General features: G+C 60.3%; 46 protein-coding genes and 2 pseudogenes (2 of these 48 cut by a window edge). 14 read left to right on the top strand and 34 right to left on the bottom strand.

What is annotated here, in order from left to right:
* On the top strand, positions 1 to 1,909 hold the 3' portion of the coding sequence (glgB, locus tag AC0Z5Z_RS05650; RefSeq protein WP_056785807.1) for a 1,4-alpha-glucan branching protein GlgB. It extends 323 nt beyond the left edge of the window; only the last 1,909 of its 2,232 coding nucleotides appear in the window; its start codon lies off the left edge, out of view; it ends in the stop codon at positions 1,907 to 1,909.
* 116 nt (positions 1,910 to 2,025) lie between these two features.
* Here the strand turns inward: glgB and AC0Z5Z_RS05645 are convergent, their stop codons facing one another.
* The 19 genes and pseudogenes from AC0Z5Z_RS05645 to AC0Z5Z_RS05555 form a co-directional block, all read right to left on the bottom strand.
* Positions 2,026 to 3,078, bottom strand: coding sequence for an autotransporter domain-containing protein (locus AC0Z5Z_RS05645; protein ID WP_406229066.1), 1,053 nt, complete (start codon positions 3,076 to 3,078; stop codon positions 2,026 to 2,028).
* A gap of 379 nt (positions 3,079 to 3,457) precedes the next feature.
* Positions 3,458 to 4,240: an endonuclease/exonuclease/phosphatase family protein gene (locus AC0Z5Z_RS05640; RefSeq protein ID WP_056786852.1), complete on the bottom strand. Its 783-nt coding sequence runs from the start codon at positions 4,238 to 4,240 to the stop codon at positions 3,458 to 3,460.
* Positions 4,241 to 4,438: 198 nt separating this feature from the next.
* Positions 4,439 to 5,197: a PIG-L deacetylase family protein gene (locus tag AC0Z5Z_RS05635; RefSeq protein WP_095179945.1), complete on the bottom strand. Its 759-nt coding sequence runs from the start codon at positions 5,195 to 5,197 to the stop codon at positions 4,439 to 4,441.
* A gap of 178 nt (positions 5,198 to 5,375) precedes the next feature.
* Positions 5,376 to 6,035: a glycosyltransferase family 2 protein gene (locus AC0Z5Z_RS05630; RefSeq protein WP_095179947.1), complete on the bottom strand. Its 660-nt coding sequence runs from the start codon at positions 6,033 to 6,035 to the stop codon at positions 5,376 to 5,378.
* Entirely contained in the window at positions 6,032 to 6,631 is a 600-nt protein-coding gene (locus tag AC0Z5Z_RS05625) for a class I SAM-dependent DNA methyltransferase (protein WP_353187720.1), read from the bottom strand. Before AC0Z5Z_RS05625 ends, AC0Z5Z_RS05630 begins: the two co-directional genes overlap by 4 nt.
* Complete coding sequence (locus AC0Z5Z_RS05620) at positions 6,628 to 7,386, bottom strand: PIG-L deacetylase family protein (RefSeq protein ID WP_076563072.1); 759 nt, start codon at positions 7,384 to 7,386, stop codon at positions 6,628 to 6,630. The genes AC0Z5Z_RS05625 and AC0Z5Z_RS05620 overlap by 4 nt, the downstream gene beginning before the upstream one ends.
* Positions 7,383 to 8,381, bottom strand: coding sequence for an acyl-CoA dehydrogenase family protein (locus tag AC0Z5Z_RS05615; RefSeq protein WP_485610835.1), 999 nt, complete (start codon positions 8,379 to 8,381; stop codon positions 7,383 to 7,385). Before AC0Z5Z_RS05615 ends, AC0Z5Z_RS05620 begins: the two co-directional genes overlap by 4 nt.
* Position 8,382: 1 nt before the next feature.
* Positions 8,383 to 10,542 carry a glycogen debranching protein GlgX gene (gene glgX, locus AC0Z5Z_RS05610; RefSeq protein ID WP_041480983.1) on the bottom strand — a complete coding sequence of 720 codons (2,160 nt, stop codon included), beginning with the start codon at positions 10,540 to 10,542 and terminating at the stop codon, positions 8,383 to 8,385.
* Positions 10,543 to 10,781: 239 nt separating this feature from the next.
* The gene (locus tag AC0Z5Z_RS05605) at positions 10,782 to 11,120 is read right to left on the bottom strand and encodes a DUF2934 domain-containing protein (protein ID WP_056785823.1); all 339 of its coding nucleotides are present in this window, start codon (positions 11,118 to 11,120) and stop codon (positions 10,782 to 10,784) included.
* 21 nt (positions 11,121 to 11,141) lie between these two features.
* Complete coding sequence (locus tag AC0Z5Z_RS05600) at positions 11,142 to 13,916, bottom strand: malto-oligosyltrehalose synthase (RefSeq protein WP_485610834.1); 2,775 nt, start codon at positions 13,914 to 13,916, stop codon at positions 11,142 to 11,144.
* On the bottom strand, positions 13,913 to 15,991 hold the full coding sequence (gene malQ, locus AC0Z5Z_RS05595; protein WP_485610833.1) for a 4-alpha-glucanotransferase: 2,079 nt from the start codon (positions 15,989 to 15,991) through the stop codon (positions 13,913 to 13,915). The genes AC0Z5Z_RS05600 and malQ overlap by 4 nt, the downstream gene beginning before the upstream one ends.
* Entirely contained in the window at positions 15,988 to 17,790 is a 1,803-nt protein-coding gene (gene treZ / locus AC0Z5Z_RS05590) for a malto-oligosyltrehalose trehalohydrolase (RefSeq protein WP_485610832.1), read from the bottom strand. Before treZ ends, malQ begins: the two co-directional genes overlap by 4 nt.
* 17 nt (positions 17,791 to 17,807) lie before the next feature.
* Positions 17,808 to 19,394 (bottom strand): glycogen synthase GlgA, encoded by a 1,587-nt coding sequence (glgA, locus tag AC0Z5Z_RS05585; RefSeq protein ID WP_016774645.1) that lies wholly within the window; start codon positions 19,392 to 19,394, stop codon positions 17,808 to 17,810.
* 590 nt (positions 19,395 to 19,984) lie between these two features.
* Positions 19,985 to 20,938, bottom strand: coding sequence for a D-2-hydroxyacid dehydrogenase family protein (locus tag AC0Z5Z_RS05580; RefSeq protein ID WP_305383064.1), 954 nt, complete (start codon positions 20,936 to 20,938; stop codon positions 19,985 to 19,987).
* A 12-nt stretch (positions 20,939 to 20,950) separates the two neighbouring features.
* Positions 20,951 to 21,997: an alpha/beta fold hydrolase gene (locus AC0Z5Z_RS05575; RefSeq protein WP_485610831.1), complete on the bottom strand. Its 1,047-nt coding sequence runs from the start codon at positions 21,995 to 21,997 to the stop codon at positions 20,951 to 20,953.
* 86 nt (positions 21,998 to 22,083) lie between these two features.
* On the bottom strand, positions 22,084 to 22,518 hold the full coding sequence (locus AC0Z5Z_RS05570) for a YqaA family protein (protein WP_252883779.1): 435 nt from the start codon (positions 22,516 to 22,518) through the stop codon (positions 22,084 to 22,086).
* Complete coding sequence (locus tag AC0Z5Z_RS05565) at positions 22,518 to 22,964, bottom strand: DUF411 domain-containing protein (protein WP_041480975.1); 447 nt, start codon at positions 22,962 to 22,964, stop codon at positions 22,518 to 22,520. Before AC0Z5Z_RS05565 ends, AC0Z5Z_RS05570 begins: the two co-directional genes overlap by 1 nt.
* 240 nt (positions 22,965 to 23,204) lie before the next feature.
* Positions 23,205 to 23,732: pseudogene (locus AC0Z5Z_RS05560) on the bottom strand (methyl-accepting chemotaxis protein); the annotation flags it as partial.
* Between the two features lie 333 nt (positions 23,733 to 24,065).
* Positions 24,066 to 25,196: pseudogene (locus AC0Z5Z_RS05555) on the bottom strand (HAMP domain-containing protein); the annotation flags it as partial.
* 353 nt (positions 25,197 to 25,549) lie between these two features.
* On the opposite strand from AC0Z5Z_RS05555, the gene AC0Z5Z_RS05550 reads away from it, so the two are divergent.
* The gene (locus tag AC0Z5Z_RS05550; protein ID WP_024012886.1) at positions 25,550 to 26,077 is read left to right on the top strand and encodes a hypothetical protein; all 528 of its coding nucleotides are present in this window, start codon (positions 25,550 to 25,552) and stop codon (positions 26,075 to 26,077) included.
* Positions 26,078 to 26,122: 45 nt separating this feature from the next.
* Here AC0Z5Z_RS05550 and AC0Z5Z_RS05545 read toward each other — a convergent pair whose 3' ends face one another.
* From AC0Z5Z_RS05545 to AC0Z5Z_RS05525, 5 genes are read right to left on the bottom strand one after another with little or no spacing between them, the layout of a single operon-like run.
* Positions 26,123 to 27,058 (bottom strand): GNAT family N-acetyltransferase, encoded by a 936-nt coding sequence (locus AC0Z5Z_RS05545; protein ID WP_095179965.1) that lies wholly within the window; start codon positions 27,056 to 27,058, stop codon positions 26,123 to 26,125.
* Complete coding sequence (locus AC0Z5Z_RS05540) at positions 27,027 to 28,337, bottom strand: phenylacetate--CoA ligase family protein (RefSeq protein WP_457263223.1); 1,311 nt, start codon at positions 28,335 to 28,337, stop codon at positions 27,027 to 27,029. The genes AC0Z5Z_RS05545 and AC0Z5Z_RS05540 overlap by 32 nt, the downstream gene beginning before the upstream one ends.
* A gap of 43 nt (positions 28,338 to 28,380) precedes the next feature.
* A complete protein-coding gene (locus tag AC0Z5Z_RS05535; RefSeq protein ID WP_485610830.1) occupies positions 28,381 to 30,783 on the bottom strand; it encodes an aldehyde dehydrogenase family protein in 2,403 nt (800 codons plus the stop codon).
* Position 30,784: 1 nt separating this feature from the next.
* A complete protein-coding gene (locus tag AC0Z5Z_RS05530; protein ID WP_485610829.1) occupies positions 30,785 to 31,915 on the bottom strand; it encodes a LuxE/PaaK family acyltransferase in 1,131 nt (376 codons plus the stop codon).
* Between the two features lie 9 nt (positions 31,916 to 31,924).
* The gene (locus AC0Z5Z_RS05525; protein WP_485610828.1) at positions 31,925 to 33,172 is read right to left on the bottom strand and encodes an MFS transporter; all 1,248 of its coding nucleotides are present in this window, start codon (positions 33,170 to 33,172) and stop codon (positions 31,925 to 31,927) included.
* A gap of 354 nt (positions 33,173 to 33,526) precedes the next feature.
* On the opposite strand from AC0Z5Z_RS05525, the gene AC0Z5Z_RS05520 reads away from it, so the two are divergent.
* A complete protein-coding gene (locus AC0Z5Z_RS05520; RefSeq protein ID WP_041480969.1) occupies positions 33,527 to 33,715 on the top strand; it encodes a hypothetical protein in 189 nt (62 codons plus the stop codon).
* 9 nt (positions 33,716 to 33,724) lie between these two features.
* Here the strand turns inward: AC0Z5Z_RS05520 and AC0Z5Z_RS05515 are convergent, their stop codons facing one another.
* Positions 33,725 to 34,102, bottom strand: a complete 378-nt coding sequence (locus AC0Z5Z_RS05515; RefSeq protein WP_041480968.1) for a fe2+ zn2+ uptake regulation protein — start codon at positions 34,100 to 34,102, stop codon at positions 33,725 to 33,727.
* Positions 34,103 to 34,345: 243 nt separating this feature from the next.
* On the opposite strand from AC0Z5Z_RS05515, the gene pvdQ reads away from it, so the two are divergent.
* Entirely contained in the window at positions 34,346 to 36,685 is a 2,340-nt protein-coding gene (pvdQ, locus tag AC0Z5Z_RS05510) for a bifunctional acylase PvdQ (RefSeq protein ID WP_485610827.1), read from the top strand.
* A gap of 53 nt (positions 36,686 to 36,738) precedes the next feature.
* Here pvdQ and AC0Z5Z_RS05505 read toward each other — a convergent pair whose 3' ends face one another.
* Positions 36,739 to 37,740, bottom strand: a complete 1,002-nt coding sequence (locus tag AC0Z5Z_RS05505; protein ID WP_252880082.1) for a FecR family protein — start codon at positions 37,738 to 37,740, stop codon at positions 36,739 to 36,741.
* Positions 37,741 to 37,893: 153 nt separating this feature from the next.
* Here AC0Z5Z_RS05505 and AC0Z5Z_RS05500 point away from each other — a divergent pair, with 153 nt between their 5' ends.
* Positions 37,894 to 38,163 (top strand): PepSY domain-containing protein, encoded by a 270-nt coding sequence (locus AC0Z5Z_RS05500; protein WP_095179971.1) that lies wholly within the window; start codon positions 37,894 to 37,896, stop codon positions 38,161 to 38,163.
* A 70-nt stretch (positions 38,164 to 38,233) separates the two neighbouring features.
* Here the strand turns inward: AC0Z5Z_RS05500 and AC0Z5Z_RS05495 are convergent, their stop codons facing one another.
* Positions 38,234 to 43,081, bottom strand: coding sequence for a dermonecrotic toxin domain-containing protein (locus tag AC0Z5Z_RS05495; protein WP_485610826.1), 4,848 nt, complete (start codon positions 43,079 to 43,081; stop codon positions 38,234 to 38,236).
* A 233-nt stretch (positions 43,082 to 43,314) separates the two neighbouring features.
* On the opposite strand from AC0Z5Z_RS05495, the gene AC0Z5Z_RS05490 reads away from it, so the two are divergent.
* The gene (locus tag AC0Z5Z_RS05490; RefSeq protein WP_150635369.1) at positions 43,315 to 44,343 is read left to right on the top strand and encodes an Ldh family oxidoreductase; all 1,029 of its coding nucleotides are present in this window, start codon (positions 43,315 to 43,317) and stop codon (positions 44,341 to 44,343) included.
* A gap of 202 nt (positions 44,344 to 44,545) precedes the next feature.
* On the opposite strand, the gene AC0Z5Z_RS05485 is transcribed toward AC0Z5Z_RS05490, so the two are convergent.
* Positions 44,546 to 44,863, bottom strand: a complete 318-nt coding sequence (locus tag AC0Z5Z_RS05485) for an ElaB/YgaM/YqjD family protein (RefSeq protein WP_016774661.1) — start codon at positions 44,861 to 44,863, stop codon at positions 44,546 to 44,548.
* 154 nt (positions 44,864 to 45,017) lie between these two features.
* On the opposite strand from AC0Z5Z_RS05485, the gene AC0Z5Z_RS05480 reads away from it, so the two are divergent.
* Positions 45,018 to 45,272 (top strand): hypothetical protein, encoded by a 255-nt coding sequence (locus tag AC0Z5Z_RS05480; RefSeq protein ID WP_003224595.1) that lies wholly within the window; start codon positions 45,018 to 45,020, stop codon positions 45,270 to 45,272.
* 6 nt (positions 45,273 to 45,278) lie between these two features.
* Here the strand turns inward: AC0Z5Z_RS05480 and AC0Z5Z_RS05475 are convergent, their stop codons facing one another.
* Positions 45,279 to 46,193, bottom strand: coding sequence for a LysR family transcriptional regulator (locus tag AC0Z5Z_RS05475; protein ID WP_485610825.1), 915 nt, complete (start codon positions 46,191 to 46,193; stop codon positions 45,279 to 45,281).
* Between the two features lie 84 nt (positions 46,194 to 46,277).
* Here AC0Z5Z_RS05475 and AC0Z5Z_RS05470 point away from each other — a divergent pair, with 84 nt between their 5' ends.
* Entirely contained in the window at positions 46,278 to 47,201 is a 924-nt protein-coding gene (locus tag AC0Z5Z_RS05470) for a carbon-nitrogen hydrolase family protein (protein ID WP_485610824.1), read from the top strand.
* 147 nt (positions 47,202 to 47,348) lie between these two features.
* Here the strand turns inward: AC0Z5Z_RS05470 and AC0Z5Z_RS05465 are convergent, their stop codons facing one another.
* Both AC0Z5Z_RS05465 and AC0Z5Z_RS05460 read right to left on the bottom strand, forming a co-directional pair.
* The gene (locus AC0Z5Z_RS05465) at positions 47,349 to 47,822 is read right to left on the bottom strand and encodes an LEA/WHy family protein (RefSeq protein ID WP_056785875.1); all 474 of its coding nucleotides are present in this window, start codon (positions 47,820 to 47,822) and stop codon (positions 47,349 to 47,351) included.
* A gap of 66 nt (positions 47,823 to 47,888) precedes the next feature.
* Positions 47,889 to 49,355, bottom strand: coding sequence for a nucleobase:cation symporter-2 family protein (locus AC0Z5Z_RS05460; RefSeq protein ID WP_353187703.1), 1,467 nt, complete (start codon positions 49,353 to 49,355; stop codon positions 47,889 to 47,891).
* Between the two features lie 263 nt (positions 49,356 to 49,618).
* Between AC0Z5Z_RS05460 and zapE the strand changes: the two genes are divergently transcribed.
* The 3 genes from zapE to AC0Z5Z_RS05445 all read left to right on the top strand — a co-directional run bounded on the left by zapE (position 49,619) and on the right by AC0Z5Z_RS05445 (position 51,952).
* Positions 49,619 to 50,737, top strand: coding sequence for a cell division protein ZapE (gene zapE, locus AC0Z5Z_RS05455; protein WP_485610823.1), 1,119 nt, complete (start codon positions 49,619 to 49,621; stop codon positions 50,735 to 50,737).
* Between the two features lie 17 nt (positions 50,738 to 50,754).
* Entirely contained in the window at positions 50,755 to 51,336 is a 582-nt protein-coding gene (locus AC0Z5Z_RS05450; RefSeq protein WP_485610822.1) for a DinB family protein, read from the top strand.
* Positions 51,337 to 51,454: 118 nt separating this feature from the next.
* Entirely contained in the window at positions 51,455 to 51,952 is a 498-nt protein-coding gene (locus AC0Z5Z_RS05445; protein ID WP_485610821.1) for a GNAT family N-acetyltransferase, read from the top strand.
* Between the two features lie 116 nt (positions 51,953 to 52,068).
* Here AC0Z5Z_RS05445 and AC0Z5Z_RS05440 read toward each other — a convergent pair whose 3' ends face one another.
* The 3 genes from AC0Z5Z_RS05440 to AC0Z5Z_RS05430 form a co-directional block, all read right to left on the bottom strand.
* Complete coding sequence (locus AC0Z5Z_RS05440; protein ID WP_130929900.1) at positions 52,069 to 52,278, bottom strand: hypothetical protein; 210 nt, start codon at positions 52,276 to 52,278, stop codon at positions 52,069 to 52,071.
* 177 nt (positions 52,279 to 52,455) lie between these two features.
* Positions 52,456 to 54,198 (bottom strand): phosphoethanolamine transferase CptA, encoded by a 1,743-nt coding sequence (locus AC0Z5Z_RS05435; RefSeq protein WP_256809778.1) that lies wholly within the window; start codon positions 54,196 to 54,198, stop codon positions 52,456 to 52,458.
* Positions 54,199 to 54,409: 211 nt separating this feature from the next.
* Positions 54,410 to 54,592: a DUF6026 family protein gene (locus AC0Z5Z_RS05430; protein WP_016774671.1), complete on the bottom strand. Its 183-nt coding sequence runs from the start codon at positions 54,590 to 54,592 to the stop codon at positions 54,410 to 54,412.
* Positions 54,593 to 54,867: 275 nt separating this feature from the next.
* On the opposite strand from AC0Z5Z_RS05430, the gene gnd reads away from it, so the two are divergent.
* The 3 genes in view from gnd to AC0Z5Z_RS05415 are tightly spaced (each overlapping or abutting the next) and all read left to right on the top strand, a layout consistent with a single transcriptional unit that may run on beyond the window.
* Positions 54,868 to 55,848, top strand: a complete 981-nt coding sequence (gene gnd / locus AC0Z5Z_RS05425; RefSeq protein ID WP_095179978.1) for a phosphogluconate dehydrogenase (NAD(+)-dependent, decarboxylating) — start codon at positions 54,868 to 54,870, stop codon at positions 55,846 to 55,848.
* Positions 55,845 to 57,368 carry a glucose-6-phosphate dehydrogenase gene (gene zwf / locus AC0Z5Z_RS05420; protein WP_150635361.1) on the top strand — a complete coding sequence of 508 codons (1,524 nt, stop codon included), beginning with the start codon at positions 55,845 to 55,847 and terminating at the stop codon, positions 57,366 to 57,368. Before gnd ends, zwf begins: the two co-directional genes overlap by 4 nt.
* A protein-coding gene (locus AC0Z5Z_RS05415) for an HAD family hydrolase (protein ID WP_375123689.1) crosses the window boundary here: on the top strand, positions 57,365 to 57,671 show its start. It continues 515 nt past the right edge of the window; 307 of the gene's 822 nt are visible here — the first part of the coding sequence; the start codon lies at positions 57,365 to 57,367; its stop codon lies beyond the right edge, outside the window. The genes zwf and AC0Z5Z_RS05415 overlap by 4 nt, the downstream gene beginning before the upstream one ends.

The raw sequence follows: 57,671 nt of genomic DNA, 5'->3' as shown, positions 1-57,671 counted from the left end.
GTACAGCTTCGGCCAGTTGCTCGGCGAGATGGATTTGTATCTGTTCGCCGAGGGTAACCACCGCGACCTCAGCGCCTGCCTCGGTGCGCAGCTGAAGACCGTTGATGGCGTGGACGGTGTGCGCTTTGCCGTGTGGGCACCGAATGCCCGCCGTGTATCGGTGGTCGGCGATTTCAACGTCTGGGACGGCCGTCGCCACCCGATGCGGCTGCGTCATCCGTCCGGTGTCTGGGAACTGTTCATCCCGCGTCTGCAAGCGGGGGAGTTGTATAAGTACGAAATCCTCGGCGCCCACGGCATTCTGCCGCTCAAGGCCGACCCGATGGCACTGGCCACCAGCCTGCCGCCGGACACCGCTTCGAAAGTTGCCTCGCCCCTGCAGATCGACTGGCAGGATCACGACTGGATGAATTCCCGTCAGGATCGCCAGCAGCGCTCCAAACCTCTGTCGATCTACGAGTTGCACGCCGGTTCCTGGCAGTGCGAGCTGGATGATCTCGGCGAGGTCGCGCGCCAGTACACCTGGCCGGAACTGGCCGAGCGCCTGATTCCTTATGTCAAAGAGCTGGGATTCACCCACATCGAACTGATGCCGATCATGGAGCACCCCTTCGGCGGTTCTTGGGGCTATCAGTTGCTTTCGCAATTCGCCCCGAGTGCGCGTTATGGCACGCCGGATCAGTTCGCCGAGTTCGTCAACGCCTGTCACCAGGCCGACATCGGGGTGATTCTCGACTGGGTACCGGCGCATTTCCCCACCGATACCCATGGTCTGGCGCAGTTCGACGGCACCGCGCTCTACGAATACGGCAACCCGCTGGAAGGCTTCCATCAGGATTGGGACACGCTGATCTACAACCTTGGTCGCACCGAAGTGCACGGTTACATGCTGGCCTCGGCGCTGCACTGGCTGAAACACTTCCATATCGACGGCCTGCGTGTCGATGCGGTGGCGTCGATGCTGTACCGCGACTATTCGCGCAAGGCGGGCGAATGGGTGCCGAATCGCCACGGCGGTCGCGAGAACCTGGAGGCCATCGACTTCCTGCGGCATTTGAACGACGTGGTTGAGCTGGAAGCGCCGGGTGCGCTGGTGATTGCCGAAGAGTCCACCGCCTGGCCGGGCGTCAGCCAGAGCACCCAGCAGGGCGGTCTCGGGTTTGCCTACAAATGGAACATGGGCTGGATGCACGACTCGCTGCATTACATCCAGCAGGATCCGGTGTACCGCGCCCATCACCACAACGAGTTGAGCTTTGGTCTGGTCTACGCCTGGTCGGAACGCTTCATCCTGCCGATTTCCCACGACGAAGTGGTGCACGGCAAGCACTCTTTGATCGACAAGATGCCCGGCGATCGCTGGCAGAAGTTTGCCAACCTGCGCGCCTATCTGAGCTTCATGTGGACGCATCCGGGCAAAAAGCTGTTGTTCATGGGCTGCGAGTTTGGCCAATGGCGCGAGTGGAACCACGATCAGCAGCTGGACTGGTACCTGCTGCAGTATTCCGAGCACAAGGGCGTGCAGAAACTGGTTGGCGATCTCAACCGGCTGTATCGCGAAGAGCCGGCGCTGCACGATCAGGACGATGCGCCGCAGGGCTTCCAGTGGTTGATTGGCGACGATGCGATCAACAGCGTTTACGCGTGGTTGCGCTGGAGCAAGGATGGCTCGCCAGTGCTGGTGGTTGCCAACTTCACCCCGGTACCGCGCCAGGCGTATCGGGTCGGCGTGCCGTTTGCCGGGCGCTGGACCGAGCTGTTCAACAGTGACGCCGACATTTACGCCGGCTCCAACTATGGCAATGGCGGCGGAGCGTTGACCGAAGAAGTGCCAAGCCATGGTCAGTCGTTGTCGCTGGAACTGAACCTGCCACCATTGGCGGTGTTGATTCTCAAGCCGCACGGCTAGCACCTGTGGGAGCGAGCCTGCTCGCGAAGGCGCCATGTCAGTCAACGATGATGTTGAAGGTGGCACCGCTTTCGCGAGCAGGCTCGCTCCCACAAGGTTCTTCAGCGTTCAGCAGATCACCAACGCATCCGCACTCCAAGGCTGCCGATAATGCCGTTCAGGTCATTGTCATCCACATCGCTGCTGTAATCGGCGCTCATGTACAGGCTTACCGCCGGTGTGACCCGCGCCACCAGTCCCAAGCCCAATTCCACTGTTGAAGACTTGCGGCTGCTGCTGATCTTGTCGACCTGATCGAGGGTCACCGTGCTGCCGGTGTACACCGTGTGCCAAAGGTTGGTGCGCACGTAGGGTTCAACAGGCAACCCGTTCAAGTCATAACTGCCTTTCAATCGCGCACCGACACGGCCACTCCACGCGGTCAGGTCGGTCGACGAGGCGTTGCCCGAGCCTGCATAAGGCGCGTCGAGGCTGATGCGCTGGTTGATCAGTTGCGCCTGTGGTTCGACCACCCAGTTGTCACTCAAGCCGATCGGATAACCGCCTTCAACGGAAAAGGTCATCGCGTTGCCTTCGGTGACTTGCCGATTGCCTTGCGGGGTCCGACTGAAACCGCTGACCCGACCGCCACTGGCCGACAGGTCGACGTGCCAGCCCTGCGCGCCGACCAGGCTGTAATAGGCGCCAAGGCTCTGGCCTTGCAGGTTGAGGCTGTCAGTGTTGCGGTCGGCGAGGGCACGTCGGGTCAGCGCACCACCGGCATTCATCTGAATCTGATTATCGCCGCCGATCAGACCAAGGGTCTGGGTGGCACCACTGCTGCTTTTCAACGTGACCACCGCCGGGCCTTTGAACTCGCCGCCAGGCATCGCGTAACCGGAGGACAATGCATCCGTCTGCGCGCGCCGGGCGCTTTTGCCGTACAGCTCGTCCCATGTGGAGGGCGCAAGATCTTCGGTGATCAGGCGCGAACTCTGCTGACTCAATGGCAGCGGTCCGGGCGTTATCACGGTCACTGGCAAGGTCATCACAGGGACATCGGCGCGATACCACGCGCGTTCATCCGCCGAAAATTCCGCATGCGCCTCCATGGACGAGCACAGCAACAGCGAACCTGACACTGTGCAAAAAGTGATTTTCAATTCATGTGGGGTCAGTGAAGTTTTCATGGAGGTCTACCTTGCAAGCGCATGCGTCATCTCGAGTTTGGCGTCTCTCCTACCCCGAACGAGGGGCGACCGAATAGAGCGGGGCGAACCGCGGCTGCTCGATTTCGCGAGTGCCGGAAGGTCAGCCCCAGTAGTGATTCCGGGGGTAGTAAGGTAGAGATAAGAAGAGCGATGCTCGCGCGTCAAGAAAATGCACGATGAATGGCGCGCTTAAATCAGCAACCGCAAGCGTTTGTTTTTCTGCACATAACTAAGTGCTTGTTTGCATGGAAAAACGCTTGCGAAGGGTGCATCTGACGGTTTTTTGCCGCCGACGAAAGGTCCTTCCGAGCGGTTATTGCCGGAACGACCTGTCATTGGATGGCTGTCAAAAATGCAGCTAGAGGTGCACTTCAACCGCCAAGGGAAGATGATCCGACAAATGCGTCCATGGCTTGTTGCCGAGAATCCTTGGATCGTGGCTACTGGCATTGCGCAGGTAAATCCGGTCCAGGCGCAACAGCGGGAAACGCGCCGGATAGGTTTTCGCCGGGCGCCCATGATGACGTTCAAAAGCTTCGTGCAAATAGTCGCGACGGGCGAGGGCGGCGTTGCCCTGCAACTGCCAGTCATTGAAATCACCGGCAATGATCACCGGCGCATCGTCGGGCAGTGATTCAAGCAACTGGCAAAGCAGCTGCAACTGCAATTGCCGATGGCTCTCCAGCAGACTCAAATGCACACAGATCGCGTGCACCTCGGCATGCCCGGGCACATCAAGAATGCAGTGCAACAGCCCGCGCCGTTCAGGCCCGGTGATCGACACGTCGAGGTTGCGGTATTCGCGGATCGGGTATTTCGACAGCAGCGCGTTGCCGTGGTGGCCGTCGGGGTAAACGGCGTTGCGGCCGTAGGCAAAATCGCTCCACATACTGTCGGCGAGGAATTCGTATTGCGAGGTCTGCGGCCAGTCGTTGTAGCGACTCGAATGGCGTTCGTGTTCACCCACCACTTCCTGCAGAAACACCAGATCGGCCGAGGTACTGCGCATCGCTTCGCGCAGCTCCGGGAGAACGAACCGCCGATTCAGCGCGGTGAAGCCCTTGTGGGTGTTGACCGTGAGTACCCGCAGGCGATGAATGACTGGCGCGTCGACCACTTGACGCTTGGGATCGCTGGACACGTTCACTCCTCTGATTTGGGCCATGCCTGTTCATGCGACTGGTTTGAGGGGGTGGCAGTTCCTTCCGATGATTCACTGCTGGGCCAATGTGGGAGCGAGCCTGCTCGCGAAGACTTCATCACGTTCAATACATCTGACACATGACACACCGCTTTCGCGAGCAGGCTCGCTCCCACAGGTATTGTGAGCTTCCGCCGTTCAGAAGAAGACGATTTCATACGGCAAGCGCATCCGCTCCAGCAGCACCGGGGGCAGCAGCGGGGCGATGCCGATGGCCGGTTCGCCCTTGAGCTGGCTGGCGTAAGCGTGGGTGGCGTGGCTCTTGCGCGCTACCGTCCAGGTGTCGAGACGCAGCTTGCGCGCGCGTTCCCAGGGAATCATTTGCTGCTCGCGCTCCGGCCAGTGCCAGGCCCACACCGGCACATCGTGGTAGGTCGCCCCGGCCTTTTGCGCCGCGTCGAAACTGGCGCGGCCAACCACTTCATGATCCGGCGGGCCATCCTTGCGCCAGGTACTGAACACTACGTCGCCCGGTCGCAGATAACGGCCGATGAACTCGGCGAGCTGGCTTTGCTGATCACTCAGTGCGTTGTCGGTAAAGCCGCCGCGCACCCACTTCAGGCTGTGCATGGGCAGGCCGAGGCGGCGCAGGGCTTCGACGCTTTCCTGCGGGCGGAACACGCTCAGGCGTTGTTCCGACCATTGCCGCGAGCCGGGGTGGCTGGCGCTGCCGTCGGTAATGGAGAGCAATTGCAGTGGATGGCCAAGGCTGGAAAGCAATTGCAGCAGACCGCCGCAGGTGACCACTTCATCGCCCGGATGCGGGGCGATGACCACGGCGCGGGCGCCGGCGGGAACCAGGCTGTGGGTGTTGATGACGGGAATATTGTCGAGCTGCGGCGCGCTGTTCCAGATCTGTGCTGGCAGGCCGTGTTCGTTGAGCAATGACGATTTCATGAGTGCGACGTCCTTGTGGTATCTCGCCCTCAGTCGTGAACAGCCAACGCTGATCGCGGCCCGTGAAGGCAAATGAATAGCAACGGTGCAGTGCTCCAACCCTTGGATTACTGCGAGGCAGAGTATTGCTCAAGACAGCCGATTCGTCGCGTCACAGATCAATCTGATCCGTATTTTTTTATTCCAGCTGTGCCAGATTGCGCAGAAAGTCACCGAATCCGCCCTTGGCCCGACTGTCGAGACGGGCGCTGGTGTGCACTTGCGGGCGATGACTCCAGGCGATATTCGCACCGCTGCGCTCCAGCGCACGCACCAGTTGCACGTCCTCGTCACAGGTCAGCGGTTTGAAACCGCCGGCCAGGCGATAAGCCTCGGCGCTGACACCGAGGTTGGCGCCGTGAATGTGTCGATGGCCATCGCGCGCCTGATAATGGCGGTGATAGCGAATCTGCGCCGCTTCATCGATCGATTCGTGCCAGTGCTCGACGGTCACCGTGCCGCACACTGCGTCCGCCTCCAGTCCCAGTTGCGCCGCCAGCCAGTCATCGGCGACGCGGCTGTCGGCGTCGGTACAGGCGATCCAGCGGGCACCGCGCTCGAGCAGCAGTCGCGCACCGGCGGCTCGGGCTTCGCCGACGTTGCGTGCGTCGATCTGCAGGCTCAGCACCGGATAAGCGCTGACGATCTGCGCCGAGGCGTCGCTGCAACTGTCAAGCACCACCAGGATTTCCACCGGCTCGCCGGCCAGTTGCCCATGCTGGCTGGCCCGCAGGGCGGCGCGCAGGCATTCATCGAGCAGCGCCTCTTCGTTGTGTGCAGGAATCACGATACCGATCAACGCAAGCCCTCCAGTGCCGCCACCGAGCGTGGCTCGCGGCTCCACAGTTCGAGAATGAAATCCGCTTCCTGATGCAGCACCAGACGCGGCAAAGCCAATTGATCGTGGATCTGATCGTGGACCTGACGTGCATTCAACGGGCAGCCCTCGATCGGCGGGCGCCAATGGCAAGCCAGCAGTTGACCGTCGGCGGTCAGTGATTCGCTGACCCGGCGGATCACTTCTGTCAGATCTTTGTCGTCGAGGTAGTAGCCGATTTCGCTGAATACAATCAGGTCGAATTTTTCCTCCGGCCAGTCAGCCGGGAGGCGGCCCTGACGGACTTCGGCATGCTCGAATACGCTCAAGCGAGTGCGCGCCAGCTTCACCGCCGCGCTCGCCGTGTCGCAGCACAACAGGCGGTCGCAGCGCGGAGCCAGTTCTGCACTCAGTTCGCCGTTGGCGCAACCCGGTTCGAACACCGACCTGTAGCGCGGACGCGGCAGGGCGGCGAGGGTGATCGCGCGTTTGCGCTGCTCGTACCAGCGCTGGCGAAACGCCCATGGGTCGTCATTGCCCGCGAACAGGCCGTCGAAATAGCGGTCATCGACGCTCACAGGAACACCACTTCAAAAGGTTGCAGCAAACGATCAAGCACATAGGGAGCGAGCACCGGCCCGAGCCCGACGTCGCGGTCGCCTTCCAACTGGCTGGCGAACGCGTGGGCCGCGTGGCGTTTGCGCGCGATGTGCGTGGGTGACAGAAGAATCTTGCGCGCGCGTTCCCATGGTACCGAGGCGTCTTCCGGGGTTGCCCAGTGCCAGGTCCAGACCGGAAGTTCATGGCAGGTCGCACCGACGCGTCGCGCCGCCTCGACACTGGCGCGGCCGACGGCCTCATGATCGCTGTGGCCGTCCTGGCGCCAGGTAGTGAAAACCACGTCACTGGCATGCAGATACCCGGCGATGAATTCGCTCAACCCGGTTTCCTGAGCCGCCACTTGGGTGTCGGTAAACCCGCCGCGCAGCCATTTCAGGCTGTGCATCGGCAAGCCGAGGCGGCGCAGAGCTTCGGCGGATTCCTGCGGTCGCACCACGCTCAAGCGTTCGACCGTCCAGCGTTGCGAGCCGGGGTGACTGGCGCTGCCATCGGTAACCGAGATCAATTGCAACGGCCGTCCCGCCGCCGCCAGCAATTGCATGATGCCGCCGCAACCGAGCACTTCATCATCCGGATGCGGCGCGATGATCACCGCCCGCGAACCCAGCGGTACGAGGTCAAGAACGTCGATGGCGGGCAGTTCGGCCAGACGCTGCGAACCCTGCCATTGCTGCAGTGAAGTGCCCTGGCCGACGATCGGGTTGTCCCTCATAACGCCCAGACCTCGCAGGATTGACCGGCAATCCGCTGGCCCAGCGCAGCAAGGTCGCGCTCGGCGTGACTCTGGCGCAGAAACACCGGCAAGTCGGCACTCAGTCGCGCAAAATGCCGATCCTGACAAAACGGCCCGGCGCCCAGCGCCCGCCCGACTTCACGCATGACCTGTTCGGCAGACTGTTCGACCACCGCGCGGGCGCGACGGGCCAGCAGTTCAGCGTCAGCCTCAGGCTGCGCATCGATTTGCAACGCGCTGAAGCGCAACACGTCGGCCGCCGCTTGCAGTGCTGTGTCAGTCGCACCGAGATGGGCGAGGGCGTGCGGTTCATCGCGTTGCGCGCAATGCTGACGCAGCCCTTCGGCAATCCGCCGTGAAGCGCCGTACCAGCAAGCCGCGATACCGATCCCGCCCTGCCAGAACCCCGGCCGTTGCAGGTAATCACCGGGGTTGCCAATGGCCTGCGCTTCAGCGTTGTCGAACAGCACTTCGACGCTGCCGGTGGCCGCCATGCCCACCGCTTGCCAGCCTTGATCGGTGATGGTCACGCCAGGTTGATCGAGTGCGACTGCAACCAATTGCTGCTGATCATCAGCGTCCCACGCAGTGAGCAAGGCGTGGCTGAGCACCGCAGCGCCAGAGCACCAGGCCTTGCGCCCGTTCAGCATCACCATATGCCCGGACGGCGTGACTTTCACCCGTGCCTGCGGCGGCTCGGCAGCCCACATGCCCCACGTGCTGCCTGGGGTTGGCGTACCGCCCAATTGCTCGATGATCGCCAGCGCATCCGTGTGGCCTTCATAGAGTTTGCACAGCCCAAGATCGTGTCCGCCCACCTCCGATAGACGCTGGAAGCGCTCCAGCGTGTGACCGCTGCCGGGCAACGGCAAGCGGTCAAGGCCGGCCTCGACCATTGCCCGCAAGCAACGGCCGAGGGCATTGGTATCGGCGTAATCTGGCGGACGGCGAGCCAGATAATGTTGAAAGTCCATATCAATCTTCTTCGTCACGTTGCAGTTCGAACAACAGCAACGAACGCCCGGTCACCGAATACTCGTGGCCGAATTCGAAGCGTTCCTGGCCGCGAATCGACGGCTGATTGGTATCGATCATGCACGTCCAGAAGCCACCATCCGGTACTTCCGGCAGGGTGAAGTTGACGATGTCATGGTGTGCGTTGACCACCAGCAGCAGCGTCGCGTCGGCGCCTTTGCGACGGATGCCGGTTTCCTGCGCGCGACCGTCGAGCAGCATGCCCAGGCAGCGATTGTGCGCATCGTGCCAGTGCTCGGTGGTCATTTCGGTGGCGTCCGGTGCCAGCCAGGTCACGTCCTTGACGCCGATATCTTCGTTGTACTCGCCGACCAGGAAGCGTCCGCGACGCAGGATCGGATAAGTCAGGCGCAGTTTGATCAGGCGTTTGACGAACTTGAGCAGGGCCTTGCCGTCCTCGCTCAGGTCCCAGTTGACCCAGCCAATCTCGCTGTCCTGGCAATAGGCATTGTTGTTGCCGTCCTGCGTGCGGGCGAACTCGTCACCGGCGACGATCATCGGCGTACCTTGGGCCAGCAGCAGAGTGGCGAAGAAATTGCGCATCTGCCGGTGGCGCAGAGCGTTGATTTCCGGATCGTCGGTCGGGCCTTCGACGCCGTGGTTCCACGACAGGTTGTTGTTGCTGCCGTCCTGATTGTTTTCGTCGTTGGCTTCGTTGTGCTTGTCGTTGTACGAGACCAGATCGTTGAGGGTGAAACCGTCGTGGGCGGTGATGAAGTTCACCGACGAATACGGCCGGCGCCCACGCTGGTTGAACATCTCCCCGGAAGCGGTCATGCGGCTGGCGAAATCGGCAAGCTGAGCGTCGTCGCCTTTCCAGAACGCGCGCACGGTGTCGCGGAACTTGTCGTTCCACTCAACCCAGCCCGGCGGAAAGTTGCCGACCTGATAACCGCCGGGGCCGCAGTCCCAGGGTTCGGCGATCATTTTCACCTGACGCAGCACCGGGTCCTGACGGCAGGCGACGAGGAAGCTGTGGCGCTCGTCGAAACCATCGTGGTAACGGCCAAGAATGGTTGCCAGGTCGAAGCGGAAACCATCGACGTGCATCTCGCTGGCCCAATAGCGCAGGGAGTCAGTGACCATTTGCAGCACGCATGGGTGACTCAGGTCCAGGGTGTTACCGGTGCCGGAGTCGTTGATGTAGTAGCGCTTGTCGTCGGGCATCAAGCGGTAGTAGGAGGCGTTGTCGATACCGCGCATCGACAGGGTCGGACCTTGCTCGTTACCTTCGGCGGTGTGGTTGTAGACCACGTCGAGAATGACTTCGAGATTGGCATCGTGCAGGTGCGCGACCATTTCCTTGAATTCGGCAATCTTGCCGCTGGCCAGATAACGCGGGTCCGGGGCGAAGAACGCGATGCTGTTATAGCCCCAATAGTTGGTCATGCCCTTTTGCAGCAGATGCTGATCGTTGACGAAGGCGTGAATCGGCAGCAGTTCGACAGACGAAACACCGAGCTTGCGAATGTGCTCAAGCACGTCGTCGACCATCAAGCCGCCAAAGGTGCCGCGCAGGTTTTCCGGCACCGAAGGATGACGCATGCTGATGCCGCGCACGTGGGTTTCGTAAATGATGGTCTTGTCCCACGGCACGCTGACGCGATGGTCATTGCCCCAGGTGTGGGCCGGGTCGATAACCTTGCACTTGGGCACGAACGGCGCACTGTCACGCTCGTCGAAACTCAGGTCAGCGTCGGGGTGGCCGATGGTGTAGCCGAACAGCGCTTCCGACCATTTCAGCTCGCCGACCAATTGTTTGGCGTAAGGGTCGATCAGCAGTTTGTTGTGGTTGAAACGGTGACCATTGGCCGGGTCATAGGGACCGTAGACGCGGTAGCCGTAAATCAGCCCCGGATGCGCATCCGGGAGGTAGCCGTGGTAGATCTCATCGGTGTATTCCGGCAGCTCGATGCGCTCGAGTTCGACCTCGCCGGCATCGTCGAAAATGCACAGCTCGACCTTGGTGGCGTTGGCGGAAAACAGAGCAAAGTTCACCCCCAGACCATCCCAGGTCGCACCCAGCGGAAAGGGCAGGCCTTCACGGATTCTCGACGGCTCGGCGTGCGCAGCGGGTTCGGCTTTCTTTGGACGGGTCATGATTGCTCCTGCAAAAAAACGGGACAGTTCAGGCAATGAGATTTCCTGGTGGGAGCGAGCCTGCTCGCGAAAGCGTCGGTACATTCGACGTTTTCACCAACTGACCTAGCGCTTTCGCGAGCAGGCTCGCTCCCACAGGGTGGTGTGTTTTGCCCCAAGAAGGGCTTTCTTCGGGGCGCAAGAACCCCTTGTGGCGAGCACGCTCGCCACACAGTCATTCAGTTCAAAAATGGATCGGGTCAGTTCGCCGGAGGCTTCTTCGCTGCTCGCGGCTTTTTCTCGGCAGCCTTTTCGCCCGGCGGGACTACTTTGGCCGTGGCCGCAGGCTTGGCTTTCGCCGCTGGTTTGGCTTTGGCGGCTGCCGGTGTCTTGCCGTCTGTGCTTTTCGCTGCTGCGCCTGTAGTCTTGCCAGCCACTTTGCTGCCGGCCGCCTTGGGTGGCTTCTTGGGTGCCAGCGCTTCGGCCTCGGCCAACTTGCGCGCCATTTCCCAATGACGTTCTTCGTGGCCTTCAGGTTTCCCTTCCGACTCCCAGATCTGATAGGCGAATTCGCGAATGCGTTTATCGTCGGTGCTCATCGCAATGCTCCTGAACTGAACTCATGCTTGTGTTAAGTGTTGGATAAAGAGATTGACCGGGACATCCCCCAGCGCTTCGCTGACATTCAGCTCCCTGTTTTGTGTGACTACGCTGCTTGCAAAAAGTCCCTTCAGGTTTGCATCCGAAGCGGCAGACGGTAAAACCACCCGCGTATCGCCCCAGCGCAGCGCATCGACCTGCGGGATGGCACTGTTTTCCAGCAACGTTGCGCAACGCATCGGCACTACGACAATGGCCCGCACGCCTTCGTGTTCACGCGCGAATGCCAAGACGTTGTGCGCCTGACTGCCCAGTACTTCCAATGGCTGGTAATCGCCACGGCGGAACAGTTCGCCGTGGTCCTTGCGCAGGTTCAACACCTCGCTGATCAGCGCCTGTTTGATGCGCCCGTCACGCCAGTCCTTGAGCAGTTCGGTACCCGGCACGGATGCCTGCAACGCTTGCTCGCGGGCGGCGTAATCCACCGGGCGGCGGTTGTCCGGGTCTACCAGACTGAAGTCCCAGTACTCGTTGCCCTGGTACAGATCCGGCACACCCGGCACGGTCATGCGCAGCAAGGTTTGCGCCAGCCCGTTGAGCGCGCCGGCAGCGGCGATGCTGTTGACGGTCTTGCTCAGCGCCGCACGCAGCAACTCGCCTTCTTCACCGGTCAGCAGCTTCTCCGTGAAAGCCTGGGCCGCGTTTTCATAGGCTTCATTCGGCGCGCTCCAGCTGCTTTGCAGCTTGGCTTCGCGCAGGGCTTTCTGTTGCCACTGCCAGATGCGCTTGGCGTAATCGGCGAAACCGGCCTTGTCGTCGTCCTGCAGGTCCAGCGGCCAACTGCCGAGCAATGCCTGATAGAGGATCAGTTCGTCGCCAGCGGAAGGCGCGTCATCTTCGATGCGCACCGGGCGGGCGAGGGCGCGCCACAGTTCGACCTGATCGGCGTACCAATGGCTGCGCTCACTGAGTACGGCCAGCCGGGCGCGAGTGTCTTCACCGCGCTTGTGATCGTGGGTGGCAGTCGCCAGAAGGTTGTCGGGAAACTCCGTCATGCGCTGTTGATTGACTTCGTGGAACTCGCTGACCGGCGCACTGAATTGCTCGGTGTTGTAACCGACATCGTTGCGCGACAACAGCACCGCCGAGCGATACAGCGCAGTATCTTCCACGGCTTTGGCAGCTGCGGGCGAGGTCAGTTGCTGGAACCGCACGCAGGCATGCTTGAGGATCTTGCGCGAGCGCCCCCGTGGCTTGCGGCGCCATGGCGTGCCGCCAAGCCAGCTGGCGACCGAGTCGAGCACTGGCCAGTCAGCTTCGCTGAGGGTCTGCCGCGCACCGTCCATGGCGTGCAGGAAAATCGCTTCGTCCTGCTCGGAACGGCCCATCGCGCTGATGTAGGTGCGATAAACCGGGAAGTGCACGATCAACGCATGCAGCACGCGGCGAATCGCGCCCAGGGTCAGGTCGCGGGTCATCAAGTCATCACGTGCTACCTGATGCAGCGCCTGGGCAACACTTTCGAAGTCGCTGGCCAGCGAACCATTGAGGATTTGCTGACGGGCCAATTGCGCTTCTTCCATGAACGCTGCCGGGCGCTCGGTGCGGCGCTGCCAGAGTTCGCCGAGGACATGTTCGCCGTCCGGGTCGTGTTGCAGCAGCGACAGCTGATTCATGAACTCGTAACCGGTGGTGCCGTCGACGCTCCAGTCGCGGCGCAGGGTTTCGCCCTCGCCGAGGATCTTCTCGACATAGATCGGCAGATGACGTCCCGGTGCCAAGTGATCCAGACGCCGACGCAACTTGCGGCAGTAGCCACGCGGGTCGGCGAGGCCGTCGATGTGGTCGATGCGCAGGCCGTCGACCAGACCTTCTTCAACCAATTGGAAGATCTTGCCGTGGGTTGCTTCGAACACTGCCGGGCGCTCCACTCGCAGACCGCCAAGCTCGTTGATGTCGAAGAAGCGCCGCCAGTTGATGTCGTCCGCCGCCGTGCGCCAACTGGCCAGGCGATAGCTTTGCCGCTCGAGCAACTCGTGGAGCTTGTGGAAGCCCTCGTCAGTGGTGGAATCGTATTGGGCGACATTGCTTTCGATGGTGGCCAGAACACGCGGATCGCTTGCCAGCTCTCGCAACTCCTGCTTCAGCGGGATCGCCAGCGAGTGAGCATCGGTCTGGTAACTGAGCGTACTGAAACGATCTGCCAGCGATTTCAGCGTGTCGTCGGACTTGAGCAGCTCGCCATAGTTGTTCGGGCAGACCGGGAAGTGGTGGTCGTAATGCTCGACGTAAAAAGTCCCGGTCTGCGCGTTGAATTTGAGCTTGAGTGTGCCTTCCTGCAACGCCACCCCGTAGTCACTGCCAAGAAACGGCAGCAGCAATTGGCCTTCCATCAACGGGTCCGGCGAGTGCCACTGAATGTCGAAGAATTCGCCATACGGACTCAGGCGTCCCCATTCGAGCAGGTCAAGCCACCACGGGTTGTCATTGCCGCCCACGGCCATGTGGTTGGAAACGATGTCGAGGATCAGCCCCATGTTGTGTTCACGCAGGGTGCTGACCAGTTGGCGCAATGCCGGCTCGCCGCCCAGTTCCGGATTGACCTGGGTCGGGTCGACCACGTCGTAGCCATGCATGGAACCGGCGCGCGCCGCCAGCAGTGGCGAGGCGTAGATATGGCTGATGCCGAGTCGGGCAAAGTAGGGCACCAGTGGCACCGCTTGTTCGAGGGTAAAACCTTTATGAAATTGCAGGCGCAACGTGGCGCGCAGTGGCTGGATTTGCTGTTGATTCATTGGTCACGCTCAGAGGCTTGAAGGCGCGCGCAGGCCAGCAGTTCCAGGCGGCGGGCGGCATCGGGGCCGTCCAGCAACGCTTCGCTGGGACCGGGCAAACGTCGCGACCAGTTCGGATGTGAATCGGTGGTGCCAGGCAGATTCGGCTGTTCATCGATACCCAGGGCATCTTCCAGCGGCAGCAGCACCAGCGGCGCGCGGGTGTGCCCGAGGAAACGCACACTGGCATCGACCACTTGATCGGCTTCGTGAGACTCTTCGCGGAAGTTCTGTGGATCCTGACGCAGCGCATCGCGCAGGCCTTCGCGTTCACGCTCGCGATGCCGGCGCCAGTCGATTTCGCCGTTGGCATCGACCAGACCGAGGCGCGCGTTCCAGTCGATATCGCGGCCATGCCACCAGCCATTGAGTGTCGGCAGGTCATGGGTGCTGGTGGTGGCCAAGGCATCATCCGGCCAGTCGAGAATCGGTTTGAAGCGGGTATTGTCCTGTTCGAACAACAGCACGCGCATGCCCAGAATCGAGCGCGCGGCGAGTTTTTCCCGCAGGCCTTCCGGCACGGTGCCGAGGTCTTCACCGAGCACGATGGCTTGATGCCGATGCGACTCGAGGGCCAGCAGGCGCAGCATGTCGTCGAACGGGTAATACAGATAGGCGCCATCCGCCGGGGCGGCGCCGTTGGGAATCACCCACAGGCGTTGCAGGCCCATGACATGGTCGATGCGCAGGCCTCCGGCGTGGGCGAAGTTGGCGCGCAGCATCTCGATGAAGGCACGGAAACCGTTGCGGATCAACCCTTCCGGCGAGAACGCGGAAATGCCCCAACCCTGGCCGCTGCGGTTCAGGATGTCCGGTGGCGCGCCGACGGTCAGGGAGGCGAGCAATTCATCCTGGAAACTCCAGGCCTGACTGCCGGCACCGTCAGCACCGACGGCGAGGTCGGCGATCAGGCCAATGCCCATGCCGGCACTGCGCGCGGCAGATTGCACGCGCTCGAGGCAGCGATGGATCAGCCATTGGCAGAAGGCGAAATAACCGATGCGCTCGGCATATTCTTCGGCAAAAGCGCCCAGCGCCGCGCCGCGCGGGTCGTGCCAGTGCTCCGGCCATTCGCGCCAGTCGAGGCTTTCGCCACGGGCGGCGCGCATTTCCTGAATCGCTTCGAAGCGACAATGATTCTCCAGCGCTTCGCCACCGGCATGACGGAAACTGGCGAAGTCGGCGTGCAGCGGATGCTCGCCAGCGACGAAACCATCATATAAGGCTTGCAGCAGTTTCTGCTTGGCTTGGGCGGCGGCAGGCCAGTCGATCAGCTTGAGATTTTCCAACTGGTCGAACTGCGCGGCCAAGCCACTGGCATCGATTGCGTCACGCAATGCGCGCTCGCCGAGAATGCTGCCCGGCGCGGCATACAGTGAATTGAGAAACAAGCGGCTGGACGGCGAATAGGGGCTGTAGCGGCCATTGTCTGAGCTGAACATCGCGTGCATCGGACTGATCGCCAGCGCATCGGCGCCGCGTTCACCCGCTACACGAACCAATTCCTCCAGCGCCTGGGTGTCGCCGAAACCACCGTCACCCGGACGGCGCAGCGAATACAACTGGGCGCTCAGACCCCAGGCGCGCGGGATCGGGCTATCGACCGCATCGCCAACGCTGAAACAACGCTCAGGCGCCACAGCGAGAGTGAAATACTGATCGCCGATGTGCACTTGCTGGTAACCGACCGGAATCAAGCCGGGCAACATGGCTTCGTTGTCCAGCTTGAGGTTCATCTGCGCGCCGTCTTCAAGATGAATCTCGCAGGGCGTCTCCGGTGTGAAGTAGCGACTCAGGTCGAGGGCAACGCCAACGTCGCAGGTCAGCAGGGGCGGCAGATGGCGGTCTTGCTGGACTTCTTGCAGTTGCAACAGGCTGGCATCGATTTCTTGCGCGGTGCTGGCGGGGTGGCCGAGTCCGATCAGGACATTGCGCAACACAGCGGGAGCGACTTTTTGCTGACGCCCGTTGGCGTCGATCCAGTCGACGGCAAGGCCGGCTCGACTGGCGAGTATTTCCAGTTGCGCATCGCTCATAGGCGCTCTCCATCCAGGGGGTGCAAAAGGGGTGCGGCCGTGAGGCTGACGAGCGCGGTGTACGCCGGCAGTTGGTTCGGGTCCGACAGTTCGATCGCGGCTGGCTGTTGAAACAGCCACTCGGTATCGGTCTGTGCAGGGTTGACCACTGGCGTGTCACTGAGGTTCAGGTCAATTCGCAGCTCACTGCCGTTGCCCAGCCGCCAGCGCGCGCTGACCGCTCCATAGCCGAGCATTTGCGCGCCCAGAGCCTGGGTCCCGGAGAGATGAGGAATGATGTACTGATGGCGCAACTTCAGCAGTTGCCGGTAGAGCTCTTGGGTCTGCTGTTGCAATGGCGTGCCGCTGCCGGACAGTCGGGGCTGCGAAGCGTGGAAGGTGTCCTGGGCATTCGGATCGGGGATCTGCTCGCGCTTGTGCGGATCGGTGAAGGCACTGAATGCGGCGAACTCGTTGCGCCGACCTTCACGCACCAGTTCCGCCAGTTCACCGTGGTGGCTGGTGAAAAACAGGAACGGTTGCTCGGCGGCAAACTCGTCGCCCATGAACATCAGCGGAATCATCGGCGACAGCAGCAACAACACCGTCGCCGCCTGCACCGCACGCGGGTCGGCAAGCTGATGCAGACGTTCGCCAAACGCGCGGTTGCCGATCTGGTCATGGTTCTGCAGGAACAACACGAAAGCGGTGGAGGGCAGATGTTCGCTCGGCTCGCCGCGAGGTTCGCCATGGCGAGTGATGTGGCCCTGGAATACGAAGCCCTGACTCAGGCAGCGCACCAGTTGCTCGGTGGGCTGCGCGGCATAGTCGGCGTAATAGGCGTCGGTTTCGCCGGTCAGCAGCACGTGCAACGCGTTATGACCGTCATCGTTCCATTGCGCGTCGTAATCGTTTTCCAGCAGGCTCGACTGGTTCAGCTCGTTTTCGACGGTCAGCCAGACGTGCCGGGTCGGGTTGATCTGCTGGCGAATGCGCCGGGCCAGATCGCTGAGGAAATCCGGGTCTTCAATCGCGTGCACCGCATCCAGACGCAGGCCGTCGAAACGGTATTCGAGCAGCCACATCAGTGCATTCTCAATGAAGAACTCGCGCACTTCCGGGCGGCGGAAATCGATCGCCGCGCCCCATGGCGTGTGCTTGTCCTCGCGGAAAAAGCCTTTGGCGTAACGATGCAGATAGTTGCCGTCGGGGCCGAAGTGGTTGTAGACCACGTCGAGAATCACCGCCAGGCCATGGCCGTGGGCGGTGTCGATCAGGTGTTTGAGTTGTTCGGGGGTGCCGTAGGAGGCTTGAGGCGCGTAGGGCAGCACCCCGTCGTAACCCCAGTTGCGATCACCGGGAAATTGCGCCAGCGGCATCAGTTCGATCGCGGTGATGCCCAGCGCCACCAGCCGCGCCATATGCTGTTCGACTTCGGCAAATCCACCGAGCGCACCGACGTGCAACTCATAAATTACCGCTTCACTCCACGGCCGACCATTCCAGGTCGTGTGCCGCCATTGATAGGCATGGGGGTCGACCACCACGCTGTGGCGGTCAAGGTCACCATCCTGCGCTCTGGAGGCCGGGTCCGGCACCTCCAGTTCGCCATCGATGCAGTAACGGTAGCGACTGCCCGCCGGGCAATTGGCCTTGATTACAAACCAACCGTCACCCTGAGGCAGCATGGGCAACGATTTTCCATCTTCCAGTTCCACACTGACGTAGAACGCGTCAGGCGCCCACAACGCAAATTGCGTGTGCTCGGCATCCAGCATGATCGCGCCGTGGGGCCAGGTTTCTTGGGTCCTTGACGGCATTTTCTGCAACTCCCTGGTTATTTGTGGCTGGCTTTACCCAACGCCTTGGCGACCAGTTGTTCGTAAAGTTCGGCGTACGGTTCAACCGCTTTGCTCCAGTTGAACGGTGCAGCCATGGCACGGCAGCGCATGGCGTTGAGCAGTTCCGGAAAGGCGAAAACCTTGAACGCGCGGCTCAGGGCTTCCTTGTAGCTATCAACGGTGGACTCATCGAAGAGGAAACCGGTGACGCCGTTTTCAATGGTGTCGGCCAGGCCGCCGGTGTTGCGCGCGACCGGCAGCGAGCCGAAACGCTGGGCGTACATCTGGCTCAGGCCGCAAGGCTCGTAGCGCGACGGCATCAAGAGGAAATCGCTGCCGGCGAACATACGTCGGGCATCGGTTTCGTTGAAGCCGATCCGCACGCCGATCTGGCCAGGAAAGCGCAGGGCCAGTTCACGCATGGCCTGCTCTTCTTCCGGCTCGCCGCGACCGATGATCGCGATCTGGCCACCGTTCTGCACGATGAACTCGGACACCGCTTCGGTGAGGTCCAGACCTTTCTGATAGACCAGGCGCGATACCACTGCGAACAGCGGGCCGGTGGAGTCATTCAGGCCGAACAGCTCACGGACATGGGCGGCATTGACCGCTTTGCCTTCCCAGTCGCCGATGGCGAACGGGGCAAACAGGTGCGGGTCGGTCGCCGAATCCCAGCTCTCGTCGATGCCGTTCGGGATACCGCTGAGCAGGCCTTGCTGGGTCTTGGCGGCAAGGAAACCGTCGAGGCCGCAGCCGAAGTCCGGGGTGGTGATTTCTTGCGCATACGTCGCGCTGACGGTGGTGATGTGGCTCGAATAGGCCATGCCGGCCTTGAGGAACGACATCTTGCCGTAGAACTCCATGCCTTCCTGTTGCAGGGCATGGGTGGGAATCCCCAGCTCCGGGCAGGAACCGAGGCTCGTCACGCCCTGGTAGGCAAGGTTGTGAATGGTGAACAGCGTTGGCGTGCGCTGCCCGCGCCAGTGCATGTAAGCGGGCGCGAGGCCAGCCGGCCAGTCATGGGCGTGCACCAGATCCGGGCGCCAGTGGATTTGCGCAAGATTGGCGGCGATGTCGGCAGCGGCCAGGCCGAGACGGGCGAAGCGGATATGGTTGTCCGGCCAGTCGCGACCGTTGTTGGCGCCGTAAGGGCCACCCTCACGCTCGTAGAGTTCAGGGCAGATCAACACGTAGATCACCAGACCATCGGGCATGTCCATACGACCGATCTTGCAAGGTGGCAGCGCGGCGTGGCCACCCAGCTCGCCGATGATGTGAATCGGGTTTTCGCTGTGCACCACTTGCGGATACCCGGGAATCAACACCCGCACGTCATGCAGGTGGGCCATCGCCCGGGGCAGGGCGGCGGAGACGTCACCGAGGCCGCCGGTCTTGACCAGATCGGCGATCTCAGAGGTCACGAACAACACTTTTTTCTTGTTGGGATTCTGGCTTGCTACCGGAGCAAGCGTCTTGGTGCCGGGTACGTTGATCTGTCGGCTGCCGGGAACACTGATGGTGCTCGATTCTCCAAGCGACTGGTGAGCACGCTCTCCCTGAATATCCAATGCCGCACTGATCATATGTATCTCCCGTGTGTGATCTGATTCTTGTCTCGAACAAGCTGTTTCGTGGCCAAGTCCTGTGGCCGGGCGCAAAGGCGCCACGCATCGGTGAGCAAATGCTGACCCAACACGCGCAAGCAGAATGGGTGGTGAGGCCGTTGCAAGGATTACACCAGTCGCTTTCGCCCAGTTGTTCTGATGACCTGTGGCGTGAAGCAAAAGTTTCGACTTTTTTTCGTCGGTATGACCGAGTGGTTTGGCCACTGAAAAATCAGTCTAGGCCAGATCCTAGAGCGGGTTAGGGCAAATGGGTAAATTGTTCGACAATCGGTTGTGTCGGGATGTTAGCGAGGGTTCAGGAGGGAAAACGCTCCGACGAAGGGCATGTTTTTCGGTCGGAGTGGGCCAAAACAGTGACTGGGCAGTCACGGTTTTGTGCTATGGGATGGGCGAGTTGCACCGTTGTGGTGCGAGCGTATTGCAGAGTGGTATCTGAGATGACCTTTTCGCGAGCAGGCTCGCTCCCACATTGGACCGCGTACAACCTGTGGGAGCGAGCCTGCTCGCGAAGAGGGCGGTTGAAGCAACTCAACTTCAAAGTGATGGACTCAGTTCAACAGACGCATCGGCTCCCCAGCTGCCCAACCCTGAATATCCTCGATCATCTGCCGGAAGAACTGCTCGTAATTCTGCCGACTGACATACCCCACATGCGGCGTGGCGAGGACATTGTCCAGCGTGCGAAACGGGTGCAGGGCCGGCAACGGCTCTTGCTCGAATACGTCCAGCGCTGCCCCGGCAATGCGCCGTTTCTGTAGCGCCTTGATCAACGCGGTTTCATCGACGATCGGTCCGCGTGCGGTGTTGACCAGCAATGCGGTCGGTTTCATCCAGTCCAGCGCCCGGGCATCAACCAGACCGCGACTGCGTTCACTGAGCACCAGATGCACCGACAGTACGTCGGCCTGCTCGAACAGTTGTTGCTTGCTGACGTACGTCACGCCGGCCTGTTCAGCGCGTTCGGCGGTGAGGTTTTCGCTCCAGGCGATCACCCGCATGCCGAACACCTGACCGAATTGCGCGACCCGCTGGCCGATGCTGCCCAAACCGAGAATACCCAGCGTCTTGCCGTGCAGATCGCCGCCGAGGCCCTGCTGCCACTGGCCGGCCCGCAGCGCATTGGCTTCCTTCACCAGATCACGGGTGGCCGCCATGATCAGCGCCCAGGTCAGTTCCGGCGCGGCGTGTTTGTAGCTATCGGTGCCGCAGACCTTGATGCCCAGAGCTGCTGCGGCCGGCATGTCCAGCGCGGCATTGCGCATGCCGCCGGTGGCCAGCAACTTCAGATTGGGCAAGCGCCCTAGCAAATCGGCGTCGAAGCGCGTGCGTTCACGCATGACGCAGATCACCTCGTACTTGCCAAGGCGCTCGGCCAGTGTGGCGTTGTCGGCCGGGTAATCATGCACAAAGGTCACTTCACCGATGCTCTCCAGCACGGACCAGTCGACCACGTCGCGGGCCACGTCTTGCCAGTCATCGATCACTGCAATCTGCACCGTCATCGGCTTGCCTCATCAAGGAGCGGAAGGAGTCTTGCCCAGCCAGCCGAGCAGCGCCTGATGGAATTTCTCCGGTTCTTCCATTTGCGGCGCATGACCCATGCCCGGGAATTCAATCAGCGTCGACTGCGGAATCAGCTTGGCGACCTGTTTGCCAAGCACCTCGTAATGACCGATTTTGGCTTTCACTTCCGGCGGCGCGAGGTCCTTGCCGATGGCGGTGGTGTCGGAGGTGCCGATCAGCAGCAGGGTCGGCATCTTCAGATCCTTGAACTCGTAGTACACCGGCTGGGTGAAGATCATGTCGTAGATCAGCGCCGAGTTCCACGCGACCTGGGTCTTGCCCGGACCGTTGCTCAGGCCGGCGAGCATGTCGACCCAACGATCGAATTCCGGCTTCCAGCGGCCGTCGTAATAGGTGGTGCGCTCATAGTCGCGAATGCCCTTGGCCGTGACCTTCAACTCACGCTGATACCATTGATCGACGGTGCGATACGGAACGCCGAGGGCTTTCCAGTCTTCCAGACCGATCGGGTTGACCATTGCCAGTTGATCAACCTGCTCAGGGAACAGCAGCGCATAACGGGTGGCGAGCATGCCGCCGGTGGAGTGGCCGAGCACAGTGGCTTTCTGAATGCCCAAAGCCTTGAGCAATTGCTGGGTGTTGGTGGCCAGTTGCTGGAAGCTGTACTGATAATGCTCAGGTTTGCTGGATGTACAGAAACCGATCTGATCCGGCGCAATCACGCGGTAGCCGGCGTCGCTCAGGGCTTTGATCGAACTGTCCCAGGTCGCTGCGCAGAAATTCTTGCCGTGCATCAGCACCACGGTGCGGCCGTTGGCCTTGCCATTGGCGGCGACGTCCATGTAGCCCATTTGCAGCTTCTGGCCTTGGGATTCGAAGGCGAAATGTTTAAGCGTGTAGGGGTATTGGAAACCTTGCAGCTCCGGGCCATAGGCAGGCCCTTCGGCGGGGGCGGTTTCAGTGGCCGCGTGCGCCATTGATGGCAGGGCAGCGCTGAGGACCAGGCCGGGCAGCCAGCGGGAAAGCGTGACGGACATAAGCACAAACTCCTTGAAAATTGACCGACTCTGGAAGGTCGGGATTACGCCGACGTTAAACAAAGGCAATCACACTGAGGGTTGGTTCAACCTAGCCAGCCAAGTGTCAGCAAGGCCAGCACGCCATAGCGCGCGCCTTTGGCCAGCGTCACGATCAACAGAAAGCGCCCGAGCGGTTCGCGCATGACGCCGGCAATCAAGGTCAGCGGATCGCCGATCACCGGCAGCCAACTGAGCAGCAGCGACCAATGTCCATAACGCTCGTAGTGCTTGCGCGCCTTGGCCATGTGTCGAGGAGTGACCGGGAACCAGCGTCGATCCTGAAACCGCTCGATGCCACGGCCCAGCCACCAGTTGACCAGCGAGCCGAGTACGTTGCCCAGCGTCGCCACTGCGAGCAAACCCCACAGCCAGTAACGCTCGCTGACGATCAAACCGACCAGCAGCGCCTCTGATTGCAATGGCAACAACGTTGCCGCACCGAACGCAGCAAAGAACAGGCCGAAGTAAGCCGCACCCATTAACGGGCCGGGTAGTCCGCCACCACCACGTCGGCGCCGTCCTTCTTCAGACCGATCACTTGGTACGCATCGCTCATGCCGTCCATTTCCATGCCCGGCGAGCCCATCGGCATGCCTGGCGCTGCCACACCCAGCAGATCGTCGCGCTTGCTCAACGCAAGCACCTGATCGGCCGGCACATGACCTTCAACGAATTTGCCATTGATGATCGCCGTGTGGCAGGACGCCAGACGCGGTGGTACGCCGTGCTGCTGTTTGAAGCTGCTCATGTCGCTTTCGACGTGATCTTCGACTTTGAAGCCATTGGCTTCGAGATGGCTGATCCACTTTTTGCAGCAGCCGCAGTTGGCATCGCGGTGCACTTCGATCGGGATCAGTTCGGCGGCTTGCGCCAGGGAGGAGATGAACAGGGCGCTCAGGGCGAGCAGACGCAGTTGGCTTCGCATGGGAATGGGCTCTCGACTCGGTGAAGGTCAGCAAGAACGCATTTTGACCGGTTTTTCCATCCCGGCATCAACTGAGTGTTTCCAGTTGCTACAAAACACCCGAACCAGTTTAGGAGTGAGCCTGCTCGCGATTGCGGTTGACCAGCCGCAGATACAGTGACTGAAAAATCGCTTTCGCGAGCAGGCTCGCTCCCACAGGGGATTGGCGTAAAGGCCGAAATCCCCGTGGTCGCGGTTGGCTTAACTGACCTTGAACCGCCCCATGATCGCGCTCACGCGGCTGTTGGCTTCGAGCAATTGGCGGGTATTGAGCTCGCTGGCCTGGCCGCTCTGCACCAGTTCATCGACCATGTGGCGAATCTGCACCATGCTGCGGTTGATCTCTTCGGTCACTGCGCTTTGCTGTTCGGCGGCGGTGGCGATCTGCGTGCTGAGGCTGTTGATGTGGCTGACCGAACCGGCCATTTCGTCCAGCCCCGAGTTGACTCGGGCGGTGGCGTCAGCAGCGGACTGGCAACTGGCCTGGGTGTTTTCCATGGCACTGACCGAGGAACTCACGCCTTGGGTCAGACGGGTCAACATTTCGTTGATTTCCGAGGTACTGGCCTGAGTGCGGGCGGCGAGGGCGCGGACTTCATCCGCCACCACCGCAAAGCCGCGACCCTGTTCACCGGCCCGCGCCGCTTCAATCGCGGCGTTGAGGGCGAGCAGGTTGGTCTGCCCGGCAATCGCGCCGATGACGCCGAGGATTTCGGTGATGCGCTGGGCGTCCTGCTGCATGTTTTCAACTTTGTGTGTAGCGCTGGCCACTTCGTCGATCAGCGCGACCACGCTGTTGGTCGCTTCACCCACCACGACGCGCGAGCGGTCTGCGTTCTCATTGGCACGCTGGGTGAATGCAGCGGTTTCAGCGGCGTTTTGCGCGACGCTTTCAGCAGTCGAGCTCATTTCGTTGATGGCGGTGACGGTCTGATCGGTTTCCGAAGCGTGACGCAGCAGAATCTGGCCGGTATGTGCCGAGGTGCGCTGCAGGTTGTCGAGGCTGGAAGCCATGGCGCCGGTGGCCTGGGTGACTTCGCCGATCATGTTCTGCAGATAGGCGATGAAGGTGTTGACCGAGTGACCGATGGCGCCCAGTTCGTCTTCGGCGCGAATGGTGATTCGGCGGGTCAGATCGGCGTCTCCGCTGGACAGCGAGTCAATGTTGGCCTTCAGCGCTTTCATGCGCAGCACCAGCTTACGAATCGCGTAAACCTGCAACAGCACCAGCAGGATCACCAGCGGAATCTGGATCAGGCTGAGGCTATGGAGCACGTCATCGCGCTGGGCAGTGAGCATCTTGGTCGGCAGGGCGGTGGCGAGGAACCACGGTGTGCCCTCGATAGGGCGCATGAAGAAGGTGGCATCTTCACCGTTGTTATCGAACTCGACGCGTTGCGCTGTATCGCGATTCTGCAGGCCGGTCTTGATCTGATTGACGAAGGTCGAGCTGGCCGCCAGTTCGCTGATGTTTTTCAGCACGATCGGGCCGCTGATGCGCGAGCTGTTGCTGATGATCTTGCCGTCCGCCTCGACGATGAGCATTTCGGCGTTGAGGTCCTTTTCCTTGCGCGCCACCAAATCGTTGAAGAAGCCCAGGGTCACGTCGATGGTCGAAACGCCCCAGGCGCTGCCGTTCTTGTAGATCGCCATGGCGCAGTTGGTGCGCGGCTCGGCGCTGGCGTCGTCCTTATAGGCAGCGGCCCACGCGCACTGGCCGCGCGGAGTGGCCATGCCGCCCTTGTGCCAGCTCTGGTCGTAATAGTTGGGCGCCGCATCGCTGTTCCAGAACGTGTTGACCTTGAGTTGGCCAGAGGCGTCACGGTGCCAGAAAGTGCTGAATTTGTTGCGCCCGGCTTCACGCTGGCCCGGTAACGGCCAGATGCCGCCGCCGAAGACTTTCAGCTCGCCATACTGATCCACCAGCCCTGGCAGCACCACGTCGATGGCGGCGCTGTCGAGCAGTGGGATGGTCTGGGTGATGCTGCGTTGCTGCGCCTGGACCTTGTTCAGTTCGCCCTGAATCTGCACGGCGACTTCGGCGATGCGGTTGAGCACGACCTTCTCTTCGGTATCGCGCAGGGTCGGTGCCACCAGTTGGCTGATGCCGACCACGGTCAGCACGGACAACAGCAGAATGAACAGAATCAGAAACAGCGTGTAGCGAGCCTGAATAGTGCGCAGTGCGGGCATGGAACTGATCCTTGAGCGGCTTCTTTGTTGGAGGGCAGGAATAAAACAGGGCGGGTATCACAGCGTATCGTCGTTGCGGGCCGAAGCTTTAGGTGCTCGCGCGCCGAAACAACGCTGGGCGATGACCGGTTGGTATCGGGATGGGTACAAATCCCCGGATTGCCACGTTTGTTACATCAAGATGACGGCTCTGAACCAATGTTTACGGGATGCAGGCTTGTGTCACGAATGTACGAGATTTGTAAAAAAGCGCACAAAAGACTTGGTGCGATCAGGCGCATCGGCCGATACTCGCGCCCATTCAATTGGTTGGAACAAGGACATTTCATGCTCACCGCACAAGGAATCCTCGCATGACGATCGGCTATACCGGCGCCTGGGAAAGCAAGGCAGGCGTAATGGTCCGTGATACCGGCGCGAAAAAGCAGGTTTCGCAGAGCGTCAAAGTGCAGCAGATGCTGACGCTGGTCGGCAACGATCCGAATGCGCTTAATGTGGCGGAGATGGATAAGCAGGGTTTGCGCAAGCAGATCAAGGGCTTCGACCCGGCCAACGTTTCCGTCAAGCAGTTGGGCAACCTCAGCGAATTCCTGCGCGGGCGCGGCCTGATTTCCGAGATCACCTCGATCACTTTGCTCAATGCCGGCGACAAATTCGACCGCTTCGGCGTGCAGAAAGACCCGGAGGCGAAGTTCAACGCGCTGGAATATTTCGCCACTCAGCTCGATGCCATCCAGACCAACAGTCTCAATGGCAATTACTACGGCAAGAGCCTGATCCCCGAATTCAAGAAAGCCATTTACGTCCTGCAGAATCTCAAGACCTATGGCGAAGGCAATGCGGCAGTTCCGTCTGACAAAGGCCTGAAGGCAAAGGCGTAACGTCTGCTGATGACGCCCGCTCATCCGTGTGCGGGCTCATGCTGTTTACGCCGCCGGCACGGCTTGCCGAGTGATGTGACGTTGTGCCTGGTCATGCAACTGCTGCATGTGCGGACAATGCAATGTCAGCCTGCGCGTGCGGTAGCCACGATGAAACAGCGCCAGCCATCCCCCTCGATTATCCTGTGCAGGCGCCAGGCCGGTGAAAGCAAAACCGATGGCGTTGAGGCTGTGCAGATCCACGGCAAACTGTCGCGAAAGCTGTAGACGAATCGAAACCAGCCAATGCCCGGGCAGTGATCGCAACTGGTCGAGCAGTTCCGGATTGAGTTTTTCCAGCCACATTTCATGGCGGCTGCCGTGCTGCTGGACCTGAACCGAAGCTCCGCGCCAGCGTCCTGCATCAGCCCCGACGCCGAACACAGCGCTCAGACGCTCCATCAAGGGGCGGCAACTGGCTGGCCATGCCTGTTCTGGCAATGGCCGTTGATAGCCATCGATAGCACGTACACCCAACACGATCGACTCGGGTTTTTTGCAGCCAAAGGGTGAGCGGACATAGTCCGGCAACAATCCAGTGTTGTGAAAACCGAGGTTGATAGCCATGCGTTGGGTGTAAGGGTGATGGGTGACCTGTTTGATCGAGACGCTGCGACAACCCAACGCCTGCGCATGAGTCAGCAGTTGTCCGCCCAGCCGCGTGGCAATGTTCTTTCCACGGGTATCGGGATGTACGACGCTCAAGGCCAGTTCGGCATCGTGCGAGCTTTCGCTTTGCCGATACAAAGTGGCATGACCAAGAATCCGCTCACCCTCCACTGCAACCAGTGAATGCCAGCGTTTGTCGGCGTGGTTCTGATTGATCAGGCAGGGCATGTAAACGTCGGTTTGCACGTAATGATCACCGTAGACCTCGCGAAACAGCTGGCTGACGGCCTTGGCGTCGGTGTCACGGTAATTGCGCAGAATCAACGACTCCATCACGCACCTCCCGCTCTTCCTGGTCATAGCAGCGCAAGTCGACGATCCGCAGGCTTTTCCCTGCGCGAGGATGGCGCGCCAAGTCCTCAAACCGGCAACTCTTGATGCGCAGCTCCAATAACCGCTCAGCCCGCAGTTGCGCGATCGGCGGGTACAGTTCGATCAAGCGGGCCTCAAGTTTCTCGTCGATGAGCGCCGATCGTTCGATGACTGCGTATTTCAACGTCAAGACATCAGCGCTGTTGGCTTGTTCGATCAGCAATTGCCAATCGTCGCTGCCAGTAATGCTCCGTACGCTTTCGCTGATTTCATCGGTCATCAGCGACAGAATGCCGACCCGCACCCGCTGGCTATTGCCGCTGCGTCCTCTCAGGGCGAATTTGCGTCGTGCAGTGCCCGGCGGTTCGCGCCAGCACGCTAGATCTCCGACGGGATAGCGGATCAGCGGCATCAAGCGGCGATGCAGATTGGTCAATACGAGCAGACCGGTTTGATTGCAGGCCTCGATCGTTGCGCCGCTGTGCTGATCGACAATCTCCAACAGGACGTGACCGTCGGGTGTGCGATGTTCTCCTTCGATGCAGTCAGGATGACTGGCGCCAATGAATCCGCCATCGACGCTGGCGTAGCCGATCGAGGCAATGCGCGCGTTGGGCAGCACTTGCTCAAGGAGCTGGCGTTGTGAGGCAAACAGGCTCTCCCCGCCGTAAAGCACACTATCAACCAGGGGCAACGTAAGGCCGCGTTGTTTGAGCCAACTGGCGAAAGTCAGTAATTGCGCGGGCACGCCAGCCAGTACATTGATTCGATGCTGGTTGATGGCGTCGGCCAACTTCGGTGGATCAACCTCGCCGGTAAACGGAAACTCGCTGACAGCTGTTTGAACATGGGCGAGTGAGTCATGAATAAACACAAAACTGGCGTAGAGGTCGCCAGCGAAAAACAGGTTGGCGACACGGTCCCCGGGGCTGAACTGCTCGCTCAGACTGCGGCCGAAATCTTCCACCGTGCGCTGCCATTCCGTGCGGGCATACACGGACAGCCTGCCACCGCCGGTTGATCCACCGGTCTTGAACACCAAGGCGTGCCCAATGGGGGCCGTCAGGACCGGCCATTGCGCGAGATCCGCGCTGTCTTTCCAGAAGTCTGCCGGATCAAGCAGTGGCAGTTCGCACAGTGAACTTATCGCCTCGGGGATGTTGGCGAGACTGTTCTTGTAGTAGGGCGAATGCTCACGGGCGAAACCCGTTAATTCGCTAATCGAGTCGGTTGTTTTCACGGTGTGTTCTTCTTGATTCGAATGAGCCAGCTCACGGCAAGCGTCAGCGGCGGGAGTCAATGACCAGCGGCGTCTTGCCACTGTGTTTGTTTCGAACGAAGTGTTCGGGCGAGCATTGCTCGATCTGCAGCACCAGCAATCCGCTGTCGATGATGGTCGTCAGGGTCAGGTAATCGGCGAGACGTGTTTCAACGGTGGCGGCTGTAAGTTCGCAATGCAGTTGCATGCGCTCGACGCCCTCGGCGCTGTGGTCCAGATGCAACTGAAACGGCACTTGCAGCCGTGACGCCAATTCGCTCAGGGAGATAAAGTCAGTGCCGATACGCAACAACTTGCCGTGGCGTTGCAACAGTTCAAAGCGGGGCGACTTCAGCCCGCAGGCGCAGACGCCCGGGAGCCAGCGTCCGCTGTCGCCAATCTCATAACGCTGCACGCGCTGACCACCCTCGCGGGCGAGCGAGGTCACCAGCAGCCGGCCCACCTGATCATCCGCCACCGGCACATCCTCATCGAACGCGACAATCTCCAACTGCTGGATCTCGCTCATCAGATGGAAAACCCCATCCGCCGAATCCTCGCAGGCATGCCCAAGCGGACCGGCGTCGACGCTGCCGTAAATCGCCGAGCGAATGGTCGAGACGCCACAACTGCGCAGCAATTCACGGTTCTGCTCGCTCAGGTGCTCGCCACCGAGAAAGACCTTTTCGACTCCGGCATAAGCACGCAGACGCTCCTGTTCATTGAGGAACAGACGATGCAGGGTGCCGGGCATACCGACCAGCACGTTGACCCGTTGGTCGATGATCAATTGGGCAATCTCCCGATAATCGTCATCAGCAGGGGCGGCCATGGGCAGGTGCGTCACCTCAAGCAGTTCCAGCGTTTTGCTGAAGCTGAGAAAGCCGCCGTACAGCCCGCCACAGAAGAACAGGTTCATGACTCGGTCTTGTGCTGGATCCAGACCGGCAGCGAACAGGCCATCAGCGGTCGCGCGCATCTGCCGATCAAAGTCGCGATAGCTGTAGCCGGCCAGAGCAGGGGTGCCGCTGCTGCCTCCAGAGCGGAAATACAACTGCGCCTGATCGTTGATGGGTTGGGCGACGAAGGCTTCTTTGTCCATGATCGCAGCGCACGACGTCGCCGCTGATGGTGCTGGATCGAGACTGGCCTGATTCGGCAGTTGCATGGCCGCCAGACTCACCGATACCCGTCGACTCAAACGTTGCAGCGCATAGACGCCATCATGGGGTTCGCCCTCGTACCCGTCGTGAATGTTGCCGATCGGTGCGATCCGCGTGACTCCGGCAGCGATCAACGCATGGGTAAGCTCGACAATTTGCGGTTGTGCGCAAACCAGCGAACAGCTTTGCAGGACGTTGCGCCACGGCAATAAGGTGGCGGGCAGCAGCGCCTGCGGCAGCGGGTGCAGCAATACGCTGCGAAACAGCGGTGAAGGTGCGAGTTGCCGATCATGGGTCCAGATCACCCGCCAGCCTGGGCCGTGCCAGACTTGCCCGGTGTGACCGGCGAAACTCTGACCGAGGCGGGCCATTTGCGTGTGCGTGGTAATTTGCGAAGCTTCCTGGCGTGTCGGCACCAGTGCCGGCCACTGTGCGGCGCGTCGTTGCAGGGCCTGCGCCAGGCGTTCACCGATATCGCGCAAGACTTGCGTGTCGTCGCTGTCCACCAACAGCCATTGCGGGCTGGAGCAGGCCTGCTGATCCAGTCGGCAAACTTCGTCGGCGACGGCATCAAGCGCCTCTGGCGTAGCTGATGCAGGAGTGAGATAGACGAAGCTGATGCGATGCCCCCAGTCGATCCAGCGACAACCCGGCGCGAGCTGTTGCCGAATGGCTTGCAAGGCCGCTTCGCCACCCCACGCCGCGACGCCATTGGCAGATTTGCATAATTGGCCGATCTGCTCGGTGCTCGCTGGAATCACCGCCACGTGACCGGCCAGTTGTCCGCTCGCATCGCAGTTCACCAACGCCCGCAACAGTCGCGCCGTCAGGCCTTGATCGCTGCGGCTGGGGCGCAACCAGTTGACGTTGCCGGCGAGCAGACTTTCCACCACCGCGCAAAAGGCCAGCAGCGGCGCGTTGGCCGGGGTGATGTGCACCACCAGCCCGAGCGGGCGCCAGGCTTCGAAGCGTGGCAGGCGATAATCGATACGGCGCAGGGAGTCGGCAGCGACGCCGAGTTCGCGCTGGCGTTTGATCGTCAAGGCTTCAGGTTGGCAGAAATCGATCAAGGCCTGCCGTTGTTCGCTGTCGAGGGGCAGATCCATGCGCGAGTCACGCAGCAGGTGGGCAAAAACAGTGATCGCCTTGATGACCGTGCTGCTGTCTAGTGACGTCGCCAAGCGCTGGGGCAACTTGTGTTGCAGGTCTTGCAGCGCTTGGTCGAGGCTGTAAATGTCGTGCAGTTGTCCATTGATCAAATACATTTCAGTGACTTCCCAGTAATTCGGCGGCGGCCATCGCGCAGCTTCTGCCGGCCGTGGTGCCGGCGCGGCCGTGCAGTTCGAACCAGTCGCTGGTCAATCCACAGCCGCAACTTGCGCCCGGGTGCAGCGTGGCAAGGTCGCTCATCACCACGGCATGCGCCGGGCTGGATGAGATGTAAGGCGAGACGAAGCCGAGCAGGCCTTGTTGGCCATAGGGCAGCAGAGAAAAATCCGCCGCATCGCGAATCAGCACCCGCGAATACACCGGCACATGAAAGCGGTGACGGGCGCATTCGATATAAGGCACCGCATGCTCGACAGCGCCGTAACCGTCGCGGCAGCGGGCGGTTTCGATGCCCAATTGCCGATGGATATGGGCATAAAACTGTTGTTTAGGAATTTCCTGCGCAGCCAGGGTTTTCCAGCCGCCGCCAAAAAAGGCCAGCGAACCGGCGGGCAATTGCACATCCTGTACAGCGGTAGCCTGCATGCGTTGCAGGGTCTGCCAGAGAAACGCCGGGAAGCCGAAAATCCGTACCGGCAAACCTTCTTCAGCGAATGACTGCAATGCGGCGATGACACCGAATACGTCGAACTGATGGCCGCTACCGGTGTTGCGCAAGGCGTAAACCACGCGATTGACCGGGGCGAACCGACAGAGAAACTGGTCGGTAAACGAAGTCCCGAGCGTAATGTGACCCTCGGGTTCGTAGCTCAGCAGCAGGTAGTTGCACGGCGTATCCGGAGTGTCCCAACCGTAATGGCGAAAGATCTGCGCAACCATGAACTGCGCCCGCGCCAGGCTGCGTTCGTCGTAACGCATCCGGCTTTTCTGCCCGCTGGTGCCCGACGAGGTCAGTTCCAGGGCGTTTGTCCCCGTGCTGCTGAGCAGCAAGTGTTGCTTGAAGAAACTGGCAAAGATCGGCGGCAGACGCGACCAGTCATCAAGACTGTCGAGGTCTTGCGGCGCCAGTCCATGGGCGTTGAGCCAATGGGCGTAACCCGGGGTGTGGTCGCAGTGAAAGCGGCTGATTTCCTTCATCGCCCGATCAAACAGACCGGGCGCGGCTGAATCCGCGCAATAGGGTTGCTTCAACGCGCACAGCGCGTCGGCATAGGGTAGGTGAGTCATCAGTGTTCCTTACTGAGGCGAGGCCACATCAGCTGTGGTGGTTTGCAGGAGCCGGTACACCATGGGCAGGCACATCAGCCCGCCGAATGCGGCCCAGAGAGCGAAGTATTCAAGACGGCCGCCGCCACCGATGGCCGCAATCAGCGAACCGCCAAGGCCCATGACGGCGATCGAAATCATGCCGGTCAGCGCCGACACCAGACCTTTGCTGTCGTCGCTGGCAAACAGCGCCAGGCGATACACCGCCGCGTTGCTCATGCCCAGCCCGACGGCGTACAGCGACAAACTCGCCACCACCGGACCAAGCCCCGCGCCGAACAATGCGCACGCGGCCAGAAACAGAAGGCCCAGACAGAACGGCCAGAGCGCCAGTTGAATCAATTGCGTCAGAGAATGAGTCTGCAGCAAGCGGTCGAGAATCAGATTGCCGGCAATCACCGCTGAGAAAACCGGAATCTGCCACAGGCCATATTCCAGCGGCGGCAGTTCCAGCACCCGCACCAGCAGCAACGGTGCCAGGCCTATCCATGTGATCAGGGGCAGACTCATCAGGCCCAGCGCCAGACTGGCGCAGAGGAAGCGCGGATTACCCAGCAGCGCGCCATAGCGCCGTGAAGTGCAACGCCAGGAGAAGGGCACACGGGGTGTTCGATGACCATCGCGGCGCTCGACGCCTACGGTTTCCGGCATCCACAGCAACAGACCGAGCCAGACCAGCGCTGCCGTGAATCCCAGCAGCAGAAAGATTTCCCGCCAGCTCAGCCATTCCAGCAACAGGATCCCCAGTAGCGGGCCGAGCAGCGGCGATAACAACGCAACATTGCCGAGCAACGCCATCAGCCTGACGGCGTCCGCTTCACAGAACACCTCCTGTAGCGCCGGATAGCTGACTGCGACGACAAACCCCAGACCCATGCCTTGCAACAGCCGCAACAGGTTGAACGCTCCAATACTGTCGGTGAAAAAAGCTGCCGCGCACGACAATCCGAACAGCGCGCTGCCCGATAACAACAGTGGTCGTCGGCCGTATTGATCGGACAACGGGCCGAGTAACCATTGCAGGCACACGCCACCCAACAGAAACAGGTTGAAGGCATGGGGAACATGCCGTACGTCCGCGTCGAGGTCGGTGGTGACATCCAGCATCGCTGGCATGATCACATCGCTGGCCATGTAAGTGAGCAGTTCGAAAGCGGTCAGCGCCAGACAGAAACCCGCAACCTGTCTGGGGCCGATATTGATAAGTGTTCTCTGCATGAACATCCCTGTTTATGAGTTATAGGAAGTTCGCAGAGCCTAGGCGCAGACGCACAGCCGACCTAGCCGTTTGCTGCGTCAGCAGATTTCAAAAACTTACGGCATGTTTAAAGGATTGGCGCGGCGTGAAACCTGTTTACCTGGCGGCCATTGCGGCGCAAACAACGATGCCCTCGTCAGTGCGGGCATTGATTGCGCCAGAGCAGGGAGGGCCATGCCTTAAGGTTGGGTTACCTTGCAGCCAAAAGTCTTCAGGGGCGGTAACATGAGCACCCGTTTGCCCCGGCGCATACCCGTAATCCGGGGAACGCTCGGCGTGCAACCGGCTACATTTCAATGTTTCAGGAAACCGCAATGACCCAGAAGCAACGCTTGATTTATTCGATTCTGATCGCTCTGTCGGTACTGGCGATCATGCTGGGCCTGTCCTGGCTGCAGAATGCCGGCATGATCACCGAGAAGACTTTCCAGTACGTGGCAATCGGCGTAGCGGTCGTGGTGGTCATCATCAACGGCGTGATGCGCCGCAAGGTCAAGCCCTGAAGGCGAGCCTCATTCGTGGTTGAGGACCGCTGCAGCCTGCGGGTGCAGGCTGTAACTCTTGTCGGCGTTGAAGGTGATCACGCCTTCGGCGCACAAGCGTTTAAGCACTTCTCGCACGCTGAGAAACGACAGCGGCACGTCCAGATCGAGCAACTGGCTATGTACGCCACGTACGCCCAGGCGACGATTGCTCTGTGCCGCCACGAGCAGCGCGTCGATGACTTTCAGGCGAATCAGGCTGGTGCGCAGGCCGAAACTCTTCAGTAGCACGCGAATACGCTCGTTGCCCGGGCGCTCGCCGCGCTGGGTGAAATTGCCAGAGTGCGAACTCATGGAAACGCCCTGTGGCGTCTGGCTACCGTCCGTTGGTAGTTGCGAGTTGTACATGCGATTACTCCTTTTCAGAGCCAGATCGGGAAAGGTTTTGTTGCGGTCTCTAAACAAGACGTTTCAGCGCGACAAATCATGAAAGAAAAGATGTAGAAATTTCGTCGCTAATTCGTCTCAGCCTTGTGATGACGGCATTGCCTCAATGGGCTACCCGCTAAATTTTTTCCCTCAGGTTCGTTTCTTCGACAGGCTCATTGCGCGTGGACGCAGGGGCAATCGACCTTTCGATCAGGAGCGAGCGTGATTATTTCCAGGCAACTTACCGGGCTGGCCCTCGCCAGCACCTTGTTCGGGCTGAGCCTGTCGGCCCATGCGCTGAGTCCATCGGCACAGACCAGCGCTGACATTCGCCGCACCAGTTTCGGCGTGCCGCACATTCGCGCCGACAACGAACGCGGTCTGGGTTTCGGCATCGGTTACGCCTACGCCCAGGACAATCTGTGCCTGCTGGCTAACGAGATCGTTACGGTCAATGGTCAGCGCTCCCAATATTTCGGCCCGGAGCAGTTGACTGTTGAACAACGGCAAAACCGCGTCAGTGATGTGTTCTTCACCTGGCTCAATACCCCTGAAGCGGTCGAAACCTTCTGGCAGGCGCAACCGACGCAGGTCCGCGACCTGGTCGAGGGATATGCCGCCGGTTACAACCGCTATCTGGCTGAACGCCGTCAGCAAGGGTTGCCGCAGCAATGCCAGGGCGAGTGGGTACGTGACATCAGCGCCGAGGATCTGGTCAAACTGACGCGGCGCCTGTTGGTTGAAGGTGGGGTGGGGCAGTTCGCCGAAGCCCTTGCTGGCGCGACGCCGCCGCAAGCGACCGCGCAGGTGAAGCACGACACCGAGGCGTTCCAGTTGGCCGACGCGCGTCAGCAACGTTTTGCTCTGGATCGCGGTAGCAACGCTGTGGCGGTCGGCAGCGAGCGCTCGTTCAATGGCCGTGGCATGTTGCTGGCCAACCCGCATTTCCCATGGGTCGGGGGGATGCGCTTTTATCAGATGCACCTGACCATCCCCGGCAAGCTTGATGTGATGGGCGCCGCTTTGCCGGGATTGCCGATGATCAATATCGGTTTCAACCAGCATCTGGCCTGGACCCACACCGTCGATTCGTCGAAACACTTCACCTTGTATCGCCTGCAACTTGATCCAAAGGATCCGACTCGATATTTGCTCGATGGCAAGTCGCTGCCACTGAACAAACAGACGGTTACCGTGCAGGTCAAGCAGGCTGACGGACAGGTCGTAGCGGTTGCGCGCGACATCTACAGCTCGCAGTTCGGCCCGATCGTGCAATGGCCGGGCAAGCTCGACTGGGACAGGCAATATGCCTACAGCTTGCGCGATGCCAACCTCGACAACGACCGCGTGCTCGAACAGTGGTATGCGATGAACCAGGCCAGCAATCTCAAGGATCTGCAAGACGCGGTGCACAAGATCCAGGGCATTCCGTGGGTCAACACCCTGGCAGTGGATGACAAGGGCCAGACGCTGTACATGAACCTGTCGGTGGTACCGAACGTCAGCGCGGAAAAACTGGCCAAGTGCAGCGACCCACGCCTCGGTCTGCGCATGATCGTACTGGACGGTTCCAACAGCGGCTGCGCCTGGGATATCGATCCGCACGCGGCGCAGAAGGGCATCTTCGCTTCCAGCCAGTTGCCGCAATTGCTGCGCAGGGATTTCGTTCAGCACTCCAATGATTCGGCATGGCTGGCCAACCCGGCTCAACCGCTCACCGGCTATTCACCGCTGATCAGTCAGGAAGGACAACCGCTGGGCCTGCGCTCACGATTCGCGCTTGATCGTTTGGCTGAACTGAGCAAGAAAGGCCCGCTGGCAGTCAAGGATCTGCAGCACATGGTCATGGACGATCAGGTCTATCTGGCCGCGCAGGTCATGCCCGATCTGCGGAAGTTCTGCGGCGCCGATCTGGGCAGCGATGCCGCGACACTCAAGTCTGCGTGCGCCAGCCTCAAAGCCTGGGACGGCCGCGCAAATCTGGATTCCGGGCTCGGTCTGGTGCATTTTCAGAACATCATGCAGGCGCTGCTTGAATCAGCGGATATCTGGCGTGTTGCATTCAATCCGGCAGATGCGCAACACACTCCTCGCGGCCTGGCAGTCGAACAACCTGCCGTCGCCAAAGCACTGCGTGAAGCGATGCTCGCGTCGGTTGAGCGGGTCGCAAAAATGGGCCTGAAACCCGACACGCGCTGGGGTGATGTCCAGGTGGTCAGCAGCGGCGGGCAGCAAACGCCGATTCATGGCGGGCCGGGGACGCTGGGCATCTACAACGCGATGCAAAGCGTGCCCCGCGAAGACGGCAAACTTGAAGTGGTCAGCGGCACCAGCTATCTGCAAGTTGTGAGCTTCGATGAAAAAGGCCCGCACGCCCAAGGGCTGCTGGCGTTCTCGTTATCCAGTGATCCGATGTCGAAATACTCGCGGGATCAGACTGCTGCATTTTCGAAGAAGCAGTGGAGTGTTCTGCCGTTCACCGAACAGCAGATCCAGGCGGATCCGCAATATCAGGTGCAGACGATCAAGCAGGATCAGGCAGGGAAGGTGGCAGCGCAGTAAAACAGTCACAGCTCGAAACAAACGAAGGCCGCCTCCCGCAAGGGACGCGGCCTTCAGCTTTTCGGCGGGCGTTGCGGCATCGAATTGATTACCGGGTTGCCTTCCTTGTTGCGCGTCAAATAGACCGGCAGCACTTTCGGCAGGCTGTTGGCGAGGTGGTTCATCTCTTTGATGTTGTAGACGCCGCCCACGCGGATCGCGCCGGTACTGGTGTCGGCCAGCATCAACGGCTTGTCGAGGTAACGGTTGATCAGCGGCAGGGCGTCGTGCAGCGCGAGGTTGTCGAGCACCAAACGGCCGCTGCGCCAGGCCAGCGAAGTATCGCCAGGGTAGGTCTGACTGATTTGCGGCGCGTAATCGCCATGCCGGTAGCGCGCCTGCATCGAGGGACTGAGGCGCAGACCGTCGCCAGGCAAGTCGCGATTGCTGCTGACCAGCACCGAACCTTCGATCAGATTGACCCGCACCTGATCTTCGTACATCCACACATTGAACCGCGTACCGGTCACGCGGATCTTGCCGTCGCCGGCGCGAACCACGAACGGATGAGACGCGTCATGGCTGACATTAAAAAACGCCTCGCCCTTGTTCAGGGTGACGCGACGTTCATATTTGTAATTGCTGAAGCTCAGGTCCGTGTGCAGGTTGAGTTCGAGCTGGCTACCGTCACTCAGGGTGATCTGACGCACACTGTCGGTGGCGGCGTAATGCTGATAACTGTTGGGCACCCAGCCCAGACTCCAGCCGCTGTAGGCCGCGAGTGGCAAGGCGAGGGCGCAGGCGCCAGCAATGACCGCGAACTTGCGCCACGAACGCGAAGGCTTGCGCTGCGCGGCGAGTGCCTCGGGCTCGGTTCGAGGCAGATCTCCGGCGACTTCCCAGATCTCTTGCATGGCTTCGTATTCGAAGGCATGCAAAGGATGTGCAGCGTGCCAGGTCTCAAATGCGCGACGCTCCTCGTCCGTGCAGTCAGCGGCGTGCAGACGCATGCACCAGTGCGCGGCGGCATCGGTGATCGCATCGTATTCGGCTTCCGAGAGAGTGTCTTGGGTCATTGACTCGTCCTGATTTCGCTCATTCTAACCTCGCCGGCAGGCTGCCGAGAACATCCGTCATGGCATTTACCCATCAACGTGGAACTTATTTTTCCCTGTGGCGCCCAAAAAAACAGGAAGCAACTGCCTACTATCCATAAATGGAGTGAAAAAATGATCAAAAAGACATTCGCAGCCCTGATCGCCACTGCTGGTTTGCTCGGTGCCGGTGCCGCTCTGGCGGACAAGCCCGGCGCAGGCTGGATCACCATCGAAAAAGCCATCGAGGTCGCCAAGACCAAAGCCGGCTATGTCGAAGTCTATGAGATCGGCGCCGATAATGATGGCTACTGGGAAGGCAAAGGGCGCAAGGCCGATGGCACCGCCTACGAGTTCCGCATCGACGGCGCCTCGGGCAATGTGCTGCGCGAACAGAAGGACTAACCGACCGTAATCACTTTTGATTCTGGTCATGAGCAATGCGCTGGCGTTACGCCGGCGCATTTTTTTGTCGTCACGCCAGCGCTTGCGAGGATCCTGCCTGATCTGCAACCGGCGCCGGTAGCGGCATGGGCGCGGGAAGCGGGTCGAGCTGGCGGCCCAGTTCGCTGATGAGCAAGGCGATCGAGTCGGCGTTGGCGAGCATCACGTCGACCCGCGCATCTGCTGAAACAGGACTGCGAAACGCTCGGCGCGCGTCTGCAAGGTTTGTGGTTTTGGTAAGGCTGAGGATTTTCAGGTAATCCGCGGCATGCGTCGGCATTTTGTCCAGATCGGTCCAGACGTGGTTATCGGATTTCACCGCAAACAGGTGCGAGAGATTGCCGTAGCGCGACAATAACCTGCGATAACGTTCAAGCGAGTCCTTGGCCGCTTGCCCCTCTGCCGTCGTCGTGTCGATAAGGTCGAGATAAGGCCCCATGGCCTGGATCGTCACCAGATCTTCGCTGTCGCAAACCAGATGCGAGAGTTCATGGATAATCGTTACCGCGCGTGCGTGTGAATCAACATTGAATCGAGGAGGCAGATGGGCGGTGTATTTGTCCATTCTGGGATTGAAAAAAACCTCGGTGAGATGAATTATTTTTTGTTTGTCCTGTTTGAAAACGAAGGCAACGGTATTAGCGCTGCCAGGCCCATTCAGACCAGTAAAGAAGCGCTCGGTGTAGAGCAAATCATCTTTTGGGTTCGTCAATTCCTGGCAGACAGGAATTATCACTTTCTCGAGTTTTGTGAGCAGCAAGGGCGTTACCTCTTGCACCTCGAAGAACTCCTTCAAAACCCTCTCCAGCCGTGTGCCCGCAGGGTGGCTGCGCTGTGTAACGTAGTTATGCAGGCAGTTGACTGCGTATTCTCTTGCACGGTTTACGGCTTGCTGTATCACGAACGCCCTGGCCGGATAGCGACGGTGGATCTGGGCCATGCCTCTGGCCTGGATATACATTTCTATTGAGCGGTTCTCCTCGACTTCATGTTGAGCAGGGTCACGACGTTTTGATCGGCAGCGATGAACCGGCTGGCTGGCGCTTGCAACAACCAGACGGGCATTTTTCTCTTCGAGTGCCGGCCCCTGACTGCCGTCTTTTTTGCGCAAATACCAGTTTTTTTCGAGCTGGACTGCCGGATACACCTTGCCGGCAATGGCGGCGTATTTTTGCGTCGTTGACGAATCCCCATAGACCAGCTTATTGGCATCAAGCTTGAGGGATTCCAGCGCCGTACTGCTTTCAAAGGGCTGCAAATCAATCCGAGCGGGCGTGACGGGCGACACCTTTGCCCAGCGAGAGGAGACTTGCACCGTTGTGGCTGTACCCGCAGGTGCTTGCGCCTCTGCGGCGAATTCGGAGCCGGCCGTTTCTGCCTCGCTTTCCCATGACAGACGTCCCAGGCTGAAGAGGGTAATCGCCCCTGCGATGAAGCTTTTCAGGGCATTTGCCCAGTGGTGATCCTGAAGGCCTTCGGCGGACGCCTTGAAGTCCTGGTAGCTTCGCCACAGAAAAAAACCGGACGCGAGTTTGCCCGGTAGCAAATGTGGCACCAGGCGCACGCCGTGGCTGAAGAGAAACTTCACCGCTTCCCAATCCGCTTGGCCATTGATCTGTGGCTGGCTGCGCAACAGTTGCGGCAGAAGGCTCAGAGTGTCCTGGTGAAACCGCTCGAGCACGTTGCCATTGATGGGCGCGCCATGAAGAGTGATTTCACTGTCTTTGCCGATCGTTGTTTTCAACAGACTCTTGAATATCGCCTGCTGAGCCTCAGGCAGACGCCGGATAATCAAATCCTGGAAGTGCCCGGGGGTATTCAGTGCCTCGATCAGCTGCGCTTCGTTTTCGAATTCGCGAAACACATACCTGGAGTAAGGCGCATAGAGGACCCGGGGGCCTGTTTGCCCTGCGCCCGGACCGAAGACATACAAACCGAGTGTGTCGACGCAATCAGCGCCTGGGGTCTTGATCAACGATAGCGGACAGGCGATGGCATGAACGCCCTCGACCGCAGCGCGCGCTATCGCGTCCGGCATGTCGAGGACCTGGCAAATGTAGTCATAGCCGGTATCCGAGAGCTGTTGTTGCAATTTCATCGAGTGGGCGTGTTGCATCAATTGCCAAGGTAACTGGCGCAAAAACCGTTCTTTGCTGGTGCGAGCAGACGGGCTGTCGGCTGACAGCGCTTCGGTGACTTTCGCGGTGTAGGTGGTAGCAACATCAAGAGATTGCAGTAATTGCCGTACCGCGGCCTGGGCAAACTCTTTTGGTAAGGCTGTGGCCGTTGTCGAGGCGACTTTGAAACCGCTGCCCTGCACGACGTTGTAGTGATGCAAGGCAAATTCCAGCAAGTTGCAGGCAGGGCCGGCCAATATCAGATTGGGGGTGATCCGGATGTCCTGTGGCTTGAGCCCGTTGCCTGGAAAGCGGGCATCGAGCAGGGTTTTGAGGGTCTGCTCGATATGAGTGGCCAGCGCCGGGACCTCATCGAGGAAATCCTTGCCATCGATGAACGCATGCCGCAGTTCATCCAGCAGCGCGAGTTGCGTGCGTTGCTCCGTCGCCGAGGCCATACGCAACCAGTCGGGGTAATCCAGATGACGCGAAAGGGTGCGTGCAAGATCGATCGCGCGTCGCAGGTTGGTATCGATGACAGCATTCTTCATTTCATCAAGGAAGCTCGCCAATGTCTTTGGCTCCTTGATGCAAACTCGCAGCAGTTCACATTCCGCCAGGAACTGTTCAATGGCAGATTGCATGCGGTCTCGGGAGACACTGCCATTAATCAATTGAAACTCGCCCAGGGTGTATTGCTGGTCCAGTTTGTGCTGCGCCTTTGGCAGATTTTCCAGCAGCGTGTGGCTCTGATTGTTGTCGTCCAGCCGTTGCTGCAATTGCTTTTGCGCATTGGCGATGTCGTCAAACAGCTCCAGGCCCAGGGCCGGTGTCCAGAGGATGGCGCGCCCGGAATGTTTCACGTCCATGCCGCCGCGCTCGGTCAGCAGCACGCAGTGAGCGAGCGGCAGCGCAGCGTTGGGCTCGGCCCCGTTGAGGGTCAGTGACCAGGCATCGGGGCGGAAACCATTGAGTGACTGGCGGTCCCTGCGTGTCGGGTGCCTGGAATCGAACACGGTGTCGACGATCTTTCGTTCCGCCTCCAGCCATGACCCGCTGAGGCTGCGCAGGTACGCCTCACCACGCAGGCCGTCTTCGAATGCCTGGGCCAGTTTCCACAGAATGCCTTCGAGAAAGACGCGCTGTTCTGCGGCGTGCGCGGTCGGCTGGTCTTTGAAGTGGCTGGTCAGATTATCCAGCGTCCGTCCCAGAAGTGCCGCCTGCTGCGCAGCCTTGTCTGCCTGCACGAGTGACGATGGCGGTGTACTGGTAAACAACGGTCGGGTACTCCAGCGCTGATTGACGTCGAGCTTGAGCAGCCGTTCATGAATCATTGAGCGGATATCCAGCGCCTTGTCGAAGAGCGCATGGATGTCAGTGGTGCGCTCGCTCTGACGAAAACGCTGCAGAACGAATTCAACGTTCTGACGTTGCTTGGTGATGATGGCCTCGAACAGCGTCGTCATGATCTCACCGCCAATGTTTTCCCCGGATACCTGCGCGTTAGCGAAGCCAAGGTAACGATTGCGCTCTTGCAGATTCATCAGCCCGTAGAGTTCGTCTTCGTGTCCGGCAGCCCGCATTTTCGCGGTCAGTGTCTGTTTGAGATCCGCGTAGTCGGCGAGTACCTGCAGGCCCTGGCTGGGCGTATAGAGATAAGCCTTGTCGTGATTGATCATCAGCGAACCGGCCAGCTCGACACAGGCTGTTTCTTCGCTCAGGCACACGGTTTCGAACGTTGGCCGCCGTACCGCAACGGTTGGCTCACGTACCAGGCTGTGCAGGGCGTTGAACTCGCCGGCGGTGAGGATCTGCGTTTCGCGCTTGATCATCAGATCCGCGCGCGCCTGATCCTGCACCGTCTGGCTGAAGAAAGTACGTCTGGGCGAGCCTTCGAATGAGGCGCCGTTCCAAAACACCTCAAGCTGTCGAAACAACAGCATGGTCAGTTTTCCCGACGCCGACTTGATCGCATTGGTCCAGGCAGACTGATCGTCTTCGCGTACCGAACGGGCGGGATGGGTGAATTCTACGACCTGACCGTGGGGCCAGCCCTGACGGTGAAAGTGCACCAACAGCGCCTCAGTCAGCGACAGCGAGTCGACCCACTGTTTCCCATCCGAAGAAGTCACCGAATAGAAACCGACCCGGGTAAGCGATTGTTGCACCGCGCCAAAATGCGCTTCGAGCAGTTCGTCGAGAATCTTTTCCAGCAGCGTTGCAAGGGATGGCAGGCGTTTAAGCTCGTCCAGCAGGTCACGGGCGCACCTCTCCAGAGAGTCGCCGATTGCCAATTGCTGGTCCTCGAACACATCACCTTCGATGGTTTCGCAAGTCAGAGTGATACTGCGTTTTTCCACCAGTTCCTTGCGCAATGAAACCGAGAGGAAAGCCAGCAGATCATCGTTTTCCCTGGCGTTGTCGAGGCGTTTCTGCAGGGCATCAGTCAGGGCTTGCCGGTCAGCGAATTTTTTCAGGCCATCGTAGGGCGTATAGAGAAACACGCCGTTGTCATCCGGCCCGGCGCTGAGTATGAAGCTGCCTGCCAGCGGCACGGCCAGTTGCTTGTCGGCGTTGAGCAGGATGCGTTCGGCCAGCATTGGCGGTGTTTGCTTGTTGCGCAGCGATTGCGTAGCGAGTTGCGCATGTGCAAGCCAGTCGAAGTCTTTGCTGTTGAGACCGTGTGCCGGACCGAGGTCAGCGTGCAGGCCGGGTGAATCGAATATCACTGGAAACAACAGCGGGGCAGTCGGGATGGACATCATTGCAACTCTGAACAGGGCGCCATTGGGCTGGAACTCAACAGTAAATGCGCAGAGTGGAGCACTTGCGGTAGACAGTTACCGCACGTGCCGAGATCAAAATGTGCATCAGGGCGCGCCAACCGATGGCAATGAATCGAAGGGTTGACAGCTGGCAGCTCGGACAGGGTTAATCGGTGGGCAAAATCGACCGTACGCTGTTGTTCCCTCCAATAATCATTCTGGAGCTTCAGATGTCTGCGCCACACGATCATGGCTCGTCCACAGTGTCCCTCGAAGCACTGACGCAACTGCTTGAAACGATTTTTCTGCGCCACGGCACCTCCAGCGAAGTCGCACGGGTACTCGCCGTCAACTGCGCCAACGCCGAACGCGACGGCGCTCACAGTCATGGCGTGTTTCGCATCCCCGGTTATGTCTCGACGCTGAAAAGCGGCTGGGTCAATGGCCATGCCGTGCCACAGGTTGAAGATGTCGCGCCGGGGTTTGTCCGGGTTGACGCTGGCAACGGTTTTGCCCAGCCAGCGTTGGCAGCGGCCCGACCCTTGCTGATCGAGAAGGCGCGTCATGCCGGCATCGCGGTGCTGGCGATTCGCAACTCGCATCATTTCGCCGCTTTGTGGCCGGATGTCGAGCCCTTCGCCGACGAAGGTCTGGTGGCGCTGAGCGTGGTCAACAGCATGACCTGCGTGGTGCCCCATGGCGCTGATCGGCCATTGTTCGGTACCAATCCGATTGCCTTCGCCGCGCCAAGGGCCAACGCCGCGCCGATTGTGTTCGACCTTGCCACCAGCGCCATCGCCCATGGCGATGTGCAAATTGCAGCGCGCAAAGGTGAAAAACTCCCGGCCGGCATGGGCGTCGACAGCCTCGGCCAGCCGACCCAGGACCCCAAAGCGGTTCTCGAAGGCGGCGCCTTGTTGCCGTTCGGCGGGCACAAAGGCTCGGCGCTGTCGATGATGGTCGAGTTGCTGGCGGCGGCATTGACCGGCGGCAATTTCTCATTCGAGTTTGACTGGTCCAACCATCCCGGCGCGAAAACGCCATGGACCGGCCAGCTGTTGATCGTCATCGACCCGAGCAAAGCGGCGGGGCAGAGCTTTGCCCAGCGCAGCGAGGAATTGGTACGGCAGATGCACGGGGTCGGGCTCAAGCGCCTGCCGGGGGATCGCCGGCATTTGCAGCGCAGTCGTTCAATGGCGCAAGGGATCGTACTGGATGAGCAGACGCTGGGGCAGCTGCGGGAGTTGGCGGGGGAGTGAGTCTTTTGTTGTTCTGACGATTGCAGTGACAAGGTCAAAAGCCCCTCACCCTAGCCCTCTCCCGGGGGGAGAGGGGACTGACCGCGTGGTTTGGGCGAGGTACGCCGACTTGGGATACCGAGGTGAATTCAGTAATGGAAAAGCAAAGCGGTGGGCATAAAAAAAGCGAACCCTGAGGTTCGCCTTTTTCTGTGCGCCTGACTCAGCGACGGCCGAGCAGCAGGCCCACCACCAGGCCGAAACCGGCGGAGATCGCCACGGTTTGCCAAGGGTGACCACCGATGTAGTTTTCGGTGGCTTCGACGGCGGGTTTGGTGCGATCGCGCACGCTGGACACCGAATCCAGTGCCAGCTGCAGTTTCTGGGCGATTTGTGCACGCAGCGTTTCTGCTTCTTCGCCGACCAGTGAAGCGCTGCTCTTGAGCAGTTTGTCCGATTCTTCGATCAGAGCCTGAAGCTCGCTGAAAGCTTGATCCTTGATTTGCTCTTCGGCAGCTTGCGAGGCGGTTTTACGGGCCATTGGGTGACTCCTTGCAGGTGAATGGACAGTGACCAATGGAGTGTAGCGGCAGGCGAAAAGTTGCATGTCATTCGCGGAGAAGGGAAAAACCTGCACCGGAGATTTCCATCGAGCGTGTAAGATGTCGCCATTTTACGCAGCAGGATAAATCCCCATGAGTTTCAATCTGGCCGACAAATCCCTCGCAGAGCGCGCAGCGCTGGAAGATGAGAAATCCCGTCTGTTCGAACTCTGGCAGAACAATCTGGGCAAAGCCAAAGGCGAAGCCGCGCGCTTGTTCGGGGAGCGCTCCAAGCGCAAGGGCAAATGGGCCGAGTGGGTCCGCGCCGAACTGGACGGCATGTCGCCGCCGGAGTTCGCCAACATGGTGCGCAGTGAAGTCAATCGCCTGATGGCGGCGAACAAATAATCCGCTTCACGCCTGGCTGAACTTGGTGGCAATCGCCTCGCGAACCTTGACCAGCACCGGATCGATCTGCGTGCTGGTGCGCCAGCCCAGTTCCACCGGATAGCGCGGTAAAGCCAGAGGGCAGGGCAGCAACGCCAGCCCGCTCAGCGTCGCGATGCTTGCGGCGGCATGGGCCGGGATGGTCGCCACCGCCTGACTGCCCTTGAGCAGAAAGGGCAGCGCGGCGAAATGCGTGGTCGACGCGCAGACTCGCCGGCTCAAACCCACTGCCGCCAATCCCTCATCGGTAATGCCGATAAAGCCGCCCGACGACACCAGAATGTGCTCGCGTTCAACGAACTCTTGCAACGCGATCTGCTGTTGGCCTGGCGCGAGACTGGCCGGGTCGACCAGACACGCATAGCCGCCTTCCCCCAACACCTGACGACTGAGCAGGCGCTCGGAAAAGCCGCCGGCAGTGATCGCCAGGTCGATGCTGCGTTCCATCAGCGCGCGGGCAACGATCTGGCTGTGGGTCTGGCGAAATATCAACCGCAGCTTCGGCGCACGGCGGGCGATTTCCTCGATCAAGTGGCGCCCGTAGGCAATTTCAAAATCATCTGACAGACCGATCGCCACCGAACGTCCTTCGTATTGATTGGCCGCCGGATCGAGCATGGCCAGACTTTGCCGGCATTTGTTGAGCGCATCGCTGATCACCGGTTTCAGCTGATTGGCTTGCAGGGTCGGCGCCAGTCCGCGGCCGGTGCGCACGAACAACTGATCGCCATACACCTCACGCAAGCGGCGCAATGCCGCGCTGACTGCCGATTGCGTTACGCCCAGGCGCAGGGCGGCGCGACTGGCACTGGATTCGTCGTGCAGTGCTTCGAAGACTTTCAGCAGGTTGAGGTCAATGTCGGCGATATTCATTTGGCTCATATCATTCAGCAGTCGGCAGGGCTTTATTCATGATCGCGTGACGCTGGAGAATCGGCAACACCTGAACCTGAAGGAGTAAACACGATGGCCAAATCCATAGTGGCGGCGTTGCAGATCGGTGCATTGCCCGGCGGCAAAGGCGAAACCCTTGAACAGATCCTTGCTTGGGAAGACGCAATCCGCGAATCCGGCGCCGCGTTGGTGGTGATGCCGGAAGCCTTGCTCGGTGGCTACCCGAAAGGCGAGGGCTTCGGCACCCAATTAGGCTACCGACTGCCCGAGGGGCGTGAGGCGTTCGCGCGGTATTTTGCCAACGCCATCGATGTGCCCGGCGCCGAAACCGACGCGCTGGCCGGATTGTCAGCGCGCACCGGGGCCAATCTGGTGATCGGCGTGATCGAGCGCGCTGGCAGCACGTTGTATTGCACGGTGCTGTATTTCGATCCGCAGGCCGGGCTGCTCGGCAAACACCGCAAGCTCATGCCCACCGGCACCGAGCGACTGATCTGGGGCAAGGGTGATGGCTCGACGCTGCCGGTGTTCGACACCCAGGTCGGCAAGCTTGGCGCCGTGGTCTGCTGGGAAAACATGATGCCGCTGCTGCGCACGGCGATGTATGCCAAAGGCGTTGAGGTCTGGTGCGCGCCGACCGTGGACGAGCGCGAAATGTGGCAGGTCAGCATGCGCCACATCGCCCATGAAGGCCGCTGCTTTGTGGTCAGCGCCTGTCAGGTGCAGGCCTCGCCGGATGATTTGGGTGTGGAGATTGCCAATTGGCCGGGTGATCGCCCGTTGATCGCCGGTGGCAGCGTGATCGTCGGTCCGATGGGCGATGTGCTGGCGGGGCCGTTGCGCGGGGAAGCGGGCTTGCTCACGGCGCAGATCGACACCGATGAACTGATCCGTGCGCGGTACGACTACGATGTGGTCGGCCACTACGCGCGGCCGGATGTCTTCGAGTTGACCGTTGATGAGCGTGCGAAGCCGGGGGTGCGGTTCCACTGCTGACCTTGAAACTTGCAGAGAACCTGTGGGAGCGAGCCTGCTCGCGAAGACGTAGGCAGCATGAGCGTCGTAGTCGCCTGAAACACTGCCTTCGCGAGCAGGCTCGCTCCCACAGGGGTTGTGTGTTGTTCTGCCGATTGAGACCGCTGACTACCAGGTCGCCGCGCTCGCCTTGGGCAGGCTCAACTTGCCGCTGTCGGTAAAGCGCATCGTGCCAAACAACCCGCCCGCCAGTTTGCCGCGCAGCACGTAGGGCAGATTATCGAGGCTTTGCGTCTGGCTCAGCCCCAATGTCTGGCGCAGCACCGAGAACGCCGAGACGCTGACCGGCACCGTGACAATGGCTTCAGAGAAACGCGGGATCGAGCCGCTCTGATCGCTCACACCGGACGCCAGCGAATGACCATTGACCTCCAGATCCAGCGCGATGCCGTTGTAATCGATCGCCGTTTCATTGGGGTTCTGTACGCGCAGCTTGATCGCGAAGCGTACTTCCAGTTCCTGGCTGGGTAACGGTTCGAGGCCGACCACGTTGATGTTCACCGGATCGCGGTTGGGAAACAGTGCGCAGGCGCTGAGCGACAACAGCACAAGCGACAGGATGACGGCGTGGACGCGGCGCATAAAAATCTCTCGACAAAAAAAGGGCTGAACCGTCGCCGGTGCAGCCCTTTTTTTCGAGGCGTGACGTCAACGGTTCAACTGTGCGACAGCCGCCGTTTGGCCGGGTTCACCTTTGGCGGCGACGTCGGGGTTTTCCATGACCTGCAGAATCGACGCTTCCGGGTCGAAATCATCTTCTTCCAGCTCGATGAATTCTTCCGGCAGGAAGATGTTCAGCACGATAGCGCACAACGCACCGACAGTGATTGGCGATTCGAAGATGTTGCGCAGCGCTTGCGGCAGTTCGCGCAGGACTTCCGGCACCGCCGCGATGCCCAGGCCCATGCCCAGCGAGATCGCCACGATCAGCATGTTGCGTCGATGCAGGCCGGCCTCGGCGAGGATCTTGATTCCGGCCACGGCGACGGTGCCGAACATCACCAGCTCAGCGCCGCCCAGCACCGGTTTCGGCATCAGTTGCAGCACCGCGCCGATCATCGGGAACAAACCGAGCAACACCAGCAGCCCGGCGATGAAAAACGCCACGTAGCGGCTGGCCACGCCGGTCAACTGGATCACGCCGTTGTTCTGCGCAAAGGTCACCATCGGCATGCTGTTGAACACTGCCGCCATGGCCGAGTTGAGACCATCGGCGAGCAGGCCGGATTTGATCCGGCGGATGTACAACGGGCCTTTCACCGGTTGCCGGGAGATCATCGAGTTGGCGGTCAGGTCACCGGCCGCTTCCAGCGGCGACACGAGGAAAATCACCGCCACCGGCACGAACGCCACCCAATCGAAGTTGAAACCGTACTTGAACGGCACCGGCACGCTGACCAGCGGCACTTCGGGCATCGAAGCGAAATCCACCGTGCCCATCAGCCATGCCACCACGTAGCCGAGCGTCAGGCCGATGACGATCGCGCCCAGCCGCAGAAACGGCACGTCGACTCGGTTCAGCACAACGATGGTGCCGATCACCAGCGCCGCCAGAAACACATGGCTGGCCGCGCCGAGATCAGGCGCCCCGAAGCCGCCGGCGATGTCGGTCATCGCCACTTTGATCAGCGACAGGCCCATCAGCGTGATGATCGTGCCGGTCACCACCGGCGTGATCAGCATGCGCAGTTTGCCGATGAACTGGCTGAGCACCACTTCAATGAACGCAGCGAAGAAGCACACGCCGAAGATGGTCGAGAGGATTTCGTCAGTGCCACCGCCGCGCGCCTTGACCATGAATCCGGCGCTGAGAATCACGCTGATAAAGGAAAAACTGGTGCCTTGCAGACACAGCAGACCCGACCCCACCGGGCCGAAGCGCTTGGCCTGGACAAAGGTGCCAAGGCCGGAGACGAACAGCGCCATGCTGATCAGGTAGGGGATTTCACTGTGCAGACCGAGGGCGCCGCCCATGATCAGGGTCGGGGTGATGATGCCGACGAAACTCGCCAGCACGTGCTGCAACGCGGCGAACACCGTGGCGGTCAGGTGCGGACGGTCGTTGAGGCCGTAGATCAGGTCGTTGTTGCGCGGGGTTTTGTCAGAGGCGGTCATGGTGATGTGCGCGCCGCAAGGCGGGGCCGGGTCAGAAAATGGGTGCGCAGAATGCCGGAAGAGGGCGGCGAGGGCAACGAGCAATAACTGCCTGAAAGGTCAGGTTTTACTGCCTATGTGGGAGCGAGCCTGCTCGCGAAAGCGGTGGCTCAGTCTGCATCTCGGTGACTGACGAGCCGCCTTCGCGAGCAGGCTCGCTCCCACAATGATCGTCCACGCCCGTTAATCAGCAATGGCCAATCGCCCGTGGCATACTCCCGCGCATGACTTTCGACTCTCCCCTCAGTGCCTGGCAATACGCGGTCGACCACAAGGGTTTCATCCAGGATGAAGCCCAGGAACACGCAGTCTGGGCCTTGCAAAAATGCCATGAAGCCTTGCACGCCGGTGAGCCTTCGATCCGAGGCGTGTACCTGTGGGGGCCGGTCGGGCGCGGCAAGACCTGGCTGATGGATCAGTTCTATCAGACTCTGCGGGTGCCGGCGCGGCGTCAGCACTTTCATCACTTCATGGGCTGGGTACATCAGCGTTCGTTTCAACTCAGTGGCATCGCCGATCCGTTGCGCGCTTTGGCCAAAGAGCTGGCCGCTGAAGTGCGCGTGCTGTGCTTCGATGAACTGTTCGTCAATGACATCGGCGACGCGATCATTCTCGGCCGGCTGTTTCAGGTGATGTTCGAGGAAGGCGTAGTGGTGGTCTGCACGTCCAACCTGCCGCCTGATGATCTGTACGCGGACGGCTTCAATCGCGACCGTTTCACGCCGGCGATTGCGGCGATCAAGGCACACATGATAGTGGTTGCGGTGAATGGCGCCGAGGATCATCGCTTGCATCCCGGAGCGATTGAGCAGCGCTATTTTGTCAATGAAGCCGATTCACCGAGCGCACTGGGTGCCGTGTTCAAGTCGCTGGCTGCAGATGAGACTGTCAGCGAGGAGCCAGTCGCCGTGGGCCACCGCACACTCAACGTGGTGCGAGCCAGCGAATTCGTGCTGTGGTGCCGCTACAGCGCTCTGTGCGAACAACCTTTCGCCGCCATGGACTTCATTGCCCTGTGTGATCGCTACCGGGCTATTCTGTTGAGCGAAGTACCGAACCTCAGCGCACAAAAACGCGAAGGGCGCATTGCGCGGGGCACCGAAGATGGCGCTGAGCGCGTGGTCGCCGGTGACCGGGAATTGCCGCAGTTGTCGGTACATGACGATGGCGTTCGCCGCTTTATCGCGCTGGTCGACGAATGCTACGACCGCAAGGTGCCGCTGTACGTCGAGGCAAGCGTACCGATGGACGCGCTATACACCGAGGGCTATCTGGAATTCCCGTTCCGCCGCACCCTTAGCCGTTTGCAGGAGATGCAATTGCAGCGCTTCGCTGAAGCCTGAAAGAAGAGGGCACCGACATGAGTCAACCGCTGTCCCATCATTTGCTGACCATGGCCTATCAGAATGCATGGGCCAATCACCGCCTGGCCAAGGCCTGGACCCAGCTCGACACCACTGAACTGGCGGCGCCACGGGTGAGCTTCTTCCCCGGCATCCGCCTCACGCTCAATCACATCCTCACCTGCGACTGGTTCTACGTCGACGCGCTGGAGCGGGAATTGCGCGGTGACGAGCCACACCCTGATTGCTATGTTTTCTTCAATGCAGACGAGCCGTTTACCGAGGCTGCGGCGCTGCGTGCAGAACAGGCCCGCGTTGATCGCCGGCTGATCGCCTATTGCGAGCAACTGCGCGATGCCGACCTGTCGAGAATCGTCACCATCGCCCGTGACATGCCGCAACATGACAGCCGCCTGCGCATGCTCTCGCACCTGTTCGAGCACCAGCTCCATCATCGTGGCCAGGTGCACGCCATGCTCAGCGGCACGGCGGTCAAGCCACCGCAACTGGATGAATTTTTCTGTGTCGGCGAAAGCGCATTGCGTGCCGAAGATTTCGCCGAACTGGGCTGGACCGAAGAGCTGATCTGGGGCCACTGACCGCAAAAGATCGCAGCTTTTCAAGTTGCCCTCTCCGACGCACCCAAGCTAAGGTCCCCCCCCAGGCCTTTCAGCTAGCACCTTGCGCGCCGGGGCTTTTTGCTTATCGGGGATGGAAATGGATTCCGCAGAAATACTCGTACTTCAGGCCAGCTACAGCAACCCGGTGCACGGCGAAGCCATCGGCATCGTGCTCAACCACTACGCCGAAGATCCCATGGGCGGCGGTCATCCGATCGCGCCCGAACTGCTGCAACGCCTGCCCGAAGAGCTCGCCCGCCGCCCGCATGCCTTCAGCGTGCTGGCCTTCGTCGGCGGCGAACCGGCCGGGCTGGTCAACTGTTTTGAAGGCTTCTCCACTTTCGCCTGTAAACCGCTGGTCAACGTTCACGACGTCGCCGTGGTCGGTAAATTTCGCGGCCTGGGGCTCAGTCAGAAGATGCTGCAGAGGGTAGAAGAGATCGCCCGTCAGCGCGGCTGCTGCAAGATCACCCTGGAAGTGCTGGAAGGCAATGCGGTGGCGCAGGGTTCATATCGCAAATTCGGCTTTGCACCGGGGATGTTCAATCCAGATCACGGGCGGATGCTGTTCTGGATAAAGGATTTACAGGCCTGAAGGCTCCTCACCGCCAATCACCAACATAAAAAAAGGCGCCCCGATCAGGGCGCCTGAACTGTCATCTTCCGGGCCAGAGCGGAGCCACGGAAGGTCCATCGGTTGCTCGGTAAAGCTCAGTCGCGATAGGACTCGGTCACCTGCGCCGTCTGGTCAGCAGGGACGCGAATTTCTTTCGCACTGGCGTCGGCTTTCTGCTCGCTTTGCGCGTGCTGGACCGGGAAATTGTCGTAGTAATAACGCATGCGTTCGGCACCGCCTTCAGCGAAGGCGCTGGTGGAGCCGAGGGCGAGCAGGGTGGTGAGGATGATAGTGGTGGTTTTCATGGTGCCTCCTACTGAACAAGTGGGAGTCGGTTCGTCCGTGAAGCAAACCGCGAAAGAGAGTCTGCGTCGCGGCCATTAACAATCGGTTAACGCTGGTTCAGCGCAAATATTGCGGCGTATTACAGAAACAGCGCGGCCGATAGGCACAAAAAAGGGCCTTCTCGGCCCTTTGTCGTTTTACTTCTGCGCGACTTCCGCCGGAGCAGGGTGTTTGGGCTTCATCAAACTGAAGTCAATCAACGCGCGCCTCGGCGCCTGGTACGGGTCGCCAATCAACAGCTTGCGCGGTACAAAGCTGTCGCTGACCAGGCTTTTGCTGCGATCCAGTTCATCGGAACTCAACCCGGCCAGATCCGCCCAAGTGTGAATGAGTTGCGAGCTGCTGTACGGGCGGCTGAGGTCGCCGGCGAAGTTCCAGTCGTGGTTTTCCTTCCACTTCGGCGAGGCCCAGGCCATGAACGGGATGGTGTACATCGGCGCGGTCGGTTTGTTTTCGTTGCGGCCCAGCGTGCCGTGACCGGCGGAGTCGAAGACATCTTCACCGTGGTCGGACAGGTACAGCAGGAAGCCATTCGGGTCGGTCTTGGCGTAGTCCTTGATCAGGCTCGAGACTACGAAGTCGTTGTACAGCACCGCGTTGTCATAGCTGTTGTAGGTGGGTACCTGATCGTCACGCACGCCAGCCGGAACGCCCTGGCGATCCTTGAACTTGTCGAACGTCGGCGGATATCGGTACTGGTAGCTCATGTGCGTGCCGAGCAGATGCACGACGATCAGCTTGCGCGGCGCCGCATCGGCCAGCGCCTTGTTGAACGGCTCGATGACGTCGCCATCGTATTGCGCCGAGTTCTGGTTGCGGTTGTTGTTCAGGTACACCTGCTCGTCGGCCTGTTCGGAGAAGGTCGTGAGCATGGTGTTGCGCTTGGTCATGGTCTGCTGGTTGGTGATCCAGAACGTCTTGTAACCGGCCTGTTTCATCACGCTGACCAGCGATGGCGTCGACAGGTACAGGTCGGGGTTCTGCTCGTCAGCGAAGGTCAGCACTTGCTGCAGCGCTTCGATGGTGTACGGGCGCGGGGTGATGACGTTGTCGAAGATCGCCAGTTGATCCTTGAGTTTGTCCAGTTCCGGCGTGGTGTTGCGCGGATAACCGTAGAGGCTCATGCGCTGGCGGTTGGTCGATTCACCGATGACCAGCACCAGCGTCGCCGGTTGCCCGGCCGAGGCGTCCTTGAGGTTTTTCAGCGGCGGGATCTTGCTGGCACTGTCGAGCATGCCTTGCATGTCCCCCAGCGTTTCCAGATAGCGGTGATACGCCACGGCCATCTGCCACGGCACGGCGGGCTCGATGCGGGTTTCGAATTTCTCGAAGCCTTCGGCGAAATTGCCCATGCGCATGGTTTGTTTGATCAGCGGGTAGCCGGCGACGGCGATCACGATTGCGGTGGCTGCAACCAGTGCGCGACCACGGGGCATGTACACCGGGCGCAGCCGCGTCCACAGAAAGTAGGCGAACGCGGTATGGGCGAGGAACGCCGGGATCATCCACCAGGCGAAATACTGCGTCATGTACTCGCCCGCTTCCGACACGTTCGACTCGAACATGATGAAGATGACGCTCTGCGAGAATTCCTGCTGATAAATGAAGAAGTAACCCAGGCTGGCCATCGAGCAAGCCCACAGCACCACACCGATGATTGCCGCAAGCAGACGCGTCTGTTTGGGGAACAGCAGCATCGGCGCCAGCCACAGCGCGCTCATCACGAATGCCTGACGAAATCCCGTGAAACCAGACGTGCCGGTCAGCTGGATCAGCAGTTGAGTGATGCCCGAGAAGTACCAGAAGAAGACGAACAACCAGATGAATCCGGCCCAGTCGAAACCGGTCGCAGTCGTTTTGCTGCGTTTGAACAATGCCATTCAGCGCTCCAGCTCAATCATCAGACCCACGCCGGAAACGCTTCCATGACACCGACGAACAGAGGCCGTACACGCAGGCACGGCCAGAATGGGGCGAAGTATCCCCAAGGGCTTGTGAAAGATTTGTTAAGCGCCGCTGTTGGTGTGTATCAAGCGGTCAGAGGTGCAACGTGTCGGGAACGACGAGGGCCGTTCCCGAAGCAGGCGGGGATCAGGCGTGGGGTGCGCGCTGCACAACCGGACGCGGTTGCGGCTGCGAGCCCTGGGTCAGTGCGCGCAATTGCGCCAATTCGTGCTTCAACTGGTCGCGCTCGTCTTTCAACTGGCGCAATTCATCGCGACGGATCGTAACGTAGAGGGTTTGTGGCGGCATTGCTGTATGTACTGTGCCCATTGCTCACCTCGCAAATGGCGTGCATCAACTGTAAGTCACTCCTCGTTTTGAGGCGCTTGACTTACTATCGGCGCCAATTTTGATTTCTTTTGCCCTGGAAGGGAACTTTTTTATTTTTCATGGTCGGTGTGTCTTCGGCAGGATTCGGGGCGTTATCACTCTGGATCGGGCACAATGCCCGGAAACTTCATCGCAACGCTCTGGACTAACCTCCATCAGTCGCGTTGGGCTATAACCAATGACACACATTTATTTGTAGTAAGGAGCATCAGCACATGCAACTCGGGATTATTGGACTGGGCCGCATGGGCGGCAATATTGCGCGACGTCTGATGCTCAACGGGCACACCACCGTTGTTTACGACCGCAATACCGCTTTCATCGATAACCTGGTCGCCGAGGGCTCCACCGGCGTCGCCGACTTGCCAGCACTGGTTGCCGGCCTCGACAAGCCGCGTGCTGTCTGGGTCATGCTGCCGGCTGGCGCGCCGACCGAAGACACCATCAACACCCTGAGCGAACTGCTCGAACCCGGCGATACCATCATCGACGGCGGCAACACCAACTATAAGGACGACATTCGCCGGGCCAAAACGCTGAACGACAAGGGCCTGCACTACATCGACGTCGGCACCTCCGGCGGCGTCTGGGGCCTGGAACGCGGTTATTGCATGATGATCGGTGGCGATGCCGAAACCGTGCAGCGTCTCGATCCGCTGTTCGCCGCACTGGCGCCGGGCATGGGCGACATTCCGCGCACCAAGGATCGCAAGTCCGATGACCACCGTGCCGAGCACGGTTACATCCACGCCGGTCCCGCCGGCGCCGGGCACTTCGTGAAGATGATTCACAACGGCATCGAGTACGGCATGATGGCCGCGTTCGCCGAGGGCTTCGACATCCTCAAGACCAAATCCAGCGAACGCCTGCCGGAAGATCAGCGATTTGATCTGAACGTGGCCGATATCGCTGAAGTCTGGCGTCGTGGCAGCGTGGTTTCGTCCTGGCTGCTGGACCTGACTGCCGACGCACTGGCCAGCGATCCGAAGCTCGACGGTTTCTCCGGTTCCGTGGCTGACAGCGGCGAAGGCCAATGGACCATCGAAGCGGCCATGGAGCAAGCAGTGCCAGTACCGGTGCTTTCCAACTCGCTGTTCTCCCGTTACCGCTCGCGCGGGCAGGGCACCTTCGGTGACAAGATCCTGTCGGCACAACGCTTCGGCTTCGGCGGCCACGTGGAGACCGCGAAAAAATGACCCGTACGATCCGCAGAAAATCCAAGGCAGAACCCGCACCACCGACCACGCTGTTCCTGTTCGGTGCCCACGGCGACCTGGTCAAGCGCCTGCTCATGCCGGCGCTGTACAACCTCAGTCGCGACGGTCTGCTCGACGAAAACCTGCGGATCGTCGGCGTTGATCACAACGCCATTACCGATGAAGCCTTTGCGCAGAAGCTCGAAGACTTCATCCGTACCGAAGTGGCGGCGAAGGTCGGCAAGGGCGATCAGATGCTTGATCCGGTCTTGTGGGCCAAGCTCGCCAAAGGCATCAGCTACGTCCAGGGCGACTTCCTGGACGACAGCACTTATTCAGCCCTGGCGGCGAAAATCGCCGACAGCGGCACCGGCAATGCGGTGTTCTACCTGGCCACCGCGCCACGATTTTTCAGTGAAGTGGTGCGCCGCCTCGGCAGCGCCGGTTTGCTTGAAGAAACTCCCGAAGCGTTCAGAAGAGTGGTGATCGAGAAGCCGTTCGGCTCCGACCTGCAGACCGCCGAAGCCTTGAACGCGTGCCTGCTCAAGGTCATGAGCGAGAAGCAGATCTACCGCATCGACCATTACCTGGGCAAGGAAACCGTGCAGAACATTCTGGTCAGCCGGTTCTCCAACAGCCTGTTCGAAGCGTTCTGGAACAATCATTACATCGACCACGTGCAGATCACCGCGGCGGAAACCGTCGGTGTGGAAACCCGTGGCAGCTTTTACGAACACACCGGCGCATTGCGTGACATGGTGCCCAATCACCTGTTCCAGCTGTTGGCCATGGTCGCCATGGAACCTCCCGCTGCTTTCGGCGCTGACGCGGTGCGCGGCGAGAAAGCCAAAGTGGTCGGGGCGATTCGTCCCTGGTCGACAGAGGAGGCCCGGGCCAACTCGGTGCGCGGCCAGTACAGCGCCGGCGAGCGCGATGGCCAGCCATTGAAGGGTTATCGCGAAGAAGCCAACGTGTCGCCCGACAGCACCACGGAAACCTACGTCGCGCTCAAGGTGATGATCGACAACTGGCGCTGGGTCGGCGTGCCGTTCTATCTGCGCACCGGCAAGCGCATGAGCGTGCGCGACACCGAAATCGTCATCTGCTTCAAACCGGCGCCGTACGCACAGTTCCGCGACACCGAAGTCGACGAGTTGCAGCCGACTTATCTGCGCATCCAGATCCAGCCAAACGAAGGCATGTGGTTCGACTTGCTGGCCAAGCGGCCCGGGCCGGCGCTGAATATGGCGAACATCGAGTTGGGCTTTGCCTACAAGGACTTCTTCGAGATGCAGCCTTCCACCGGCTACGAAACCTTGATCTACGACTGCCTGACCGGTGATCAGACGCTGTTCCAGCGTGCCGACAACATCGAGAACGGTTGGCGAGCCGTGCAGCCTTTCCTTGATGCCTGGCAGCAGGATGCGAGCGTCGAGACGTATGCGGCTGGCGAAGATGGCCCGCAAGCAGCCGAAGATCTCCTGACTCGCGATGGTCGCGTCTGGCATGGCCTGGGATGAGTGATTTGCCGAAACAACCCATACGTTTTCTGCTCAGCGACATGGACGGCACGCTGTTGCTGCCGGATCACACGCTGAACCAACGTACCATCGAAGCCGTGCGCTCGCTGCGCGATGCCGGCGTGCTGTTCAGCCTCGCCAGCGGCCGCCCGCCGAAAGCCATGTTGCAGCAGATCGAGGCGCTAGGCGTTGATCTGCCGACAGCGGCGTTCAATGGCGGCACCATCGTCAAAGCGGACGGCACTTTGTTGGCTGCGCATTATTTGCCGGCGACCACAGCGCTGATCGCACTGGCACTGTTTG

It is taken from the genome of Pseudomonas sp. 1L-E-NC-VB-C3 (genome assembly GCF_057291535.1).
This window is presented reverse-complemented; position numbering and strand designations above follow the sequence as displayed.

Bases quoted from the DNA above. Each gene is read 5' to 3' on its own strand.
- AC0Z5Z_RS05460 (WP_353187703.1), bottom strand. From the start codon at position 49,355: ATGACCGCCTCTGACAAAACCCCGCGCAACAACGACCTGATCTACGGC.
- AC0Z5Z_RS05435 (WP_256809778.1), bottom strand. From the start codon at position 54,198: ATGGCATTGTTCAAACGCAGCAAAACGACTGCGACCGGTTTCGACTGG.
- AC0Z5Z_RS05600 (WP_485610834.1), bottom strand. From the start codon at position 13,916: ATGAATCAACAGCAAATCCAGCCACTGCGCGCCACGTTGCGCCTGCAA.
- AC0Z5Z_RS05565 (WP_041480975.1), bottom strand. From the start codon at position 22,964: ATGCGAAGCCAACTGCGTCTGCTCGCCCTGAGCGCCCTGTTCATCTCC.
- AC0Z5Z_RS05490 (WP_150635369.1), top strand. From the start codon at position 43,315: ATGTCTGCGCCACACGATCATGGCTCGTCCACAGTGTCCCTCGAAGCA.
- AC0Z5Z_RS05475 (WP_485610825.1), bottom strand. From the start codon at position 46,193: ATGAGCCAAATGAATATCGCCGACATTGACCTCAACCTGCTGAAAGTC.
- AC0Z5Z_RS05495 (WP_485610826.1), bottom strand. From the start codon at position 43,081: ATGTCCATCCCGACTGCCCCGCTGTTGTTTCCAGTGATATTCGATTCA.
- AC0Z5Z_RS05620 (WP_076563072.1), bottom strand. From the start codon at position 7,386: ATGAGGGACAACCCGATCGTCGGCCAGGGCACTTCACTGCAGCAATGG.
- AC0Z5Z_RS05635 (WP_095179945.1), bottom strand. From the start codon at position 5,197: ATGAAATCGTCATTGCTCAACGAACACGGCCTGCCAGCACAGATCTGG.
- AC0Z5Z_RS05545 (WP_095179965.1), bottom strand. From the start codon at position 27,058: ATGGAGTCGTTGATTCTGCGCAATTACCGTGACACCGACGCCAAGGCC.
- treZ (WP_485610832.1), bottom strand. From the start codon at position 17,790: ATGCCGTCAAGGACCCAAGAAACCTGGCCCCACGGCGCGATCATGCTG.
- AC0Z5Z_RS05470 (WP_485610824.1), top strand. From the start codon at position 46,278: ATGGCCAAATCCATAGTGGCGGCGTTGCAGATCGGTGCATTGCCCGGC.
- zwf (WP_150635361.1), top strand. From the start codon at position 55,845: ATGACCCGTACGATCCGCAGAAAATCCAAGGCAGAACCCGCACCACCG.
- AC0Z5Z_RS05645 (WP_406229066.1), bottom strand. From the start codon at position 3,078: ATGAAAACTTCACTGACCCCACATGAATTGAAAATCACTTTTTGCACA.
- AC0Z5Z_RS05480 (WP_003224595.1), top strand. From the start codon at position 45,018: ATGAGTTTCAATCTGGCCGACAAATCCCTCGCAGAGCGCGCAGCGCTG.
- AC0Z5Z_RS05440 (WP_130929900.1), bottom strand. From the start codon at position 52,278: ATGAAAACCACCACTATCATCCTCACCACCCTGCTCGCCCTCGGCTCC.
- malQ (WP_485610833.1), bottom strand. From the start codon at position 15,991: ATGAGCGATGCGCAACTGGAAATACTCGCCAGTCGAGCCGGCCTTGCC.
- AC0Z5Z_RS05570 (WP_252883779.1), bottom strand. From the start codon at position 22,518: ATGGGTGCGGCTTACTTCGGCCTGTTCTTTGCTGCGTTCGGTGCGGCA.
- AC0Z5Z_RS05515 (WP_041480968.1), bottom strand. From the start codon at position 34,102: ATGTACAACTCGCAACTACCAACGGACGGTAGCCAGACGCCACAGGGC.
- AC0Z5Z_RS05575 (WP_485610831.1), bottom strand. From the start codon at position 21,997: ATGTCCGTCACGCTTTCCCGCTGGCTGCCCGGCCTGGTCCTCAGCGCT.
- AC0Z5Z_RS05580 (WP_305383064.1), bottom strand. From the start codon at position 20,938: ATGACGGTGCAGATTGCAGTGATCGATGACTGGCAAGACGTGGCCCGC.
- AC0Z5Z_RS05530 (WP_485610829.1), bottom strand. From the start codon at position 31,915: ATGACTCACCTACCCTATGCCGACGCGCTGTGCGCGTTGAAGCAACCC.
- AC0Z5Z_RS05615 (WP_485610835.1), bottom strand. From the start codon at position 8,381: ATGGACTTTCAACATTATCTGGCTCGCCGTCCGCCAGATTACGCCGAT.
- AC0Z5Z_RS05450 (WP_485610822.1), top strand. From the start codon at position 50,755: ATGAGTCAACCGCTGTCCCATCATTTGCTGACCATGGCCTATCAGAAT.
- AC0Z5Z_RS05430 (WP_016774671.1), bottom strand. From the start codon at position 54,592: ATGGGCACAGTACATACAGCAATGCCGCCACAAACCCTCTACGTTACG.
- AC0Z5Z_RS05465 (WP_056785875.1), bottom strand. From the start codon at position 47,822: ATGCGCCGCGTCCACGCCGTCATCCTGTCGCTTGTGCTGTTGTCGCTC.
- AC0Z5Z_RS05500 (WP_095179971.1), top strand. From the start codon at position 37,894: ATGATCAAAAAGACATTCGCAGCCCTGATCGCCACTGCTGGTTTGCTC.
- glgA (WP_016774645.1), bottom strand. From the start codon at position 19,394: ATGATCAGTGCGGCATTGGATATTCAGGGAGAGCGTGCTCACCAGTCG.
- AC0Z5Z_RS05605 (WP_056785823.1), bottom strand. From the start codon at position 11,120: ATGAGCACCGACGATAAACGCATTCGCGAATTCGCCTATCAGATCTGG.
- zapE (WP_485610823.1), top strand. From the start codon at position 49,619: ATGACTTTCGACTCTCCCCTCAGTGCCTGGCAATACGCGGTCGACCAC.
- gnd (WP_095179978.1), top strand. From the start codon at position 54,868: ATGCAACTCGGGATTATTGGACTGGGCCGCATGGGCGGCAATATTGCG.
- AC0Z5Z_RS05505 (WP_252880082.1), bottom strand. From the start codon at position 37,740: ATGACCCAAGACACTCTCTCGGAAGCCGAATACGATGCGATCACCGAT.
- AC0Z5Z_RS05535 (WP_485610830.1), bottom strand. From the start codon at position 30,783: ATGTATTTGATCAATGGACAACTGCACGACATTTACAGCCTCGACCAA.
- AC0Z5Z_RS05520 (WP_041480969.1), top strand. From the start codon at position 33,527: ATGACCCAGAAGCAACGCTTGATTTATTCGATTCTGATCGCTCTGTCG.
- AC0Z5Z_RS05485 (WP_016774661.1), bottom strand. From the start codon at position 44,863: ATGGCCCGTAAAACCGCCTCGCAAGCTGCCGAAGAGCAAATCAAGGAT.
- AC0Z5Z_RS05525 (WP_485610828.1), bottom strand. From the start codon at position 33,172: ATGCAGAGAACACTTATCAATATCGGCCCCAGACAGGTTGCGGGTTTC.
- AC0Z5Z_RS05445 (WP_485610821.1), top strand. From the start codon at position 51,455: ATGGATTCCGCAGAAATACTCGTACTTCAGGCCAGCTACAGCAACCCG.
- glgX (WP_041480983.1), bottom strand. From the start codon at position 10,542: ATGACCCGTCCAAAGAAAGCCGAACCCGCTGCGCACGCCGAGCCGTCG.
- AC0Z5Z_RS05550 (WP_024012886.1), top strand. From the start codon at position 25,550: ATGACGATCGGCTATACCGGCGCCTGGGAAAGCAAGGCAGGCGTAATG.